Genomic DNA, 53,980 nt, shown 5'->3' with positions numbered 1-53,980 from the left:
TTGGTTACCAAGCGCCCCCCTAACATAGGCACGGTCCCCTCGCGAACACACCTGTATCATGATATCGATGCACGCCCGCTCGCGCGATGATGTTCGGTTCGCGGCGAACGATCTTGTGGACGCCGATGGAGGCATGGAACCGAATGAAATCGGCAATTCTTGTATCTCTGTCCCTGGCCACAGCGGGCTGCGCGCATTTACCGCGCGCGGCGGAGAATCGAACCTGCCGTCCCGGTGGGATGGACTCGATCGAGCTTCCTCAGGGGCGCTTGGCCGTGAACATAGGCGCCGGAGCGGCCGGAAGAGCCGATTACGAGGTCGTCATGTGGACGCCCAATTCTCCCCAAGCCCACGCGGTGCGCATGACGCTGCGGTGGGAAGCGCACGCCCCGGTTGCGCTCGATTGGGACCGTGGCTTGATCATGTTCGACAGCGAGCGGCTTTGGAGAAATCTGCCGACCGCGAAATTGCCGAGAAAATTGACATTGGAACTGCGAGTGAACCGGGAAGGGCCGTGGGAGGAATCCGCCGCCCTCCGGGGCACGATCGCGCTTCAATATGGCGTGAGACTGGCGACCGACTGGGCGGATGTCAAAGCGATGGCATCGGGCAGAGCGGAGATATTTCTCATTACAAAAAGTAGAGGGGCCGTTGTCGATACGGTGACGTTGAAGAGGAGTGACTTCGAATTGCCTCTGGCGGACATCGATGCGTTTCGCGCTAAGGTGCGGGCGCAGGCGACGGGCCCGGACGTGATCTGCGATCCGGCCGAGGATATCATTGTCACTTAGCCACTCGGCGCCTTCGCTGCGTTCAGATCGACAGCCGGTCGTTCGTTCAACCCGCGTCCACGCCCAGATTCCCAAGGACATGGCCGTCTAGCGGATCGGCGCCAGCCCATCCATGATCGCGCTCAGCGCGAGCGCCGTCTGCAACTCCATCGCACTATGCCCGGCATTGGTCCGGACATAGCTGGCCGGCGCGGCGCCGACCGCGGCCAGGGCATCGATCAGACGCGATGCCTGGGTAAGCGGGCACACCTGATCGAAGCGGCCATGCACGATATGCATCGGAATCTCGGCAATCCGGTCGACATTCCCGAGAATATAATCCGGCTCCAGGAACAGATGGCTGGCGAAGAAATGGGCTTCGATCTGTGCGAACGACAATGCGAACTCGGCATCGCCGAACTTGCCCGCGTCGTCGTCCTTGGGGATCAGGTTGGAGATCGTCCCTTCCCAGATCGACCAGGCCAGCGCGGCGCGTAACTGCAGTGCGCGGTCGGCGTCGCTTGCGGGAATCATGTCGAAGATCGCCTTGTACGCGCGCATCATGTCGTCGCGCTGGCCGGCGGGAATGACCTCGACGAACGCCTTCCATTCGTCGGGATAGGCGACATAGCTACCCGGCTCGGTGAGCGCGAAAGGCACCTCGGCGAAGGTCGCGGCATTGCCCTGGTACATATAGCGCAGGTCTTCGCGCGCGCCGATGAAGATGCCGCGCAGGATCAGAGAGGCGACATGTTCCGGGTGCCGGATCGCATAGACAAGCGCGAGCGTACTGCCCCAGCTGCCACCGAAAACGTGCATCTTGCCGATAATGCCAAGCGCCACCCGCAATGCGTTGATATCCTGCACCAGAGTGTCGGTCGAGTTGCGGATGAGCGCCACGGCGGGGCCTGCATTGGCAACCGTGGGCTCGCTCTTGCCGCATCCGCGCTGGTCGAACAGGATGACGCGATAGCGCGCGGGATCGAAGAACCGCGCCATGACCGGCGCACAGGCGCCGCCCGGTCCGCCGTGCAGGAACATGACGGGCTCCCCCGCCGGGTTGCCATATTCCTCCCAGTAGAGCTTGTGGTCGGGAGCGGTATCGACCTGAAGCAGCCCGCTCCGGTTCGGATCGGTCGCAGGATATTTCCACTCGTCCGTGATTGCACTGGTGGCCTGAAGCCCGGAAAAATCGATCATCTTACCCTCGTCATATTATGCTGCGGCTAAGCGCATCTGAGAGGCGTGGCAATCGCGACACGCGGTTGGTTTGTCATTGGTTGCTGGAAATTCGGAAATTTGGTGACAGGAAATTTGGTGACAGTGCACTTTTTGGCGAAGTGCCTCCAACTGCTAAGCCAACCAAATAGTCTGAATTGATCCACTGTCGCCGAATTCAAGCGAATTCCAGCGAGATAGGTCGAGCGAGTGTTAGCGCTCGTGCGCTGAAGATGACCGAAATGCCCGATCGCTCGGCTGAATCCAAACCGCATTTTTAACGCTTGTCTTAGTGAGTTTCCCATTGTGGCCGGAAGTATATGATCGGTCGTCATATTGAGGCCTGCTCCATTAGATATTCTATCCGAAACGGATTGAATTAGCCGTGACAAATTGACTTGCGCACCGGCTCCTATTGTGATGCCTTGAATGGGGAGGGGATCAGAATGGATAAGGCGAAGGCGCTTGGCATACTTGAGGAACTGAAAGGGCAAGAGATATTCGGATGGCGTATTACGAAATTTCTGGACAACGGTAAGTCTGCAGCGGTTTTTCATGGGGAGAAGGAGGGGGCTCAGGCCGCTATAAAAATCTTCGATACCGATTTGATAAATCGCTTTGGTGGTGATGCCTTGATCGTAAGATCAGAACGCGAAAAGAAGCTGATTAACCACGACCACCCTCACTTAGTCAGAATGCTTGACGCCGGCGTGGACGAGAAATTCGGATATCACTTCCTAGCAATGGAGTTTTTGCAGGGAAGAAGTCTAGCAGATTGCCTAGAAGAGATTCCGGAAGGAAATATTGCTGCTCTAATTGAGCAGCTTGCCTCAGCAGCGAAGTATTTAGAAGATATTGGATTGGCTCATAGGGACATAAAGCCGGCAAATATCATGGTTTCTCTAGATTTTCAGAGATTAACTCTTCTGGATCTTGGTGTTCTTAAGCCGGTTGGGGAAGGTGGGCTTACGGATTATGGGAGCCAGGTTATATTCATCGGTACCAATCAATACGCTTCTCCAGAGTTTGCCCTACGGAAAGAGGTTGATGACTTAGATGGGTGGAGAGCTCTCTCCTTCTACCAGATGGGGGCAGTGCTTCACGACCTCATCATGAAGAAGCCCCTTTTTGAAGAACATCTGGGCGTTCCCGCCCGGCTAGCCCATGCCGTGCAAACTGAGGTGGTGCCAATTAGGTCTGCAACGGTAGGGCCATGGTTGGTGACCCTGGCACAAAATTGCTTGGTGAAATCGCCCGAAACCCGCCTTCGCTTGGTGCGGTGGGAGAGCTTCGCTGCCAAAGCTCCCAAGACTGACATGGCATTGGAGCTGCGCGAGCGTATTCGGCAGCGACTGGCGGCGGCAACTACAATTCAAGAAGAGACTAAACTCTATCAATCGCCGATGGCAGAGGCTGACGATCCCTTGGCGAAAATGACTGCAAATCTTCTGCAAGATTTGATGAGGACTATAGGTCGAAACGATTTGCAGTTGGGAAGGCGCATTGTCTACGAGGTCGCTGATCATCGGGCGATAAGGTGTGATTTTGAGCCGTCCGAGCGAGTAGGTATTCCGAACGGATTTACAGTATGCTTGAGTTTCGAAGTGACGGACCGGGCCAGTCGCGTCATTCGCCTCGCTGGTTGTCACACGGCCTCGGCAGGTGGTGATTGGCAGCCCAGCGGATGGGTGGCGGTATTTGAAGGGACTTTTGATGAATCAGAAATAGAAGAATTTGTAGGATTATTTGTTTTGACGAGCATGGATAACGTGCAGGTTGCCGCTCTGCAGGAAGGGGCTGAATAATGGAAGCGTCTTGGTGGACTAGGACCGATCAGCTCGATGATGAACAGAAAGATGTCATTGCACTTCCATTGAAAGGAAGCTTTCTTATAGTTGGACCTCCCGGATCCGGAAAGACTAATCTTCTGCTGCTACGGGCCGCATTCCTGCAGGCGAAGGGAAGAAATAATTATCAGGTTCTCACATTCGGAAGAGTGCTAAAGGAATTTCTGATAAATGGCACTGACTCAAATAACGTAGAGCCTGATAGGATTCGAACATATCGTATGTGGGCGGGTGATATTCTTCGAGAATATGGAGTCGAGATATCTACGAATACGGACTTCGATACTGTTAGGCAGGAAATACTGAAGGGTCTTCAGAATTTGTCTGACGCCGAAGTGCTGGATCATAGGCTGGATTGCCTGCTTCTGGATGAAGCTCAGGACTATTCTAAATCTGAGATCGAACAACTAGTGCGCTTTGCCGACCACATATTCGCGGCGGGCGACTCCAATCAAGCAATCTATCGAGATTCGCAAGCGCTGAGTACTCTGCAGGCGCATTGCGATGAGGTGCGTCATCTTTCCTACCATTACCGTAATGGCCGAAAAATATGCCGCGTTGCTGACGGGATACGAGGTTTGGTGGGGAAAAGGGAGGGCTTGGAAGCTGCGTCTCAATATGATGAGATTGCCGTCCCTTCGGAGGTGATCGCTTACCCCAGCGAACCGCTTGAGGCTCAGGTAAGTCGCGCTATTCTGGTCATAGCGGACCAGTTGCGCGCCTATCCCACTGCTTTCATTGGTGTTCTTTGTCCGCTCCGGCGTGATCTGAGGGAGGTGCATGCTTCCCTTGCGCGTTCTTACCTTGCTGATTCGATTCAGTTGCAGATGTTCGAGACCGGCTACTCGCCGTTAGACCCGGAGCGCCGTGTCCTGGTTGGCACCGTTCACGGCGCGAAGGGTTTGGAATTTCGGGCTGTGCACCTGCTGGCGGCCGATGGTATCGGTCGTTTTCCGAAGAATCGGACTAGGATCGCTTACACTGCGGTGACTAGGGCTAAAACGAGCCTTGCAATCTATCGTGAGGGAGCGCTCACTGGACGCCTCCAGAACGGAATGTCCGCTCTGGAGCCTGCGCCGGCGCGCGTGGACCTCGACGTACTTTTCAAGAGCTCATGACCATGATTTTTCACCTTACCGATCGCCGGGGGCTGCTCGACTTTCTTTCGTCGCGAGAGCAGGGTGCGCGGGTGACGGTCGGCAACGCCGCCTCTCCTTCGCAACTTGTGGGTGCATTACAGGATGCAGGCAAGGTAGGCGCTCTACTCTTGGTGTGGGATAACGAATCAAGTCTAGATAGCTTATTTGAGACGTTCGTAATCGTTGTGACTGATAAAGATTACGATGAGTTCTTGGCTTGGACTTATACTTATATTGGCGACTATAAACCATTCACAAGCTTCTTTCGGGTTATTAAGGGATCCGATGTGGAGCGATTCGACATTTTTGAACTTCCTCAACCTTGGCTCCCAAGGAAGGTGTTAGACGCACTCGCTGCAGTTTCAATTGCAGAGGCGGTTTTACAGATGGGCGCGCGAGGGCGTGACCCATCGGTGCAGAACTGCGTTCTGACATTCTCTTTTGCTGCCATGAGAGGCTTGTATTGCGGACTTCATCCAGCGCAGATCGTTGACCTCGCAGAGCGTTGGGATGGCATTCGCCAGTTAGGCGGCAACGCACCAAAACTGTCAGCCAATGAATCTCTTTCCTTTTGGTTGATTGCTACCAGCGCCCTTCTTCCCGAGCCTGAAGCAGATCGCGGTCACGATTGGATGGCGCTTTTGGGAGCACTGGTGCGAAGTACGTTTTCAGATACGCGCAGTGTCGTAGACGGAAATTTTTGGACGGAATTCCCAAGTATTGGGAACTCCATAAAGGAGTTTGATGAAGCAACTGGCCTGCCTAGAGAACAGCTAATTCGTATTCTAGATCGTGCTGCTAATAGTATCAAATCCTCCCCCGCTCCGCGCCCACTAAAGGATGCAATTCTGGGATGGTTGGTCGCCAAGCTTGGCGATGGATCGATGGACTACCTCCGGCTCGCTCTAGAATTCGGAGAGGAATATGCCTGCGCACCACTATGGTTCGCATTTTTCTCCGGATTTCAAAAGAGCTTTGACGGTCTAACCTATCGCAACTCTCTTGGAAGGCACCTGGTGAGGCGCGCTGCAATTAAGAGAAGTGCTTTCGATAAATCCAGCGTTTTCGTGAATTATGACGAAATGCTGCTTGTAAATGGAACGAAGAATATTGGTCATATTCAAAATACGTTCGGCTCTATCTTCGAGGTAGAACTCCTGCCATCCGTGTCCGCGCCAGTGCCAAATCCATTCCGTCGGGCCGAAGAAAGTGTGCGACGGACCGAAACAGTCGATCAGTCTCGGGTGTCTCGCCTGCTGCGAGAAGCCCTTTTCCTGCTCGACCACGCAGAACGGCAGGACCGGGTGCCGCCTGAGCCGAGACCAAATGATCTTTTCGAAAGTACTGCCTCTAAGCCTCGGGTTGGGGGGAAACGACGAAAGACGACGTAGGCGGAGTGTTGGGCCATTAATGCCGCTTTTGCGACCTCCGAGCCGAAACAGTCGATCAACTTCCGGCCAAAAATCACTAACGTTTTAAGTGATTCTGAGTTCGCAGAGATAGCAAGCGGAATTTGGTGACGCAGAATTCGGTGACAGTGCGCTAGTTAAGAGTTCTCCGCTGCTGCACAGTCTGCGCCGCTCAAAGGGGGCAGCATGAATTAAACGCACTGTCACCGAATTCGAAAGCTGCCAGTCAGCACACGGCCTTTAATCGCCGTTTGCATCTACCATGAAAATCATCGGCTTGCCGCGGGATGCCGGCTTCCACCCCGCTGATAATGCTGCGCGAACGCCTCGGGCGGCAATCACGTCGTTTATTTGGGAACGGCCCCTGGGTAACCCTTTCAACAGGCGTTTGGGCGTGGGGAATTCCAGTAGCGCCTCGCGCTGGGTATCGACCTGCCGCAACAAGACTGTCATGCCCTTCCAGCCGTCCGCCGTGAATTGCGGCTCCCGCTGGAGCTGCCACTCATATTTCAGGCCATCAATTTCGACGATGCCACCCGGACTACGCGTATGAACCATGACGTTCCATAACAGGTACGGCTTCTTCCGCCAGCGCAGGCCGCTCCGATCAACGATCGCGCGTTCCAAAAGCGGATAGCATGAACGGACCTCGGCTGTTGGGAGGCGACACACGCCGACCTGAATGTCTGCCTTTGGGTCTTTGAATACAGCCGCTAGCTGAACGAATGGCGGCCTTCCCGGACTCGTCACTTGAAAGCCACCTGTCGGCAAACGGCCAGATAGCGGAATTAGCGCCATACGGCACACCTCGCGCCATGGGTTGTCAAATATGGCGACTATCTAATTGAATTAATACATATATTGTAAATTTCTGCGCCCGGCCCACACCGGAGATATGTTACAAAAGGGGTGTAACATATCTCCCGGGTCGCCCCTCTGATCCTTCAGCATTGCCCTTGAGCGGATCGATTTCCCTCACGCCCGGACGACACGCCGAAGATACGACACAACCGGTGTAACATATCTCCCCCGCGCCATGTCTCTCCACCCGGCCCGCGCGCCACGCACGGCACAGATTCAACCGCCCTCCGACCCCCGCTATTCCATCCGCCATGGAAAACCCGCCCTCCAACCTCAAACCCGCTGACACCCCTCCGCCGCTGCACTCTCGCCACCGCCGATCCGCGCTGCTATCGGCAGGGGAATGACCACTGATGTGACCGACCCCGTTCCGGATGCCTTCAATGCCATCGTCGATGCGCCCTTCGATAGCGCGCTGTCCGATCGCTATCTCGTCTATGCGCTGTCGACGATCACCGCGCGTTCGCTGCCCGATGTTCGCGACGGGCTGAAGCCGGTGCACCGCCGCCTGTTATGGGCGATGCGGCTGCTCAAGCTCGATCCGGCGCAAGGGTATAAGAAATGCGCGCGCGTAGTTGGCGATGTGATCGGCAAATATCATCCGCATGGCGATCAGTCGGTCTATGACGCGATGGTGCGCCTCGCGCAGAGTTTCGCGATGCGTTACCCGCTGGTCGACGGGCAGGGCAATTTCGGCAATATCGACGGCGATAACGCTGCCGCCTATCGTTATACCGAGGCGCGGCTGACTCAGGTCGCGATCGACATGATGGACGGCCTTGATGAGGACGCCGTCGATTACCGCCCGACCTATAATGGCGAGGAGCAGGAGCCCGAGCTGTTCCCCGGCCTGTTCCCCAATCTGCTCGCCAATGGCGCGGCGGGGATCGCGGTCGGCATGGCGACGAGCATCCCGCCGCATAACGCCGCCGAATTGTTCGACGCTGCGATCCTGCTGATCGATCAGCCGGCCGCGACCGATGCGCAGATCCTGGAGCATGTGAAGGGTCCGGACTTCCCGACCGGCGGGCTGGTCGTCGACAGTGCCGCGGCGATCGCCGAATCCTATGCCACTGGGCGTGGCGGATTCCGGGTGCGCGCGCGCTGGAGCGTCGAGCGTGAAAAGGGTGGCGGCTGGAACGCGATCGTCACTGAAATCCCCTATGGCGTCGCCAAGGGCAAGCTGATCGAGCAGATCGCGGGGCTGATCAACGACAAGAAGCTGCCGATCCTCGCCGATGTCCGCGACGAATCCGACAGCGAAATTCGCATCGTCATCGAACCGCGCAGCCGCACGGTCGATCCCGACATGCTGATGGAAAGCCTGTTCCGGATGAGCGATCTGGAAAATCGCGTCAGCCTGAACCTCAACGTCCTCGATTCGCGCCGCACGCCGCGCGTGATGTCGCTGCGCGAGGCATTGCAGGGCTGGGTCGAACATCAGTTCATCGTGCTGCAGCGGCGCACCGCGCACCGCCTGGGCAAGATCAGCGACCGGGTCGAACTGCTCGATGGCTATCTGATCGCCTATCTCAATCTCGACCGGGTGATTGAGATCATCCGTACCGAGGATGAACCGAAGCCAGTGATGATCGCCGAATTCGGCCTGACCGACCGCCAGGCCGAGGCGATCCTCGACATGCGGCTGCGCCGGTTGCGCAAGCTCGAGGAAATGGAGATCCGCAAGGAGCGCGATGGGCTCGAGGCGGAGAAGGTCGGGCTCGAATTGTTGCTGGGCAGCGACGCACGCCAGCGCACCCGGTTGAAGAAGGACATGGGCAAGCTGCGCGAGCGCTATGGTCCCGAGACCTTGCTTGGCAAGCGCCGCACCACCGTCGCCGAGGCCGCGCCGGCGCGCGACATCCCGCTTGAGGCGATGATCGAGCGCGAACCGATCACCGTGATCATGTCGCAGCGGGGCTGGATCCGCGCGATGAAGGGCCATGCCGACGACGCGACCATCGCCGCGCAGAAGTTCAAGGAGGGCGATGGTCCGATGTTCGCCTTTCCGGCGCAGACCACCGACAAGATCCTGCTCGCCGCCGAAACCGGGCGTTTCTATACGCTTGCCGCCGACAAATTGCCCGGCGGCCGCGGTTTCGGTGAGCCGGTGCGGCTGATGATCGACCTTGATGGCGAGACCGGCATTGTCGGCCTGTTCCCGGCGAGCGCGGCGGAGAAACTGATCGTGGCGGCGACCGATGGCCGCGGCTTCATCGTGCGCACGGCGGACACCATTGCCGAGACACGCAAGGGCAAGACGGTGGTCACGCCGCGCATCGGTGCGAAGCTGAAGGTCGTGCGGACCGTGATGCCGGGTGCCGATTATGTCGCGGCGATCGGCGACAATCGCCGCATGCTGGTGTTCCCGCTCGCCGAACTCGCCGAGCTGGCGCGCGGGCAGGGGGTGCAGCTGCAGCGCTATCGCGATGGCGGCCTGTCCGATGCGATAACCTTCGTGTTCGCGGCGGGGCTGAGCTGGCCGATGGGCGGCGACACCGGACGCATCCGCACCGAGACCGATCTGGCGCCGTGGCGCGCGGCGCGCGGTGCGGCGGGACGGATGCCGCCGACGGGTTTCCCGCGTGACAATCGCTTTTAGCCGTTAGACGGCACCGGCCCGCTCCTCTCCGGCCACCCATCCAGGATACGCTGTGGGTGGCCGGGAGGGGAGCGGGCCGGTACCGTCTCTCTTCAATCGAAACGTTCGTAAAATAAGTCAATTTTCAGCGGGCTTTAACGAAGTTGGGTTAGGCGCTGATCCAATGGCGCTGACAAAGCCTCTGAACCTGTTCAAACCGAAGCAGCCGGAGGCCCCGGCGGCGATGGCCACGCCTGTCCCTGCGCTCGACATGGCGGCGGCGGCGATCAACCTGTTGCCGATCCCGGCGGCACTTATCGCGCACCGTGACGACCGCTTCCTGCTGCTGACCGTCAATCATCCGTTCCGGCTCGCCGGCCTCGGCACCACGCCCGAGCAATCGCCGTTCATCGCGCAGATCGGCCCGCGCGTTCAGGCCTTTATCGATGGCGATGCGCTGCGTGAGGAATTTCCGTGGGAATTCGGCGATAGCGTCGATTGCCGCTATTACCGTGTGACGCTGGCGCGGCTGGTGCGCAATGACGAGCGCCGCTGTCTGGTGACATTGGTCGACCACACCTCGGAACTGCGCACTGAGCATAATCTGCGGCGCGAGATGATGACTGACAGCCTGACCGGCCTGTCGAATCGCGCCGGCTTCTCCGACCGGCTCGAAACGCTGATGGCGGATCAGGAGCAGCGCGCGCGCTATGCGGTGCTGGTGCTCGATCTCGACCGGTTCAGCCGGGTCAATGCGTGTCTCGGGTCGATGGCGGGCGACGAACTGCTGATCACCGTGGCGCGACGGCTGAAGGGAGCGCTTCGTGCGCACGACATCCTTGCCCGCACCGGCGGCGACGAATTCGGCATCTTGCTGACACTGGAGGAAGGGCCGGCCGATGCCGATCATGTCGCGCGGCGCATTCAGAGCGCGCTCGCGACGCCGTTTCGCCTGTCGGATTTCGAGATTCGCGTCGCCTGCTCAATCGGCATCGCCTTTGGTTCGTCCGAGGTCGAGGAAGCGGAGGAACTGATTCGCCACGCGCAGTTCGCGGTCAAGCGGTCCAAGATCAGCGGCCGGGCCGAGGCGTATCAGACTCAGGCTTTCGACATTGCACGCGAACAGTTCGGCATGGAAACCGCGCTGCGCCGCGCGATCGAGAATGGGCTGATGCGGCTGACCTATCAGCCGATCTGCGATCTCGCGACGGGCCGCATCGTCTCGTTCGAGGCGCTGGCACGCTGGACCGACGAGGATGGGGTGCAGCATTCGCCCAACGACTTCATCCCCGTCGCGGAGGAATCTGGCCTGATCGTCCCGCTCGGCCGCTGGGCGATCGAGGAAGCGGCGCGTACGCTGGCGGGCTGGGACGCGAAGGCCGGCGGCGATTGCGGGGTCAAGCTGGCGGTCAATTTGTCGGCGATCCAGCTGCAACGCGACGCGATCGCCCCCGTCGTCGAACGCGCGCTATCGCTCAACGGCCTGCCCGGCTCGCGCTTCACGCTGGAACTGACCGAAAGCGCGCTGGTTACGGATCCCGATCGGATCGCGGCGATCATGCATGCGCTGAAGAGCCTGGGTACGACCATCGCGATGGACGATTTCGGCACCGGCTATTCAAACTTGGCCTATCTTCAGAAGCTGCCGATCGACGTGCTCAAGATCGACCGCAGCTTCATCACCGGCATGCTGGCCGACCGCGACAAGATCGCCATCGTCCGTGCGATCCTGAGCCTGTCCCAGGCACTGGGCATGAAGACCACGGCGGAAGGCATTGAAACCAACGAACTGGCGCAGACATTGGCCGCGCTCGGCTGCACCTATGGGCAGGGCTATGTCTATGCCCGGGCGCTCGAGGCCAGTGCGGCTTATGCCTATCTGGAGGCGAGCGCCCATTGAGCGACGGCGTCGTCGGCGATCGCCGTCACGCGCGCCGCATCGGGAAAGCCTTCCGCGATCCATTGCTCCTCGACCCGGCGGAGCAGTCGCGCGACATCCGGTCCTTTGTTGACTCCGCGCTCGACCAGCGCGCCGCCGGTTAGCGGCAAGGAGGGTGCCGTCCAGTCGGCCAGGCCGGCTAGGTCGTCCAGCGGACGATCCGACAGCAATATCCGGTCGATCGCGAGCATGGCTCCCATCCGGTAGGACATCACCTCGGCCGGCTCGTCGCCGGTCGGCTCGACCGCGCTGATCAGGCGCCGGCGATCCGTCTTGGACAGCTTGAGCCGGGCGCCGACATCTTCGGCGATCGCCGGATCGCACGGCAGCAGCGCCGCCAGCCGCCGGATCGCGGCCGGGGCGATGGCCGCGGCGGATTCGCGCGCCGCCAATGTCGTCAGCCGCTCGACGCCAGCGCGATCGATTTCGGGCAGGACGGGCAGGAAGATGCCACGATCGACCATCAGCGCGACCACCCGCACGGCATGGACGGCGACCAGCAATTTGACCAGTTCCGCCGCGATACGCTCGCGCGACAGCGCCATCAGGTCATTGGCGCGCGCCGCGCAGGCTGCGAGCCCGTCGGTATCGGGCTCATCGCCGAAGCGCGCATGGAAGCGGAAGAAGCGCAGGATGCGCAGATGATCCTCGGCAATCCGCTGCAACGGGTCGCCGATGAAGCGCACGCGCTGCGCCGCGAGATCGTCCTGCCCGCCGAAATAATCGAAGATCTCGCCGGTCAGCGGATCGGCATAGAGCGCGTTCATGGTGAAATCGCGCCGCGCGGCATCCTCGCGCCAATTGTCGGTGAAGGCGACCACCGCATGCCGCCCATCGGTCGACACGTCGCGCCGCAGCGTGGTCACCTCGACCGGCGATCCGTCGGGCAGCACCGCAGTGATCGTGCCATGCGCCAGGCCGGTCGGGATCGCCTTGAAGCCGGCGGCTCTCAGCCGGTCGAGCACCTCGTCGGGGGCAAGCGGCGTGGCGAGATCGACATCGGCGACATCGATGCCGAGCAGCGTATCGCGCACCGCGCCGCCGACAAACCGGGCATTACCGTCCGCCGCGCCGAGGATTTCGCACAGCCGGTCAAGGCCGGCGTGCGTGCGCCACGCCGCGTCGGGCAGTGTCACGCGCTCCATCGCAACCGCCGCGACAGATTGACGATGATCGCCGCGGTCGCACCCCAGATGCGGCGGCCGTTCCAGTTGATCTCGTAATAATGCCGGTTGCGCCCCTGCCATTCGGTGGTCGCTTCGACATGGTTGGCGGATTCGAGCAGATAGCCGAGCGGCACTTCGAACACGTCGGCGACCTCGGCGGCGTTCGGCACCAGCACCAGATCGGGCGGCACCACGCCAATCACCGGGGTCACATCAAACCCCGTGACCGTGCGATAGCGATCCGCCATGCCGATCACCGTCACATTGGCGCGGGGCAGGGCGATCTCCTCTTCCGCTTCGCGCAGTGCCGCCGCGATCGCATCCGCATCGCCCGAATCGATTCGCCCGCCGGGAAAGGCAATCTGGCCGGCATGGCGGCGCATCGTGTCAGGGCGCTGGGTCAGGATGACTCCCGGGTCGGTGCGGTCGGTCACCGGGATGAGCACCGCGGCGCGTGCCGTCGCCGCGGCCGAATCGAGATCGGGATCGCGGTGATCGCCGGTCAGCAGCACGGTCTCAGTCGCATTGCCCGTCTCCAGGGCGTGGCGCAGCCGTTCGACGAGACTCATGCGGCGGGCTCCAGCGGGAAAAAAGCGCCATCGCTCCAGATGCCGGGCGGCGTGTCGTCGCCGGCCAGCGCGATGGCGGCGAGTTCATAATAGACGGACCGCGCGACCAGCGCTTCAAGCCCGCCGCGGACATGGAGATAGGGGCGTGGCCCGTCCTCGCGCGTTTCGAAGCGCAGCGGGTGGTCCTGGCCGGCCGTCACAAGGTCCCCGGTATTGAGCCGAAAGGCGAGGCGGGCACCGCGTCCTTCGCCCTCGGCCTTCATCTCGACCGCAACGAACGGCGCATCCTCGACCACGATGTCGAGTTTCTCGACCGGTGTGACCAGCACATAGCCGCCATCGGGCTCGCGCCGCAGGATCGTCGAAAAAAGCCGCACCATTGCCTGTCGCCCGATCGGCGATCCCTGGTGAAACCAGGTGCCGTCGCGCGCGATGCGCATCTCGCTGTCGCCGCAATGCGTCGGATTCCAGCGATCGACCGGCGGCAGCCTATTCTCTTCGGCAAGCCGTGCGATGTCGGTCAATGACAGCGAAGCGAGATCCGGGACTTGGGGCATTGGCATATAAGAAGCGGTAGGCCAGCCCCGCGCCCCGGTAAAGCCAGGCGAGGTAAGGAGCCAATGTCAGGCGAGCACGCGCGGCCCAAGCGCCCCCGCGCCGGCCGGCACCCGATCCCCGCGCGACAATAGTCGCGTGCGTTCGACCGGACCGGGGAGGCGCCAGCCGCCGGTGCGCTCGGCCGAAAATCCGAAGAAGCGGCTATAATATTCCGGATCGCCGATCAGCATCAGCGCGTCCGCTTCGCCGCGCGCATCGGCGGTTTCCAGCGCATGACGCATCAGCATCCGGCCGATTCCGTCGCGCTGCCGCGCTGGCTCCACCGCCACCGGCCCGACCATCACCAGCGACACGAGGTCGCCGTCATCGCCGGTGAACAGGATCGGCCAGCACTGGATCGTGGCGATCAGCGCGCCCGCGTCGAGCGCCGCGAAGCTCAGCGCGGGGAGGGCAGGCATGCCGTCGCGAATGCGATAGGCGGTTCGGCCATGCCGGTCCGTGCCGAACGCGCGGTCGAGCAGCTGCTCGACGGCATCGTTGCTGACCTCGGCAATGGGCACGATCTCGATCACGGTTCTGCTCCTGCCCGCGCATTTTTCCACGGGGCCGCGCGCTGTAGGGCCTATGCGGCTGAACGCAAGAAGAATGAGAGCCGGAAGAATGCCGGAAGAATGGGAGCGAGGAAGACGCGCGGCTTTCGCCCGGCGCGGCATCTGCTATGGCGCGCGCTTCCGCCAGTGAAAGGGCCACGCTTGGACGACAGTCTCAGCCTCGAAGTGCATGATCTCGACGTTCAGGTGCTGACAGGAATCTATTCGGAGGAGACGCATCTGCCGCAGCCGCTGCGCATCTCCATGACCGTCGATATCGACTGTCCGGACCGATTCGCCGCGGATACGCCGCTGCATGCGTCGAAAAACTATATGGACCTGCGGCATGCCGCGCTCACTGCGCTGCCCGAGGGCGTACATTTCACGCTGATCGAGGGCGTGGCCGATCATATCGCCGAGACACTGTTCCTGCAGGACAAGCGCGTGTCGAAAGTCGTGGTGAAGATCGTCAAGCTGGCGATCGCCGAAGCCGGCGAATCGATCGGCATCACATTGACGCGCCACCGGCGATGACCGCCGCGCCGGTACCCGGCGATATGCTGACTGCCGTTACGGCTGCGGTCGATTCGGCCTGGATTCTCGCTGCGACTGTCCCGATCGGGGACATGGTGGAGGCGGTGCGGCGGTCGCCGGCGGAGATGATTCTCGTGCTCGCCGGGTCCGAATTGACCGCAGTGGATCGCGCGGCGCTGCTTGCCGCGATCGGACCGCTGGCGGCCGAGCTCGCTCCCGGACGGCGAATCGGTGCGCTCGATCTGACCCGGGGGGCGTCGATTGCGGACTGCGTTGCTGCGGCGCGATTCCTGTGTGGGGCCGAATCGACCACCGGTCAGGTGCTGCGCATTACTTAAGGGTAACGAGGCAGCTGAGCGGGCTGGCATCGCGAACGCGCCTCCGCGCGTTTCCAAACCGACTCTTAGCGGCTCGGCCCCCGATCGCAGGGGCCGAGCGATTCGATAACAAACTGATAATCTTCCCGCGCGATCGCGGCATCTTCCCCGTCCTGCGCAGTGTTCGGCAATGCTGCCGGCAAGGCGCAAGCCAGCCGGTACCAGAGCAATGTGTCGTGGGCCGGCGGCGGCGCGGCCTGCTCCACCACGTCGCTCAGCGACACCGACCAGCGGCGCTGCTCGCCCGGGCGGCGCGTGATGTTCAGCGACACCGGACGGCTGTCCGCAGTGGTCAGGAAAATCTGCGTCTCGCCCTCACCGGGCAGATTGCCGGGAGTATGAAAGGCATTGCCGATGCCCGTGACCGTAGGGGGCGCATCCGCGGCCAGCGTCTCGGTCGTGATGCGGCGGGTCAGCTCGTCGGCACCCGGTGTCCAGGCGCGTTGCGCATCGGGGCGGACCAGCTGAATCTGTCCGGCCGTGCCGGCCACCGCGCGAGCAAATAACAGTACGCGGAACTTGCGCAAATTGGGCAGCTTGCCCCGCGAATCGATCGGTACGTCGAGCAGATACCCAATTCGGGGCGGCAACGGTGCAGCGCCGCGAATCAGTGCCTGAACATCGGCCTCGACGTACAGGCGGGCGGAGCCCGCCGGCACGTTCAGCGCCTCCGGTCCCTTGATTCGCGTCGTGCTGCGAATGGCTGCGTCGACGATTACCGGCGCCGCCAAAACCAGGTCGGCGAAGACCGCATAAGGAGGCGACGGCACTGGAACCGGCGCCGCAACGGGTGGGCGCTGGCCGGAGGATCGACGCTGCGCAGTGGCGGAAATAGGGGCGATTACGGCCGCGACAAGGGCCGCTCCGCACAAGATAATTGGAACACGAACCATGCCTCCGCGTTACGCGATCAGGTCGATTTTAGACAGAAATAATTCTGTCGCGTTCCGATTGTACGTTTGTTGCGTCCGACAAAGCGTTTGCGTCGTAGTTTCCCTCACGATAGAGGTTCGGCTCTGCTTGAGGATACACTAGCCCATGGCAGACGGGTAAACGACCGCTTTGCGGATCGTCACAGCCGAACTGACCGGGACAGAGGAGTGTCGTTTCTGAATGTCGTATGCTGACCAAAGAATGAGCGGTAGCAAGGTGGTCGCGATCGTTATCGTCGCGCTCATCCATGCCGTTATCGGGTACGCCTTCGTCACCGGCCTCGCGTATCAGTACGTGAAGAAGGCGGCGGAAAAGCTCAATACGTTTGACGTGGAGGAGCCACCACCCCCACCCCCGGACGAACCGCCACCACCACCGCCAGACACGCCTCTGACGCCGCCGCCGGTTGTATCGCCGCCGCCGATCGTCAACCTGCCGCGCCCACCCGCCGTGATGCAGACGGTGACCACGCCACCGCCGGCAGCGCCGATGGTGCCGATCGCGGCCCCGCCGGCCCCGCCGGCTCCGCCTGCGCCGCCCCGCATCGCCACCCCGGTTACGCCGCGCGGCAATCAGGGCGACTGGTTCCCTCAGGATTCCTATCCTGCGGCAGCCCGTCGTGCTGAAGCCGAGGGCCGTGTCAGCGTCCAGGTGACCGTGGATACACGAGGGCGCGTCTCGGCGTGCCGCGTCACTTCATCGAGCGGAAATTCCGACCTTGATGACGCCACGTGCAGGCTCGCCACGCGCAACGGCCGGTTCAACCCGGCCAAGGACGTAAACGGTACGCCGATCGAATCCACGACCTCCATCCGGGCGGTCAAGTGGCAGATCGAGGACCGCTAGTATAAGCGACGCCCCCGGTGACCCGGGGGCGTCGATCCAGTTTCAAGATTTTGACTGATTGAGAGGGAAGTACCGCAATGTTGATCACCATTCTTGCCGCAGGTGCGGCACCCGCCCCAGGAAACAACCCGTACGGCTTCTGGGAAGCGCTCCAGCAGGGCGGCATCATCGCCTGGTCGGTGTTTTCGATCCTGGCGTTCATGTCGATCGTGTCGTTCTACATTCTGTTCACCAAGCTGTTCGAGCAGCAGAAGATCATCAACCAGGCGCGTCGCGTTCGCGCCAACTTCTGGAGCTCGAACTCGCTGCGCGAAGGCGCCGCCAAGCTTGAGAAGAACTCGGCCTACCGCCAGATCGTCGACGACGGCCTGCAGGCACAGGACCAGCACGCGCAGCTGACCGATCCGGTCGAGGCGCATGACTGGCTGCACGGTTCGCTGGCGCGTTCGGAAGCCTCGATCAACTCGAAGCTGGGTGGCGGTCTCGCCTTCCTCGCGACGGTCGGCGCGACGTCGCCGTTCATCGGCCTGTTCGGTACGGTTATCGGCATCTACCGCGCACTGATCAAGATCGGTGCGGCTGGTCAGGCATCGATCGACGCCGTCGCCGGTCCGGTTGGTGAAGCACTGATCATGACCGCGCTCGGCCTTGCCGTGGCGGTTCCGGCCGTGCTCGCCTACAACTTCCTGCAGCGCCGCAACAAGTCGATCGCAGAAGACCTCAGCGCCTTCTCGAACGACGTGCTCGGCTTCCTCGCATCGAATGGTGCGGTTCGCCCCGTCACCACGTCGCGCAAGGCAGCCGCTCCTGCCAAGCCGGCTGCTGCAACCACGGCCGCTCCGGCGCGCTGAGAATGACGGATCGGGGCCGCTTCGTGCGGCCCCGGACCTTTGCAGCTGCTTCAGGGTGGCTGCTAAAAGCAAGCCTCGCCGGGAACGATCCGGTGACGGGATTGAATGGATAGGGATAGCCCTCAATGGCAATGAGTGTTGGCGGCGACAAAGCCGCCGAAAAGCCGATGTCGGACATCAACACGACCCCGCTGGTGGACGTGATGCTCGTGCTGCTGATCATCTTCCTGATCGCGATTCCGGTCGCGATTCAGGCGATCAAGCTCAAGCTGCCCGATGTGCGGTACGATCCGACGACGACCAAGCCGGAGAATGTGTCTCTGTCGATCACGACCGACAAGGATGGCCGGTGCGCCGTATACTGGAACCTGTCGCGAGTGACGCATCAGGAACTGCTTGATCGCGCGGTCGCCAAGCTGAAGACTGAGATCGAGCGCCAGGGTGGCGTCGGTAACCCCGACCTCGAGCTTCCCGAAGCACATATCCGCGGCGACGTGAATGTCCCGTATCAGTGCATCGGCGGCGCGATCTACACGATGCAGATGGCAGGCTTCGCAAAGGTCGGCTTCATTTCGGAACCGCCGGCGGGTGGCAACATCCAGCGCCTGTGACGGTCGCGAGATTCAGGAGTAATATAGCATGGCAATGAGCGGCGGTTCCGACGACGGTGAACCGATGATGGAAATGAACACGACGCCGTTGATCGACGTCATGCTCGTGCTCCTCATCATGTTCATCATCACGATCCCGATCCAGACTCACGCGGTGAAGGTCGACCTTCCCGTCAACGATCCGAACTCGGTGACTCAGCCGATCGACCCTGAAAAGAACAAGGTCACGATTGATCCGGCGGGTATCGTCGCCTGGAACGGAACTCCGGTCGACACCGTCACGCTCCAGCAATATCTGGAGACGACGAAGACGATCAACCCGGAGCCGGAGCTCCACTTCCAGCCCGACCCGCAGGCACGCTATGCCAAGGTCGACGAGGTTCTGGCGGTGGTCAAGCGTTCGGGTGTGAGCAAGCTCGGTTTCATCGGCAACGAGCAATATCGCAACGATTTCTGATCTCGCATCAGCATCGCGATACGGAACAGGGCGGCCTTCGGGTCGCCCTTTTTCGTTTCGGGATCTCTCGACACGACTCTTGTGAATGTTTCACTAAAGTGACATACAGATGTCATAAAAATGAAACCATTCCGAAATGGAAGTGTCACGAGGAGAGTCATGATGCGCATTATATCCTACGCGCTTGTCGCGGCCGCTGCATTCGCCTCACCAGCTGTCGCTCAGGGGGGCGATGCGGATCGCAATGGATCGGCTGAGATCATCCGCGGCGACTATGTCGCCGCCGAGCAGACGCTGGTCGACCAGCGTCGCCTGTTTCCCGACCATGCCGATCTGACGCTTAACCTAGCGGCGGTCTATCAGCACGCCGGTCGCGTGAGCGAGGCGCGCACGCTGTATCGCGACGTCCTGCGTCGCCCTGACGAGGAGGTCAATCTGGCCAATCAGCGGACATTCTCAGCGCATCAACTGGCGACAATCGCGCTCGAGCGCCTGGAGCGCTCGCAGATCACAGCGCGCTGATCTCGGCGCTATCTCGCTCAGCGAGAGCGCACGACGGCTGGACTATTGAGCCTTATCAGGTGCGTGAATAGCACCTGAGGTCAGGCGCGCGGCCTTTGCGCCCGGAGCGCGGCGGCACTCTCGTTTTTCCCGACAATAAGAATGAGCGCGCCGGTGCAAATCCAGCAGGGATGGTGTGCCCGATGCTGTGCGGTGGTTGAATCGTCGCCGGCACAGGGCTGAGAAGACTTGTCTTCGGCAGCCCACGCCCCGGGCCGCGCGGAAGATATGCTACACCGGTAGTGTCCCATATCTCCCGCCACTGTCTCGATCGGGTTACGATATAATATCGTTATATATCAGTTAATTATCTTGATATGGCTGACAGCGGTGGCACTCGGCGCCGTGCGCGCAGATAGCTTGGAGCATCGAGCGTTACCGATCGCCGATGAGGCTCCCGCGCCAGATGTCCTTCAATACCGGGTTTCGATACGGCTTTGCCCAGGCGATTTCGCTCAGCATGAAGGGGGAGTCTACGCCTGGCGTCCTAGATCTTGGGTAGCGTCACACCGCGCTGGCCCATATATTTGCCCGCGCGATCGGCATAGCTCGTCTCGCATGGCTCATTGCCTTGCAGGAAAAGGAATTGGCACGCGCCCTCATTGGCGTAGATTTTCGCGGGCAGCGGCGTGGTGTTGGAAAACTCCAGCGTGACATGCCCCTCCCAGCCGGGTTCAAGCGGCGTCACATTCACGATGATCCCGCAGCGCGCATAAGTCGATTTGCCAAGGCAGATGACCAGCACGTCGCGCGGCACCCGGAAATATTCCACCGTCCGCGCGAGCGCGAAGCTGTTGGGCGGGATGATGCAGACATCGGTCTGCCGGTCGACGAAGCTGTTTGCCGCGAAATCCTTCGGATCGACAATGACGCTGTCGATATTGGTGAAGATCTTGAACTCGTCCGAGACGCGCGCATCATAGCCATAGGAGGACAGGCCGTAGGAAATACATCCATCGCGTTTCTGGCCATCGACGAACGGCTCGATCATTCCATTGCTGAGGGCCTGTTCGCGAATCCAGCGGTCCGACAGAATCGACATACTTCTACTCTCCTGATGGCCAAGCTTTCGCGGGAATGGACTGCGCGGGCAAGGGGGAACGGGCGGGAGAGAACAAGGTGGCGCTATTGTTGAGGAAGGGATATTAGGGTAGGGGGGTATCCTATGGCTCACCTCACCAAAGACAATGAGGCGCTGACCAACCGCGTCAAGCGCATTTCCGGACAGGTCGATGCAATCGATCGCGCCCTTGCCAGTTCGGCAAGCTGTGCCAGTATCCTGCATCTCGTCGCCGCCACGCGCGGTGCAATCAACGGGCTGATGGAGGAAATCATCGACGCCTATCTGCGCGAACATGTCGCGGGCCCGGATCTGTCCGATACGGCCCGTGCCGAAGGTGCCGACGAGCTCCTTGCCGCCATTCGACGCTACGCGAAATAAGGGCGGCACCATGTCAAAGCTCGACAGCTCGATGCGCTGCCACGCCCCGGTGCCGCTCGCGGCCAGCCACTACCGCAATGCACGGCGCACCTTGTGGGTGGTGATACTGACCGCCGTGATGATGGTCGGCGAGATCGTCGCGGGCTATATCACGGGCTCGATGGCGCTGCTTGCCGATGGGTTTCACATGGCGACGCATGCTGGCGCGCTGGGCGTTACCGCCGCCGCCTATGCCTATGCCAAGCATCACGCCGAAAGCGGCCGCTACAGCTTCGGCACCGGTAAGGTCGGCGACCTCGCCGGCTTCACATCGGCGCTGATCCTCGGCCTGGTGGCGATCGGCATCGGTGTCGAATCGGTCGTTCGACTGGTACATCCGGAAAAAGTCGACTTCGGCGACGCAACGTTCGTTGCCGTGCTCGGCCTGATCGTCAACATCGTCAGCGCGATATTGCTGTCGGGCGATCATAGTCATGGACCGGCTGGCGATCATGGCCATGGTCACGCCCATGCCGATGATCATACAGGTCATGATCACGCGCCGGGCCATGATCACCACCATCACGGGCATCATCACGCCCATGGCCACGATAATAATATGCGCTCGGCCTATATCCATGTTCTTGCCGATGCGCTGACCTCGGTCCTGGCGATCGGTGCGCTGCTGGCGGGGCGGTATCTCGGCTGGGTATGGCTTGATCCGGCGATGGGCGTGGTCGGTGCGCTGGTCATCGCGCACTGGTCGCGCGGGTTATTGCGCGACACGGCGGGAATCCTGCTCGATCGTAACGACGCGCAGCTCGCTGGCCGTTTGAGCAGCGCGATTGAGGGGGCGGGCGACGTCACCATCACCGATCTGCATGTCTGGTCCATCGGCGCCGGCTGCCACGCAGCGATCGTTACGGTGACCTCGACGCCGATACTTTCCGCCGATGTGATCCGTGCCCGGGCGGCGGGCATAAAGGGTATCCGGCATCTGACGATCGAGTGCGCTGGCCGCAGGTGACCCGTTGCGGTTCGCGCCGGAACGGGCCTTCTTACTGAAGGTCACGCGGTCCGAAGGCGTGCGGCAGCAACTCGGACAGTAAATGCCGTTCGACGGCATCTCCCTCGGCCGCGCCGCACCAGACGACGACATCGCGGTCACCGACCTGCGCTGCCTCGTTGATGACCTGACGGCAGCGTCCGCACGGCCCCACCGGGGTCAGGCCGCGCGCGATCCCGGCCGCGTCCATCGCGCCGCCAATCACGCCGATCGCGAGCACATCGCCCAGGCGCCCCGCGCTGCTGACCGTCGCCAGCGCCACGGTTTCCGCGCACAGCGACAGGCCATAGCTGGCATTCTCGAAATTGGCGCCGGTCACGACGCTGCCGTCGGTCAGCAGCACCGCGGCGCCGACGCCGAAGCGCGAATAGGGTGCATAGGCCTTGCGTGCCGCCTCGCGCGCGGCGTTGATTAAGCGATCGCGTATCTCGTCAGTCAATATCATGGCGCCACCACGTTCCAATGGATTGGTCCCTCGATGCCGTCGATGCGCCGCATGTCGCTTGCCTGCCACATGCGCCAGGGCCGGTCGGCATAATTGGGCGGGAAGAAGTTCTGCATCGCCCAGACCGGGCGTGGGATGGCGCTGGACAAGCGGTAGGTCACTTCGACCTGCTGCGACAGCTTGAGCAATATCGGCGTACCGGTATGCGATTCAACCATGGTGATGAAGCGCTTGACCTCACTGATCACCACGTCGCGCTCGGGCCGCGCCAGACAGTCCTCCGAAAAATCCATATAGAGAGCAGCGGGCAGGGCGTCGCTGGCGCGCGGCACGGTGGTGTTGAAATTATTCGCCTGGTCCGCGGCCAGGCGGCAGAAAGACCAGACATGGATCGCGCCGCGACGGATGCCGCTGGCATAGGTGTCGGTCCAGTTCTGCGCAAAGCGCTGGTCCCGTCCGTCCGCGCCCATCGTTGCGCGCAAATAGCCGAAATCGGCGCCGCTCGCCATCACGCTGGGCCAGAGGATCGGCCCTTGCGCCTCACTCACGTCGACACCCTGGAACGTATAGCTGCTGTCGGAGGGACGCCAGCTGATCGCAAAGGTCCAGACGATGATCCCGCTCAGCCCGAGGACGATCACTGCCGCACCGGTACGGCCGATCCGCCGACCCAAAAGGCGCAGACTCACCATCGTCAGCCCTTGATGTGCAGAACGCAGATCAGCGTGAACAGCCGCCGGGCGGTGTCGAAATCGATCTCGATCTTGCCCTCCAGCCGTTCCTTGAGCAGTTCGGCCGCCTCGTTATGGATGCCGCGCCGTGCCATATCCACCGTCTCGATCTGGTTCGGCGTCGCGTTGCGGATCGCCTGATAATAGCTGTCGCAGATTGCGAAATAATCCTTGATCGGCCGCCGGAAGCGCCCGAGCCCGAGGATATAGGTTTCGAGATGCGTGTCGTCCTCGCGATTGATCGCGATCGCCAGCCGCCCTTCCTCGACCGCCAGTTCGATCTTGTAGGGGCCGGCATAATCGTCGGGATAGGCGCGCTGCGGCGCGAAATGATTGCCCTCGATCAGGTCGAAGATCGCGATGCGGCGCTCCTGCTCGATATCCGCGGATCGCCACAGAATGGTGCGTTCGTCGAGGGTGACGGCAATGATGCGCGGATCGGACATTGTGACTGCCCTATCGAGGAAGGGCGCAGGGGACAATGCGCCCGATCGATCGGCGCGACTGATCGCACCGTCCCCGTAATCCACAGCCGCTTTGTCACAAGCCGCTTGAGAGACGGGATGAGGGGACTATGACGTCCGATATGGCCACCATTGTTCCTCTGCCCACGACACCCGAATCGACGTCCCTTCCCCAGAATGTCGAGGCCGAAGCGGCGATGCTCGGCGCGATGATGATCGACAACCGGCTTGCCGACGACCTGATCGACCGGCTTGAGCCCGAGCATTTCTTCGAACCGCTGCACGGCCGCATCTTCGCCGCGATCCGCTCGGCGCGCGGTGCCGATATGCTGGCGACGCCGGTGACGCTGCGGCCGATGTTCGAGGCCGATGAGGGGATGAAGCAGCTCGGCGGGCCGGGCTATCTCGCGCAGCTGACCGGCAGCGGCGCGGGATTGATCGGCGCGCGGCAATTCGCGCAGCAAATCTATGACCTTGCCATGTTGCGTACGCTGGTGACGGTCGGGCGTGGGCTGGTCGAGCGCGCGCTCGATACCTCGGAGGAGGTCAATCCGCGCGGCCAGATCGAACTGGCCGAAGAGGAATTGTTCAAGGTCGCGGCCGAAGGCGGCAGCGAAAGCCAGATCAAGAGTTTCGCCCAGGCGACCACAGCGGCGGTCAAGATGGCGCAGCGTGCGCTCAATTCGGGCGGCAACGTTTCGGGCGTCACCACCGGGCTCGACACCGTCAATGCCAAGATCGGCGGCATGCATCATTCGGATCTGATGATCCTCGCCGGCCGTCCCGGTATGGGCAAGACCTCGCTGGCGACCAACATCGCGTTCAATGCCGCACGTCGTTACATGCGCGACCGTGAGGACGGGCTGACCCATGCCGAATCGATTGGCGCCAAGGTCGCCTTTTTCAGCCTGGAAATGTCGGCCGATCAGCTGGCGACGCGTATCCTGGCCGAACAGTCGCGGATCAGCTCCGAATCGCTGCGCATGGGCAAGATCAGCCGGACCGAGTTTAACCAGCTCGCCGCTGCCGCCGCCGATCTTGAGAATCTGCCGCTGTTCATCGACGACACCGCCGGCCTGACCATCGCCGCGCTGCACACGCGGATGCGCCGGCTGCAGCGGCGGCACAATAACGAGATCGGCCTGGTGGTGATCGATTACCTGCAATTGCTGACCGGATCGGCCAAGGCATCGGGCGACGGGCGCGTTCAGGAAATCTCCGAGATCAGCCGTGGCCTCAAGACGCTGGCCAAGGACATGAACGTACCGGTGCTCGCGCTGTCCCAGCTCAGCCGCGCGGTCGAGCAGCGCGAGGACAAACGGCCGCAGCTGTCCGACCTTCGCGAATCCGGGTCGATCGAGCAGGACGCCGACATGGTGTGGTTCGTGTACCGCGAGGATTATTACCTGGCGATGCGCGAGCCGGAGCATCCCAGCTCGACCAGCTCAGCCGAAGTGCACGAGAAACACTCCAAATGGTCGCTCGCCTATCAGGATGCGGCGGGCCTGGCCGAGCTGATCATCGGCAAGTCGCGTCACGGCGCGACCGGCAAGATCACGCTGCGCTTCGAACCCGAGATCACGCGGTTCAGCGACTACATTGGCGAGACCTATTCGAACTGAAGCAGCGGGTCGGCGCTAGAAGACCGGCTCTTCGCCCGGCTTCTCGGCGACGTGAATGCCGCATTCGACCTTTTCCCAGCCGCGCCATCTGCCCGCGCGGGGATCTTCGCCGGGCTGGACCTTGCTGGTGCAGGGCGCGCAGCCGATCGACGGGTAGCCCTCGGCCTCGAGCGGGTGATGCGGCAGCTGATGCTCGTCGAAATAGGCGTTGAGCGCGGTCTTGTCCCAGTCCGCCAGCGGATTGAGCTTGAGCCGGCCCTCATCCTCCTCGAAGCGCGGCATGGCGAGGCGGGTACCGGCCTGGAAGCCCTTGCGGCCCGAGATCCACGCGTCAAACGGTGCCAGCGCGCGGCGCAGCGGTTCGACCTTGCGCAGGTCGCAGCAGCCATCGGGGTCGTAGGACCAGCGCAGCCCGGTCTTGTCCTTCGCCGCGAGCAGCCGCGGATCGGGACGGAAGACACGCAGATCGGTAAAGCCGAGCTGCTCGGACAGCGCGTCACGATAGGCGAGTGTCTCGCCGAAGATCTTCTGCGTATTGACGAAGATCACCGGGATATCACGGTCGATGCTGGCGATCAGGTGGAGCAGCACCGCGCTTTCGGCGCCGAACGACGAGACCGCCGCGACGCGGCCGAGCAGTTCGCCGGTCAGCAATTCCTCGAGCATCGCGCGCGTCGGGACGCCGGCGAAGCGGGCGTTCATCGCCGCCGCATCCGTCTTGGTGAAGGGCGTCACGTCGATCAGGTCGAGCTTGCGTGCGGCTTCACCCATGCCGCAGCTTCCACACTGGTACCGCGCCATCGGCGGCGGTCTGGTAGAATTGCTTGTAGCGCGCGAGTGAGGCCTGCGCGGTCGCTTCATCGATCTCGGCCTCGGGCGCGAAGCTGTCGAAGCCGCAGCGGCGCATATAGAGCAATTGATCGACCAGCACGTCGCCCTGCGCGCGCAGTTCGCCGGTATAGCCGGCCTCGCGCAGGATGCGCGCAGCCGAATAGCCGCGCCCGTCGCGGAACGACGGGAAGCTGATTTCGACCAGCCCGATCTGGCCGAGATGCGGGATCAGCGCGCGGGCGTCATCGCCCGCCTCGATCCGCACCGCGGTGGCGTTGGTCTGGCCGAGGAACGCCTCGAGCGTCACGGCGGGCTCGTCATGCGCGGCGTCGTCGCGGAAGCGGAGTAACCCGCCGGCGTCGGCCGGCAAATTCGACACATCACCCATAAAGCGCCTCCTTGAACGGATCGAGGCCGACGCGGCGGTAGGTGTCGAGGAAGCGTTCGCCATCTTCACGCACCCCGAGATAGACATTAGTCACTTTCTCGACCGCATCGACGATGCCGTCCTCATCAAAGCCGGGGCCAGTGATGCGCGCCAGGCTCGCATCCTCCGCGCCCGAGCCGCCGAGCAGCAGCTGGTAATTCTCGGTGCCCTTCTTGTCGACGCCGAGAATGCCGATGTGACCGGCATGGTGATGGCCGCAGGCATTGATGCAGCCGCTGATCTTGAGCTTCAATTCGCCCAGTTCGCGCTGCCGCCCGAGATCGGAGAAGCGCTCCGCGATCTTCTGTGCGATCGGGATCGAGCGGGCATTGGCAAGGCTGCAATAATCGAGGCCGGGGCAGGCGATGATGTCGCTGATCAGGTCGAGATTGGCGGGCGCGAGGCCGGCCGCGTCGAGCGCCTGCCACACGGTATAGAGATCGGCGGTGCGGACATGCGGCAACACGATGTTCTGCGCATGCGTCACGCGCAGCTCGTCGAACGAATAGCGTTCGGCGAGATCGGCCATCAGATCGATCTGGTCGGCGCTGGCGTCGCCCGGAATGCCGCCGGTCGGCTTCAGGCTGATATTGACGATCGCATAGCCCGGCTGCTTGTGCGGCTTGACGTTCTGGTCGAGCCACACCGCGAAGTCGGGATCGCTGCGGTCGGCCACGGCGCCGTCATCGGGGCCGAAGGCGGGCGCCGCGAAGAACGCGCTGATGCGGTCGAATTCGGCCTGGGGCGGATCGATGCCGAGCGCCTTGACCAGAGCGAACTCTTCCTCGACCTGGCGGCGATATTCGTCGGCGCCGAGTTCGTGGATCAGGATCTTGATCCGCGCCTTGTAGATATTGTCGCGCCGGCCGTAGCGGTTGTAGACGCGCAGGCACGCCTCGACATAGCTGAGCAGGTCGGCGGCGGTGATGAAGTCCTTGATTTCCGGCGCGACCATCGGCGTGCGGCCCATGCCGCCGCCGACGAAGATGCGCCCGCCAAGCTCACCATCTCGTTCGACCAGCTGGATGCCGATATCGTGCAGCCGCATGGCCGCGCGATCCTCGTCCGCCGCAATCACCGCGATCTTGAACTTGCGTGGCAGGTAGCTGAATTCGGGGTGGAAGGTGCTCCATTGGCGCAGCAATTCGGCCCAGACGCGCGGATCGGCGACCTCATCGGCTGCGGCGCCAGCGTACTGGTCGGACGAGATGTTGCGGATGCAATTGCCGCTGGTCTGGATCGCATGCATCTCGACCGTGGCGAGATCGGCAAGGATGTCGGGCGCGTCCTCCAGCTTGATCCAGTTATACTGGATGTTCTGGCGCGTGGTGAAATGGCCGTAACCGCGATCATATTTGCGCGCGATGGTGCCGAGCATACGCATCTGGCGTCCATCGAGCGTGCCATAGGGCACCGCGACGCGCAGCATATAGGCGTGAAGCTGCAGATACAGGCCGTTCATCAGCCGCAGCGGCTTGAACTGATCCTCAGTGATCTGGCCGGCGAGGCGGCGCTTCACCTGGTCGCGGAATTCCTCGACCCGGGCATCGACGATCGCCTGATCGTAAGTGTCGTACTTGTACATCTCAGATTACCCAGTTTCCCGCCGCCGGATCGGCGGGCTTCAGTGTCAGATCGGGCCGTACCGTCGGGCCGAGCGCGCGGACGCGGTCCTTGATATGCGCGGGGCGCGGCCCCTCAGGCGTAGCGGTCGCATCGATCACATAAGCGGCGTTGACGCGGCGCGCGCCTTCCTCGGCACGGGCGATGCTCTCGCCCTGATCGGTGACGTCGGCGGCATCCTCGACATGGCGCGACCAGCTCTCACCGGTCCACCAGATCACATCGCCGGTCGGCAAATCGTTTCCGGTCAGCAGTTTCATGCAAAGCTTCCTTCGGCGACGCGCGCCCAGCGGCCCAGTTTATCTTCCGCGTCGGACAGTTCGACGACCTCGCCGACGACGATGATCGCCGGACTTGCGACCTTCTCGCGCTCGACCATCGAACCGAGATCGGCGAGCAGGGTGCGGATCGCGCGGCTGCCTTTCAGGGTGCCGCGTTCGAGCACTGCGACCGGCATCTCCGGCGCGACGCCGTCACGCATCAGCTTGTCGGCGATGTCGGCGGCGGTCGCGACGCCCATATAGATCACCAGAGTGCGGCCCTTGCCGGCAAGACCCGACCAGTCCTGCTCGGTCAGGCCTTTGCACTGGCCGGCGACGAAGCTGACCGCGCTCGAATGATCGCGGTGGGTAAGCGGGAGCATCGCTTCCGCCGCGCAGCCAAGTGCTGCCGAGACGCCGGGGATGACCTCGACCGGCAGGCCTGCGGCACGTACTGCCTCGACCTCCTCGCCGCCGCGGCCGAAAATGAACGGGTCGCCCCCCTTCAGCCGCACGACGATCGCGCCGGTCTTCACATGCGCGACGATCAGCGCATTGATCGCTTCCTGCGGCAAGGTGTGGCGCGCGCGCTGCTTGGCGACCGAAATGCGCTGCACCTGGGCCGGGGCAATGTCGAGGACGCGCGGATCGATCAGGCCGTCATGCACGACGATGTCGGCGGATTTCAGCGCCTCGACCGCACGCACAGTGAGCAGACCCGGGTCGCCCGGACCGGCACCGACAAGGATGACGCGCCCGCGCGCGGAAGGATCGAGGAGACTAGCCATCGTTGTCAGATGGTCGCATGCGGCGCGGGAGGCAACCGACGCTTGCTTTGGGCCGGGGTAGGGAAACTTTTGCGCCACCGGCCTGTATCGCGCGCCTATTTCTTGCGGTCGACCAGCCAGGGCTTGACCAACCCCGTTGGCCTGGCCGGACCGTCGAGCCGCCGCGCATTGATCACCTTGATCGGCTTGAGCAGCATCTGGCCGCGCATGCTGCCCCCGGTCGGCTGGGCGAGAATGCGCTTCACCGTGTCCATCCCGCCGACGACATGGCCGAACGCGGCATAGCCGGGGAAATCGCCCTTGGCGTCGAAGCTCGGCAGCGCGCCGACCGTGATGAAGAAATTGCCGCCGGCCGAATTGGGTTCGGTACGCCGCGCCATCGAGATGGTGCCGTCGACATGGTGCAGGCCGGTTTGGTCGGTGCGCTCATGCTTGAACGGCGGCAGGATGCGGCGCGCATCGGTGCGGATGCCGCCCTGGATAAAGCCATATTGCTGCGCATTGCGGCTGCGCGCCGAGCGATAGATCACCGCGCCGTCGAAGCGCCCGTCATCGACATAGGACAGGAAGTTTGCACTGGTCACCGGCGCGCGGCGCGTGTCGAGCGCGAGGATGATCGGCCCGTCGGCGGTGACCATGCGCACGCGCACGATGCCGGCACCTGGGCCGGGGGGTTTTTTGGCAGGCCTGGCGATGGTCGGGCCGGTCAGGGTGAGGGCGGTAAGAGCGAGGAGGAGACGGGGGATCGGGCGCATTGGCGGGTTCATAAGCGAAGACGGCGCGTCGCCCAAGTCTTTGGAGCGCGGTTTCGGGACAGGATGCCCGGTGAGGTCGATATGTCATTATCCGGAGGCGACGGGTGGCGCTGTTCGGGTGATTGGGCGCCCCCTGTTTTCCCCTGTTTTTCTGCGATAAAAAACTCACCCCTGTTAAGTTGGATTCTCGATCCGAAATACGCGCTGTTTTTCCGTATGTTAGCGGTTCCCACCGCTGTTATCATAACAGCGGTGGAACAGGGGTCGCGATGCGCGAATAACAGGGGTCACGACGATAGGAACAGGGGTGAGGAATGCCCCTGATAACGTGCGACCATGAGAAAGAGCGGGCGGGTGCGATGCGGCATCGCGTCCGGCACCGCATTGGCACGACCGAGCCGGTCGGTTGAATCGCGGGCCCTTGGCGATGCATCCAATATGGCGGCAATTTACATGCTTAGCTGGATTTTCAGCTTGTGAACTGAGGGCAGGAGGCATCTACTCCGAGCGGGGCTACCGAATCGCGCGGGCGCGGACCTTTGGCAGTGGAACAGATAATAACGCGCATTGCCAAGGCTTTGCGTGCGCGGAGGCGATTGCAGAAAACCCTTACTTGCATTGTTGGATTTCAAATGTTCTTTATTTGTTCGAATTGATGCGCATCGGAACCTGACGGTACGTTGGTAAACTGTGTCACAGCACTGCGATGTCCGATGGGGTGGAGCTGCGCTTTTGGCGGCTATGGACCATCACAGGATATGATAGACCGAGCCGAGGTCACAAAGTATCGGCTATCGCAGCCGAATCCATATTTGCGATCGCAAAATCAAGAGACCGAGACTTGCAAGGAATTTCGGGATGCCGCCAATGCTGCAAGGTTGGTTGTTCCTCTGCGGGTCAGTATGGACAAGACTTGGAATAATCCGGTTGCTTTGGACTTCTACAAGGGCATGTATGACTCCGACAGGTTTGACGGCAAGGTTGTGCGTCAGGTCGGTACTGCGGGCAGTGCTCTAAACTTCAGCGCAGGCTTTCGTACGCAGCTATTAGGCAAATCTAACCCTTTGCCTTGGATTATCGGCGGTATAAGTTTCGTAGGTGGACGGGCCGGTTCCTACTTTGAGGCGAAAGCTCAGGGTTACATTGACGGCATCAATGCGCGTCTTAAAGAAATGAGGGCTGAGAGTGATGGGACATGTCCAAAATACAAATAGATGATTATTGGAGTTAGTTATGATAGAGAAATTGCCCGTATTGTGGCTAATTTTGATAATTATTTTTATAATGGGGTTGTCATTTTTTCTGACATTTAACCGGGATACTTTATCAAATGATGTATCTATATTTGGTGTTTTCTCTATAATGGGATTCATTATTTACGGATTATATTATTTAATTAAGAATTATAAGAATAAATGATTTTAATGTAATGTGGTGCCGAAAATTGGGAACGGACGAAGATATCGTGGTTACCGCTGCTAAGAAGATTGGGTAGTGTGTGCAGCCAATCAGTCGGTCTGAGATCAATTAGGTATTGCGATGACAGTTTACTCAATCTCCAAATGGGCCTCAATCGGTTGATGGTAAGACCATCGGAACTACTCATTCATCAAAAAAACAACACGCCGTCAGCACCAGAAACAGCAACCCAAACTCCTCGGAAGGCAGCGCTTGGATATCCCCGCCAAGCGCCGCCAGCACCCGGTCGCGGTCGATAAACGCCGGATCCAGCACCGGCGACCGCGACAGCATCGCCCGCAGATAATCGCGGTTCTCCGCAATCCCCCGCACCGCGACTTCGCGAAAACTCTCCTTCACATAATCCCGCTCGAACACCGGATCGCCGAGCCGCGCGGTCAAGGTCCGGCGCAGCAGCATGCGGTCGCGGCGATACTCCCAGGGGAGGCTGGCGATGAAGCGCGCCAGGATCGGGTTGATATAAGGATGGACCGGCCAGATCCCCTGACGCAGCAGGCGTTGCGAGCGGCCGGCGGCGGAGAGCCAGCTGGTATCGGCCAATAGGCCTTGCGGGCCCGGCGCATCCCCTTGCCGGGCAAGATCCCGGCCGCGCGCGGTGAGAAAGGGATGGGCGTCCAGCCTGTCCTCGCCATCGCCGGCGGGCTCCTCGCCGCTATAGACCGCGTAGAGCTCGTCGCCGCCAAAGCCGCTGGTCAGCGTGTCGATACCGGCGCGGGCGAGCAGGTCGAAAAAAGCCTCGAAAATCTCCGGATAGCTTTCGTCCTGCGGCCAGACGCCGAAGCGGTCGCGGCGTGCGCTATGCGGTCCGAAGGGCGGGAAGCGGTTCGCCGGCAGCACGACATCCTCGAACCCGCCATGCCGGCACAGCAATTCGCGCCGCCCGCGTTGCGCGTCGCCCATCGCGCCGTCGAACTGCGCGCCATAGCTGAGCACGCCGGGCCCGAGCAGGTCGGCGGCGGCAAGCGCCACCAGCGCGGAATCCATGCCGCCGCTGAGCTCGATCGCGGTCCGCCGCGGATCGATGTCGCGTGCGGCGATCAGCGCCTTCACCGTGTCGAACAACAGGTCCTCGGCGGAGGCCTGTTCGAACAGGCTTTGCGCCCCCGGCATGGCAGCCGGTGGCGGCAAATGGGTTTCGATCGTGTCGCCGCGTGCCGTCAGTGTCGCGCCGGCAACCGAGCGGTACAGGCCCGCGACCATGGTCCGCGACGTATAGGATACCATGCCGGCGAGCTGTGCCATGGCGGCAGGCCAGTCGATCGTCGCCTCGGTGCCGCGCAGCAGCCGGGTGCAGTCCCAGTCGATCGCCACACAGTCGGCATCGCTGCGCAGATAGACGGGCGCCGTGTGCACTTGCGACGCCTCATAGGATATCGTGCCGCCGGCCCGGTCGATGGTCAGGATTGCCCAGTCGAGCAGGTGCGAGCGGACCGCGTTGAGCCTGCCGGCGCCCTCCGGCTCGCTGTCGGGGCGGACATGCTCGATGCCGTGCGGGTCACTGCGGAACCGTTCCAGGCAGATGATGGCCAGCGTTGCGTCGGTTTCGATCACCAGCGCGCGCAGCAGTCGGTGCGCGAAGGGAATGACGCGCGAGCCACCTAAAACAACGCTCCCGTCGATGATCTCGACGGGAGCGCGCAGGTCGGAAAAATGGATCTCGGCCGTCAGCACGGGCGATCGGCCAGCATCGCGGGGGTCAGCCCTCGGTGCCGCGTCCGGTGGTGAAGACCACGTCATAAGGCGCATAGGGAGTCTTGCGCGCCACTGTATTGCTTTCCTTCACCGGCCCATGGGTGATTGCCTTGTCCAGTGCTTCCAGTTGATTCTGCAAGATTTTCGAGTCGACCGTCTGCATTGTCTCTCTCCTGGTTAGATGGGGTGAGGCTATGGTTCGGCTGAGCCATGGACAACGTATGTTAGCTCCACTCCGGTAGCATCACGACGAACCGGCCAGCCGGCGCGGCGAACCGCGATTTGTCCGGCGATCGGGCTCCGTTGCTCGCTCCATCCGCCAGATGTGGACGCTCATCCGTGCATTGCGCCGGGAGATGGTAGCGGTTGCTATCGAAATCATCGGCTGGCAGAATGCTGAACCAAGGGTGGAACCGGCCGCAGAGTCGGGAGCATCCTGACAAACCAATTGCCGAGTTGAGGCGGCGTTGAGAGGGTGGGATGAACTGGCTGGTGTTCGCGGGGTCGTTGGCCGCCGTTCTGGCGATGACGCTGGTCGCGCGCCTGCTTGGCCTGGGCGCCGCGCCGCGCATTGCCGATGCCGATCATGCCCGCCGGCTCGCGGATGAGGCCTGGTGCGGGTTTCGCGCGACGGCGGTCGCGGTCGATCGTGACGGGCGCGCCGCGCTGCTGCGTAATGCCGCGAACCGGCACATGGTGATCCGCGCGCATGGCAATCATTTCGTCTCGCGCTTCATCGATCCGCCTTTCCACGCCTCGCTCGACCGGCAATCGCTGACCGTATCACTGGGCGAAGCCATGTTCGGCACGGTCACGCTCGATCTTGGCGATGAGGCGACGGCCTGGGCGACGGAACTGGTCAGCACCGGCCAAACAGGAGGGAGACGCGATGCCCAATCTGCCTAACCCGATCAGCTATGCCATCCCGGTGTTCGTGTTGATGGTCATGCTCGACATGGTCCTGGCGCGCTTTCGCGATCGCTCGCGTTATCATGTGAAGGACACGCTGACCTCGCTGCTGCTCGGGCTGGGCAGCACCGTTGCCGGCGTGATCACCGGCGGTGCGGTGGTGGTGATGGGGCTCGCGCTGCAGCGCTATGCGCCGTTCCAGATCCCTTACACCTGGTGGGCCTGGCTGCTCGCCTTCATCCTCTATGATTTGTGCTTCTATGTCGCACACCGGGCGTCGCACCGGATCCGCTGGATGTGGGCGAGCCATGTCATCCATCATTCGAGCCAGCATTATAATCTGTCGACCGCGCTGCGGCAGACCTGGACCAATTTCATCAGCCTCGGCTTCATCTTCTTTCTGCCGCTGTTCCTGCTCGGTTTCCCGATTCCGATGCTGGTGTTCGTCGGCGCGCTCAACACAATCTACCAGTTCTGGATTCACACCGAGACGATCGGGCGCTTGCCGCGCTGGGTTGAGGCCGTGATGAACACGCCATCGCACCACCGCGTCCATCATGCGACCAATCCGCGCTATCTCGACAAGAATTATGCCGGCGTGTTCATCGTCTGGGACAAGATGTTCGGCACGTTCGAGCCCGAGCTGGACGCGGACCGGCCGCGTTATGGCATTGTCAGGAATCTCGGTAGCTTCAACCTGCTTTGGGCCGCATTCCATGAATGGATCGGCATCGCCAAGGATGTGTGGCGCACGCCGGGGTGGACGAACAAGCTGGGCTATATGGTCGCGCCGCCAGGCTGGAGCCATGACGGATCGCGCGAGACGAGCGAGACGATCAAGGCGCGGTGGCGGGCGCAGACCGGTGAGACGGAGGTGGGAAGCGGTGCGGCCGTTGACGAAGACTCAAGAGGTGACGCGGTTATCGGGCCCGGAGCGACATTGGTTTGAGTGAAATTGCCTTCCGTTGCATAGCTGACGGGATATTTGGCGTGGGACTTTACAGTTCTTCAACGAGCTCTGGCTAAGAAACTCTCAAATTGAGGCGGAGGTCATTTGTATGTTTGGCCGTAAAGGCTTGACGGCAGCGGCAGGCACATCGCCAGCGGGGGAATTGCCGGAAGCGTCCAATCAGCTCGCGGCTCAAATCAAGGTCGAGTCCGCTACCTGTCACCCTCTTGTATTTGCTGCAAAAATGGTGGGGTTCTTCAGTCCTCCGTCCACTCCAGGCGCGGCTGAACACATCACTGTTGAAGACATTGACCATCCAACTATTTGTGAAACTCAAAGCAACGGGGCCATCGCGGAAGGTCTGTCGTTCAAGTTTGTAGGTCAAAGGGGAGAAAGCGGCGTCATCTATATGTTCGAGGGTTTTGCCGCCATTTGGCCCAATGGCGAAACGAGCCCTCGTGCAAGGATTTCCATCGATACCATCGGAAAATATGTCGGGAATTATTCCGGGTGCGTGCGCGATGTGACGCTGCGTATCAGGCCGCAGCCGCACCGGGAGAGCGAGCAGGAGCGTCGCATCAGGGGGCGGCTCCCTGATTTTCTGGATCAACCGTCTCGATAGCGCTGCTTTTCAAGAAACATGGCCAATCGGGCTCGGCAAAACGGCGTTGCCGCTCGCTGCACGCCCTATCCGTCGCGCAAACCGACCCCGATGCTCGCGCGTGCCTGATCCGCTTCGTTCGACACCACCGGATAGGCGCAATAATCCGCGGCATAATAGGCGCTGGGGCGATGATTGCCCGACCAGCCGATGCCGCCGAACGGCGCGCTTGAACTGGCGCCGTTGGTCGGCTTGTTCCAGTTGACGATCCCGGCGCGGGCATTGGCCCAGAACCGGTCGTAGAGCGCGGGGTTCTGGCTGATCAGCGACGCCGACAGGCCGTAGCGCGTGTTGTTGGCCTCGGCGATCGCCTCGTCGAAAGTCTTGGCGCGGATCACTTGCAGGATCGGGCCGAACAGCTCGATATCGGGGCGGTCCTTCAACTCGGTCGTGTCGATCAGGCCGGGGGTGAGGAACGGGCGACCCTCGACCAGCCGTTCGGGGTGACGGATCGGCCGGCCGCCGCGCATCATCAGCTCGAGAAAGCTCTCGGTCAGCTGGTCGGCGGATTCATTGTCGATGACGCAACCCATGAACGGGGCAGGGGTGGCATGCGGTTCACCGACGATCAGCTTGCCGGTCAGCTTGTTCACCTGCTCGATCACCTGGTCATAGACGCGGTCGTCGACGATCAGGCGGCGCGCGGCGGTGCAGCGCTGGCCCGCGGTGGTGAAGGCGGACTGGACGATCAGCGCCGCGGTCGAGTGGAGATCGGGCGATTCCCACACGATGATCGGGTTGTTGCCGCCCATTTCCAGCGCCAGGATCTTTTCCGGCCGGTTGGCGAACGAGCGGTTGAGCAACAGGCCGGTGCGCGCCGAGCCAGTGAAGAGCAGCCCGTCGATATCGGGATGCTCGGCCAGCGCCTTGCCCTCGGTCGGGCCGCCGATCAGCACGCGGATACAGCCCTCCGGCACGCCGGCGGCGTGGAAGCATTCGACCAGGAACACGCCCGACGCCGGGGTCTTTTCCGACGGCTTGAAGATCACCGCATTCCCCGCGAGCAGAGCGGGCACGATATGGCCATTGGGCAGATGCGCAGGGAAATTATACGGGCCGAGCACCGCGAGCACGCCGTGCGGCTTGTGCCGCACCGCCATGCGGCTGCCCATCGGCGCGTCGATGCGGCGCTGCGCGGTGCGTTCGGCATAGGCGCCGACCGAGATATCGACCTTGGCGATGACGGATTCGACTTCGGTGCGCGCTTCCCAGAGCGGCTTGCCGGTCTCACGCGCGATCAGGTCGGTAAAGGCGTCGGCGCGGGCACGCACGACATTGCCGAAGCGGCGCAGCGCCTCGATCCGGAAGGCGAGCGGCTGTGCTGCCCAGGCGGCCCAGCTGGCGCGGGCGAGCGCGACTTCGGCATCGACATCGCCGATCTCGCGCCGCCACAATATCGCGCCGGTCGCCGGTTCGGTTGAGATGATTTCAGTGCCCGCCATCGTGGAAAGCTTTGCCTTAGTTTCTCAGGGGAATCCACTAGTGGCGTTCAACCTCCGCGTGCCAGGAAGGGTCAGCGGAGCGCGTCACCCATTTCGCGGATCGCTCTGACCTTCGCTTCCAGCGGCGCCCAGTCATCGCGCTGATCGATCGCCGTCCAGATCGCCTCCACCTCATCGATCAACATCGAACAGGGCGCATCACCCTGCCAATAGCCATGCGAACGATCGGCACGCGGTTGATACGCCGCCAGCACCGCGCGCGCCTCGTCGAACGCGGCGCTATAACTCTCCGGCACCTGCCCGCCGAAACTGTCGAAGAAGAAATGGTCGATCGACGCGCCCTCGCCGCGCAAGCCGCGCTCGACCGCCTGGACCACGGCGCGGTCGCTTTCCGTATCGCGCGGCCGCAGGCCGAGCCGCCACAGCACTGCATCGGACACTGCCGGCTGATAGCGCTCCCCGAACGTGTCGAGCGCTGCGATCAGCGGTTCCGCCTCGCTCACCGCGCGCAATGCCACGGCAAGTTGCATCGCATCCCAATGGATCGCCTCGGGCTGGCGGCCAAAGGCGTAGAGCCCGGCATGGTCGAAATAGGCCGCGGTAAAGCCCGGGTCCCAGTTCGGCGCGAACCGCCACGGGCCGTAATCGAAGCTTTCCGCGGTCACGTTGATATTGTCGCTGTTGAGCACGCCGTGCACGAAGCCGGCGGCCATATAGCTTGCCGCGAGTTTCGCGGTGCCGCGCACGACATGGTCGAGCAGCCGCACCGCCCCGTCGTCGCCCGCTTCCTCATTGAAATAGTGCCGCAGCACATAAGCGATCAGCCGCTGCATGGCGTCGGCGTCACGGACGTAAGCGAGCCGCTGGAACGTGCCGATGCGGATATGGCCATGGCTGAGCCGCACCATCACGGCCGAGCGGGTCGGGGAGGGCTCGTCGCCGCGCTCCAGCGCTTCGCCGGTCTCGATCAGCGAGAAGGTGCGCGAGGTCTGAACGCCAAGCGCTTCGAGCATTTCGGTGGCGAGGATCTCGCGCACGCCGCCCTTGAGCGTCAGGCGCCCGTCGCCGAAACGGCTCCACGGCGTCTGGCCGCTGCCCTTGGTGCCGAGATCCATCAGCCGGCCGCGATTGTCGCGCAGCTGCGCGAACAGGAAGCCGCGGCCATCGCCGATATCGGGATTGTACACGCGGAACTGATGGCCGTGATAGCGCAGTGCCAGCGGCTGATCGAGGCTGCCGGGCAAGGGCTGGAAACGGCCGAAATGCGCCAGCCACTCCGCCTCACTCAACGTCTCGAGCCCGACCTCGGCGGCCGCACGGTCATTGCGGAAGCGCAGCCGGGTTTCGGGAAAGTCCGCCGCCGCCACGGGATCGTAGAACGCCTCCCCCAGCTCGAGAATCGCGCGTTCGGGTCGATATGCTTGCGGGGATGCTGCCATGCAGCGATATGGTGGTTTCGAACCGCAGGACGCAACCATGGCCGCTTATGAAAATCGATATTGGTGGTCGAATGACGGCATCCGGCTGCATTATCGCGATTACCCTGCGCTTGAGGGGCCAGGCCGCGACGACCGCCCGCCGATCCTGTGCCTGCCCGGCCTGACGCGCAACGCGCGCGATTACAGCGTGCTGGCTGAGCGGCTGGCGGGCGAGTGGCGCGTCATCACCATCGACCTGCGCGGGCGCGGCGAGAGCGGTTATGCCAAGGATCCGATGAGCTATGTGCCGCTGACCTATGTGCAGGATATCGAGGCCTTGCTCGGCGAACTCGGCGTCGACCGCTATGTCGCGTTCGGCACCTCGCTTGGCGGGATCGTGACGATGTTGCTGGCGGGCACCGCGCGGGAGAAGATCGCCGGCGTGCTGCTCAATGATGTCGGGCCGGAGATCGACCCGGTCGGCCTGTCGCGGATCCGTTCCTATGTCGGCAAGTCGCAGGCCTGGCCAACCTGGATGCACGCCGCGCGCGCGGTCGCCGAGGGCAATGACGGTGTCTATCCCGATTATGACATCGAGGACTGGCTGGCGATGGCGAAGCGGCTCTACCGCCTTAACAGCGCCGGGCGGATCGTGCTCGATTACGACATGAAGATCGCCGAGCCATTCCGCGTGCCCGGCAATGAGGCCGGGCCGGACATGTGGCGCGCGCTGGATCAGCTGCAGGGCGTGCCGGCACTGATCGTGCGCGGCGAACGATCCGACGTGTTTGCGGCCAAGACCGCCGCTCGCATGACGGCGACGCTTGACGGCTCGGAACTGGTCACTGTGCCGGGGATCGGCCATGCGCCGACGCTCGATGAGGCACCGGTTCGCGCCGCGATCGGGCGTTTACTCGACAAAGTGACGATGGAACCGGCGCGAGTCTGAACGCTTGTCCTCCCGACACCCCTCGGGAGATTTGCATGACCGACCTTAAAGACGCCCATACCGCCGTCACCTCGCTGAACGGCAAGCGCGTCATCATTACCGGCGGCACCACCGGGATCGGCCGGGCGATCGCCGTGCTGCTCGCCTCGGAGGGCGCGCGGGTGCATATCTGTGGCCGTACGCCGGAGCATCTCGAGGATGCGCTGAAGCGGATCAACGAAGTGGGTGAGGGATCGGGCACGGCGATCGACCTGGCCGAGCCGGACAATGTCACGCGCTATTTCGCCGATGCGGTGAGCTGGCTTGGCGGGCTCGACGTCGCGGTGATCAACGCCGCCGTTCCCGCCAATGCTCTGTCCGAGACGAGCGTGCAGGATCTCCGCTACCAGATCGCGACTGACTTCACCGCCTATCTGCTCAGCGCGCATGCCGCGATCGACCGCTTCGCCGGGGCGGGCGATATCGTGCTGACCGGGTCGATGTCGGCGCATGTGCTTGGGCCGGGATCGACCATTTATGCCGGGATGAAGGCGGGCATTGCCGGCTTTGCCGAGGCGCTGCGCCGTGAACTGGGCGACAAGGATGTGCGCGTCGCGCTGATCGAGCCCGGCAAGACCCAGGCCGATTTCCACTATCCCGATATCGACGCCGAAGAGCAGAAGCAGAAAGTGAAGGACGAAACCATGCTCCGTTCCGAGGATATCGCGGTCGCGGTGCATTTCGCCCTGACTCAGCCGCGCCGCACCGTGGTGCAGCAAATGACCGTGGTGCCGCGGCGGAGCGAGGGTGAATGAGCGTGCCGGCACCGTTATTCGACGCATTGCTGTTCGATCCGCGCGATGTCGACCTGTCGCGCTCGCCGCTTGCGGGCAAGGTCGATGCCGAAACCTATGTCCTCGGCGCGTTCAACCCGGGCCTGACGCGGCTGCCGGGTGGCAATCTGCTGCTGATGGTGCGCGTGGCGGAGGCGCTGCGCACGCCGATCCGCGACGGGCATATCCATGCGATCCGCTGGGACGATGGCGCTTACCGGCTGGATGAATGGCCGCTCGATTTTGTCGATACCTCCGATCCGCGCAAATTCATGATGCGCGGCGGCGGGTGGAAGGTGATGGCGCTGACGTCGCTCTCCTGGCTGCTCCCGGTCGAACTCTCGGCGGATGGCCGGCGGGTCGAGGCGGTGCATTACGACCGTGCGGTCGAACCGCGCGCGCCCTATCAATGCTATGGCGTGGAGGATGCGCGGATCAGCAAGGTCGGCGATCGCTGGCTGATGACCACCTGCTCGGTCAGCCCGGAACGCCATTCGACCACGCTCTATACCTCCGACAATGCGCTCGACTGGCAGCTTGAGGGGATCGTGCTCGATCACCAGAACAAGGACATGCTGGTGTTCGAAGGGCTGGTCGGCGGCAAATACTGGGCGCAGACCCGGCCGCTCGGCGATCTCTATTTCGCCTATCCGCCGGGCAGCGATTGGCGCGCGGGTCCATCGATCAACCTCGCCAGCTCACCCGATGCGCTGCACTGGAAACCCTATGACAAGCCCGGCATCCGCCCGCACGCCGCGACCATGGCGACCGCGCGGATGGGCGGCGGCGCACCGCCGATCCTGACCGACAAGGGCTGGCTGACCTTGTGGCACGGGGTCGAGCCGCTTGGCGTGGTCGGCATCTACCGCACCTATTGGTCGCTGCTCGACCGTGACGATCCGGGCGTGGTGCTGCACACCAGCCACGACCCGCTGATCGAGCCGCGCGCCGCGCTGACCGATCCGCTCAAAGAGCTGATGTATCTCGACAATGTCGTGTTCACGACCGGGATCGCCGATGCCGGCGACCATTATGTCGTGGCCAGCGGCGAGGCCGATCTGGCCTGCCGCATCACGCATCTGGACAAGCGCGTGTTCGGGACATAGCGCACCGCGCTCACTGATAGCGCAGCGTCTTCTCGAACCCCTCATTTGTTTTGGTCATCCTGGCCAGTTTCCTGAGCTGGCCGCGAACATGTCGCTCGAACCGCACATCGTCATGGATGCCGGTCGCCCGATAGTCGTCCTGGCCGATCAGGTCCTTGAGGCGCTTGGCGAACATCGCCTGCTCGTTTGTGCAATCCGAGGCTGTCAATGCACGGCAGACCCATTCCTCGGCCGCCGCCTTGTCATACTCGTCCTGCGCCTCATATCCGCGCCTGTCCGCTGCCGCCTGATCCAGCTTTGACGCCTCGAACCGGCGCGCCAGCCATTTGCGAACCAGTTCGCCATCCCATGCCTTTGATGGATTGCTCATCATTCTCTCCAAACCTGGTTCGCCATTGCCCCAATAGAGGGAAGGAGGGCAGAAGCCAGCTCCGCCAGAGCGGCGGTTGCCGCCGGACAGCGATGCGCTCCCTTTCGTCGTTCGGATCTGTTGCTGACTCGCCCTGATGCGGTCATTGTCCAATCGGCTGCGGAGCGTCCGCCGTCACCTTGCGTTCATGGCCAATGGCCATTGTCGGATGACATCGTCTGGGAGATCTGGGCCTTGGAGATTGAGTGCCGAATGCGTGAACTGGTCCATGCTTGGTTTCGGACGACCGTCCGATCGACAGTCATTCCGGCCGCTCTCGTCACGGGACTGTTCACGAATGCTTCTGCCGCCGCCCAGGACTATGCCCTGCGCGATGTCGCTGGTTGGACGGTGGCGGCAAGCAAGGATAAAAGCGGCTGCTTCCTGACCAGGACGTATGAAGGAGCCGGGGGGACGACCCTCTTCCTCGGCCTCGATATCGATGGCAGCAATCGTCTCTCGGTCCTGAATGACAATTGGTCGATCAAGGAAATGGACCGGCTGAACCTGAACTTTCGGCTCTCCAGTGGCGGCTATTCCAAGCAGCTGGTCGTCGGCATGGCGTCCGAAGGAAAAAAGGGCTTCGTCACGAATTTCGAGGAAAAATTCCCCTCCTATTTCGCCGCATCCCGGGCCCTCCACATCTATCGCGGCGACGTGCCGGTCGAGCAGCTAAGCCTGGATGGGAGTGGCGCGGCGGTTGCCGAGCTGCGCCGCTGTGTCGACATGTACAAGGCGAAGCCCGTGGCTGGTGCGCGGGAGAAGGGGCGGTCGGACCGGATACCCAAAGACCCGTTTGCCCCTGACCCCAAGCGATGATCGGAGGATCCAGCGGTGGCGGCAGCTGCCGCGTTGCTTACCAAAGCACCGAGAGCGGGTAGAGCAGGATCAGCCAGATCAGGCACGCCATGACGACGCGCCGTTTGTTGACGACGATCGCGATCAGGATGACGGGGAAGAAGGACAAGGTCACCACGGCTGACCGCAGATTGACGACGGGCAGGCCGCCAAGCGCCACCGCAGTCGTCAGCAGGGCCGCATTGCACAGCAATATGCCGATCAGCACCTTGCGGCTGTGCTTGTCGAAATGGCCGTCGAGATTGCCCCACTCCTCGGGATCGTCCGGAAAGATCAGCGACGTCGACACATAATAAATGCCGGTGACGACGAAGCCTCCGAACATAACAGGCCAGTTGAGCGGGAGCAGGTCACGGAGCGACCAGCCATACATCCAGAAGGTGACCACGTCGCATGAGACGAAGATGCCGAGCAGCGCCGTCGCATAGCCGATGCGGACCTTGTGGCTCGCCTTGATCGATCGGGACAGGCCACCCAGCCCCTCGGCAAGCGCCAGTCCCAGCAATAGCCCGAACAGCGAGAAGATGAATTCAAACCCGCTCATCCGCCAATGCACCCCCATGACACGTCATCGACACGCCGTTCTGGCGTTCCGCCCCACCGATGCGATAAAGCGGCGCAGCTTGTCAGTCCAGCCGGCGGAATCGGCTGTGGTCGCTAGAGGATGTTGCCGCTAGGATGGACGAGATAGCACCAGCCCCGAAGGCGCGGGGCCTTACAAGAAGCGGGAGGCGGTAGCATGAGCAGCCTTTGGTGGATTATTCCGGTTGGCGCTCTGATACTCTGGTGCGTTGTCCAGCTATTCAGGGGCGGCGGGCCGCCATCGGGTAGGAATGAGGACAGCACATCAGGGTATGATGTCAGCGGCTAAATTCAAACTGAGACACTCCGATCGGACGTGTCGGGAAAGGATCCGCTTTCGGGGCTGTCGTCGGGGTGAGATCAAGCCGGAACATAGCTCAGGCGGATCACGTCCTCGCCGATCCGGTCATGAGTCATCAGGCGGAGCGGCGGCCGGGGTCCGGCGAAATAGGGCGTGCCGTGACCCAGCACGACCGGGTGCAGATAGATGCGATATTCGTCGATCAGGCCAAGTTCGGTGAGGCTGTGCGCCAGGTCCGGGCCGGCCACTTCGATTTCCCCGTCGCGCGCGGCCTTTAGCGCGCGGATCGCCGCTTCAAGGTCATCGCCGATCAGCGTGGCGTTGGGGCCAACCGACGCCAATGAACGCGAGACGACCCATTTCGGCTGGTTTCGCCACGCCGCTGCGAAGGCATGTCGCGCTGTATCCCATTCAGGATGGTCGTCGTCCCAGTAGCGCATGATCTCATACATCTGGCGGCCATAGATGCTGCCCGCCTGCCCCTCGGCCTCCGCGATAAAGTGGCGGAAAAGCGTGGGGCTTGGCCCGAACGCCATATGGTCGACATAGCCGTCCAGCGACTGGTTCATGCCGAACACGAGCCTGGCCATACCACCTCCTGCCTTCACGCGGCATATCCGGTCGGTTCCGGCGCGCGATTCTGATTGCATTATGCAATCGGTTTCAAGCTAGGGCGACTGATCTTGTATCGCAATCGTTTTTTTGGCGTGCTTACCGGCAGCTGGCGTTACTTCCGCGAGTTGCTGACCCGCTTGATCGCCTGCCGTTTATCGATGGAGAATTCGCGTCCCCTGGCCGCGCATTCGGCAATAAGGCTATTCGCCCATTGCCTCGTGATCAGATAGGAACTGCCCGCCGCCAGCCTTGGATCATCTGGCGCGACGACATCCTTGTCCAGCCGCAGATAGCGTTTCGCCGCTGTCAGGTCCTGAATGCCAGAGCGTGTCGGCTCCCAGAGAATGATCGCCTTGCCGTCGCGCCAATGCACCCATGCCCTCTGGCTTCCATCATCAAGCGTGTCGCCGATCACGCAGAGATGATTGGCATTCGTCCTGGCCTTGCGCGCGATGAGCCTGTCGAGGGTCAGTTCGACCGGAGCGAATGCGCTGTTCTCCGTCACGTTGAAAGGTCGCGCCACGACCGCCTCGGCTCGTGCCGTGCCAATGGAAAACGCAGTAAATATAATGAGAAGGGCGGGATTCATGGCGCGGGATCTCGTCATTCTCAGGCCCTTCGAAAAGATCGTTCCGGGGCCACCATAGGCGGTGACCCCGGCTCGATCGACCGACTTCAGTCGAACAGCTCGGACAGGAACGAACGACGCTTGCCGCCGTCCCGTCGGTAATGGTCGTCCCGGTGACGATCGTCATCATCACCGTCGCGCTCATAGGGCCGTGTCCGGCCGAACGCGTCGCGCTCGTCGCGCGGCCGGTATTCGGCCGAGCGTTCGACGATCTTGTCCAGCTCGCCGCGATCGAGCCACACACCGCGGCAGGTCGGGCAGCTGTCGATTTCGATCCCCTGGCGCTCGCTCGGCATGAGCTCGCTGCGGCAGACCGGGCAGGGCAGGATGTTGCGCGTGCTGTTCATGCGCTCACTCCTCACGCTGGCCGAGCAGGCCAAGCAGCAGCTGGAACAGGTTGATCAGGTTGAGATAGAGCGACAGCGCGCCCATCACTGCGAGCTTGTCGGCGCGTTCGGTGCCGGCATGGGCCGCATACTCGCTCTTCAGCCGCTGCGTGTCCCACGCGGTCAGGCCGGTAAAGACCAGCACGCCGGCGACCGAGATCACCAGCTGCAGCGTGCCCGACCCGATGAACAGGTTGAACAGGCTCGCGCCGACCACGCCGATCAGGCCGACGAACAGGAAGGTCGAATAGCGCGTCAGGTCCTGCTTGGTCGTATGGCCCCACAGGCTCATGCCGGCGAACACCGCGGCGGCGGTAAAGAACGCCTGGGCGATGCTGGTCTCGGTGAACACCAGGAAGATGCTCGCCATCGACACGCCCATCACGCCGGCAAAGGCGAAGAAGGCGGCGCGCGCACCGGCCAGGCTCATCCGCTCGATGCGGAACGACAGGAACATGACAAAAGCGAGCGGCGCGAGCATCGCCACCCATTTGAGTGGCGTGCCGAAGATCAGCGCGCTGAGCGCCGGCGTCGCGGCAATCGCCAGCGCGACCAGTCCGGTGAGCGCCAGGCCGAGCGCCATGTTGCGATAAATGCCGAGCATGTAGCGGCGCAGGCCTTGGTCAAAGGCCGCGCCCTGACGGGCGCCGGCGCCAAAGGCGGGGAAACGGGTGTCCATGATATAATCCTTGAGCTGAATGAGGGGTCAGATCGCCGCGGGCGAGCGGCCGCGCGTGGCGCGGCGGGCGGCGGCGAGCTGCCGGTGCAGATTATCCTTGATCGCGAGCCGCCGCTTCTTGAGCGTGGCGAGCCGGAACCCGTCGGGCATCCGGCGCGCGACTTCGCGCGCAATCTCCTGATTGAGTGCGCGGTGGGCTGCGATGAGCCGCGTAACGATGACAGTCATAAAACCTCCAATCGACGTTGATCGATCGGGCCTGCGTCGCTGCGGGAGGGAGGAGTGGCGGGGTAACCAGGCCGTTCCTGCACCGAGCAAGCTCGATGCGGTCCGACATCACGAGGGCTTTGGTAAGCCCTCGCCAGAGGGGCCCGGTACCGCCCAACTGATTTATGGCGGACGGCGGAGAATTCAAGGGCGGCCATGGCCGCGCTGGGACGCGCTCATGCCGTGGAACTGGCGCCCAGACTTCCAGACGATCGCCGAAGCCGAATAGGCAATGTCGCAATTCGCCCAGTTGCTGCCGTTCGTGCGCGGTCGTACCGCGCCGGAAAGCAGACGCTGGAGAGACCATCTTGACCGGCATCCGCATCTACGGGACGAAGACCGTTCAACGGCTTCTCACCAGAAGGGTTGCTCGTAGATCCTGTCAGTTCGTTCGATTGTAGAACCGCTTATAGACAATCGGCGTAGAGAATAGTGGACTGATGATGGTGGTATTTTCCACCAAATCCTGGCCGACACTACGATAGGTTGTGGTCCGATCGCTGTCGTCGCCATGGAATGCTAGAGAGATGGCTTCACCATCAGCTTTTGCCGACACATCGAAAACAAGCGCTTCAATGAGCTTCCACTTGATCGGCTCTTCGCCTATCCAAACGACGATAGGTGTTTTGGCATCATAGGCGATCCCGACTCGATCTCCTGCGATGGAGATTCTAATTCTATCTACCGCAATGGACTTGCGGAGCCTCATGCGAGCGAGAGGGCGCTTGGCGTTGGAAAGGTCGGCGCTAGCGCGGTCGATCGCTTGAAAGGCGTTGTCACTACGCGCCTCGTCCAGAACATAGATGCCTGAAACCACACCTTGCACCGGGCTCGCGGAGCTTGAGGTAGAGCTCAAGATGGCAACTCCGATCGCCGCCGACAAAGTCCAATGACGCATCGCACGCTCCTCAAATTCCGCTGCTCGCCGGTACGGGTGTAGCGACGATCCGGATTAGCGCATAGGTGATGCCTTGGTTGTCGGATCGAGGGACTTCCTCCCGTTTGTAGACGCACGGACTGGCGGAGGGCTGGCCGTATCAGAGGGCCCAGCCTCGCGGCCGCTAACTCGATCTGCAAACTCGAAAGCGGACCAGCCGCTCTCCACCAGTTATCACCGTTCCGCGGTCTTCAGACCACGCTTTTTGTTCGCCCGGTGAGCGGCAGCTCAGGCGGGTCGCCTGGGGCTCGATGGGGCAGGGTCCGGGGTCGGCGTGCAGCGCGGCTCTTGCTGGTTCCATTCCGGGATGATCCTCAGCCGGCGCTTACCCCAATAGCTCAAATCCATCGATATCCGGACCGGTGATCCCTTGCGTGTATAGATAATCTGGTCCCCCCGGCGACCCTCGCCGGTTTGACAGTAGCTCCAGCCGGCCCGCTCCAGCGCGTCTGTTATCTGGTACACCGCGTAATTGTCCCGGTCGTGCCAGAGTGTCACCTGATCGAAACCGCCCCTGCCGTCGCCGCCCACCAGATCGACGGCGGCTTCATAGGGCCCGCTCTTCGCGATCATGACCGCGCGCCGGCGACAGCGCATTCGGATCGCGTCGGTATTGAAACAGCTGGTGAAACCGGCGCGCTGCGCATCGATCAATTTACCGCTGACCGGCAGGCCGCCAAAAAACATCGCTGGCGGCGGATCGCGTACCGGTTGGCATCCGGCACACAGCCCGGCACACAACATTGCCGCGGCTAACGCGCCACCGGGAAAGAGCGCATGGATTGCGCGCCCCGGCGATAACCGCGCGCTGACGCCATGGGTCAGCCCGGACCGCAAACCCAGAGATAGCGAGGCCCATTGGACAAGAAGTGCAGGCTCAGGGAGTGCAGGCTCCGCGCGGCTTCCAGCGGAGTTGGATTGCCAGGACAGCTCTAAAATCCCTTTTTGCTGCGCGAACTCTTTGCCAGTTTCTCAACCAGTTCATCAGTGATGGGTTTGCTCACCGAGAATGTAACGCCGGTCTTGGTCGCCTTGAGTTTCAAAGAAGCGATCTCGTCGGCATGGGCAGAAATTGCACCTGGATCAACATAGAGGCCGCATTGCTTACTAAAGGCGGCATAACCGGCGATGATCGTGTCTTCGATCTGAAATCCGGGCATGTCGTACTTGATGACTTCTTCGGCATCGGGCAGCGCCCGCGATAGCTGTGCACGCAGTTGAGCCAGCATGGCGCGAAACTGCGCCGGCGCGGCGGCTATATAGGCGTCGTGGCTATCCTTCTTCGTCATGCCGGCACTATGCCTTTCAGCTTGTTCAAAGGCAATAAATGGGGCGCTGAAGCTCTTGATGCCGCTATATCTCGGCACTCCTGAGCCAACCCGCCTATCCGACCAGCTTGCGCTCTTTCGCGAACGGGCTGAGCCCGAGCCAGCGCTGCATATCGGCGGCAATGCGGTCGTCGCCGGTCAGCATCAGGCGCTGGTCGCCGATCGCGCCGGTGACGCTGTCCAGCCCCATCCAGATCGCGGTCATGGTGCGCAGGTCGGACGACACATAGAGGTCGACGTCGAAGCCGGGGTCGAGCGAGCAGAGATCGACATCCGACCCGGGTTCGACCAGCATCCACCACGACCGCCGCTCCGCCGGCAATTCGGGATAGCGGAACTGGATGACATTGCGCCGCGCCGGCAGTGGTTTCGGGTCGAGATGGCGGCGCATGTCCCACATCAGCAACTGGGCATCGAGCCGCTGCAGCGACAGGTCGCTATCGACCCAGCGCTGCCCCCAGATGCCGAACCCCTCGACCAATGGCCCAAGCTCGCGCCCCGCCTCGGTCAGGCGATATTCGAACACCCCCGGTTCGCGCGCTGATGCCACGCGCTCGAGAATGCCGGCCGCTTCCAGCTCCTTCAGCCGCTGCGACAACAAGGCGGGCGACATGCGCGGCAAGCCGCGGCGCAGATCGTTGAAGCGCGTCGATCCCGCCGCCAGTTCGCGCAGCAGCACGATCGTCCAGCGGGTACATAGAATCTCGGCCGCCATCGCGACCGGGCAGAATTGCCCATAGCTGCCATGCGCCATGATGATCTCCCTGAAACCCACAATATCTCGCGTCGGCGGGCGACCAGTTCAGTTTCTGTACCGGGTCGATTCAGTTGCTGAACTAGCGCCCCATCCGCGTCACCTTCATGATGCTCTTTAGTAACTTGAATGAACCAGGGTGAGAATGATGATTGCGACGATTGAAGCGGAGCCCCAGGCCAGCACGGAGGACTGGCTGGCGATCGGTGAGCGTATCGCTGGCGAGATTGCACGGGATGCGGCGCGGCACGATGCGGACGCCACATTCGTCTCCGCCGGTTATAACACGCTCAAACAGGCCGGGCTGTTCAAGGCGCTGGTGCCGGTCGAGCTCGGCGGCGGCGGGGCCGATTACCGGCAGATCTGCCAGGTCATCCAGCGGCTCGGCGCGGCGTGCGGATCGACCGCGCTGGCTTTTTCGATGCACAGCCATCTGGTCGCGGCGGCCGCATGGCGCCGCCAGCACCACAATGCACCGACCGAAGGGCTGCTGAAGCGCGTGGCGGGCGAGGATCTCGTGCTCGTGTCGAGCGGCGGGTCCGACTGGCTCGACAGCGGCGGGACGGCGACGCCGGTCGAGGGCGGCTATCGCATCAATGGGCGCAAGGTCTTTTCCAGCGGCTGCCCGGCGGGCGATCTGCTGGTCACCAGCGCCGTGCTTGACGATCCGGAAAGCGGCCCGACCGTGCTGCATTTCGCGGTACCGATGCAGGCGGCGGGGGTGACCATCCTCGACACCTGGCATGTGATGGGCATGCGCGGCACGGGATCGCACGATATCGAGCTGAGCGATGTGTTCGTGCCCGACGCCGCGATCAGCGGCCGGCGCCCGCGCGGCCCCTGGCATCCGCTGTTCCACATCATCAGCATGATCGCTTTCCCGCTGATCTATTCGGCTTATGTCGGCGTGGCGCGCGGCGCGCGTGACCGGGCGATCGCGATGGCCAGGGGAAAGCCCGCGGCCGGCGCCGCGCTGAGCCACCGCCTGCATCTGGTCGGCGCGATGGACAATGCGCTGACCAGCGCGACGCTGGCGCTCGACGCGATGATCGCGATCGCCGAAACCGCGCAGCCGGGCGTCGAGACCACCAGCCGCACCATGACCGCGCGCACGCTGGCCGGCCAGGCCGCGATCGCCACGGTCGAGCGCGCAATGGAGGTCGCGGGCGGCGCGTCATTCTACCAGGCTATCGGCCTGGAACGCGCCTTTCGCGACGTGCAGGGCGCGCGCTTCCATCCGCTGCAGGAACAGGCACAGCTCGATTTCAGCGGCCGTGTCGCGCTCGGGCTGGATGTCGATGGGTGAGCCTGACGGTGACATGGCGTTCCCCGCCATGTCACCGTCGGCAATTCGGTCAGGGGCCAACGACGAGTTGGGCTCCGAGAGTCTGGAGTGACAAAGAATAAGTACAAACACCTGCTCCCGTAGTGGGGAGCGTCGCCACTCCCGAAAAATTATTATAGGATAACGTTATGTTGGTCCTGAGGCACGGGCCACCAAGACTGATGAATTCCAGACGATCAATCCGGACCTGACTTGTATTGATTGTCCTGAGGGTGACGGGAAAGGTCAATGTCGGGCAAAAACTATGCCCTGTTACACTGCCGCTGGTAAAAGTTACGATACCGGGAGTTGCAGGCGACCCAGTTCCCACGCTCGTCACCGTTCCTGCCAATGAAACAGTGCAGACTATGGGGGACGAGACACCGAAGCTTATCGGCATGCTCCCGGTTGCGTTGACTGGCACACCCAACGCCGGTGACGCGATCGGGTTGGCCATGGCGGGTGTCGCCAGGCCGAGACAGGCAAGAGCGAGAATAGCTTTGTTATACATATCCAGTTCCTCTCCTGGTTGATGCGCTCGCACGCCCTTGCCGCCGGTGATCCTTGAGTCTCCGGCCGGAATGAATGGAAAGGCTTGCAGCGCGGGAAGGCTATAGCATAGCTTTCGCTATCTTTGAAGCTTGGTTCAAAGTTAATGCCCAGTTGCCGGCCGGGAATCCGGAATATTTTTGCACCAAAATGGCAGTTTATTGCGGGTGCCTCAAGTAGATGTCGTGATATCAACTGGATGATCATGCGATAGCGGATAATCAGACTCCGGGCCGTTGGCGCGGAATCGAGGCATTTTCGCGCGCCGGCAAAGGCTGAATCGTGCCGCCGGCGTCACTTCAAGGCTAGGTTTTGAACAGAATCCATCTTGTTCATGCCGTTCTGTTTCCTGTAATTCTCCTTCGACGCGATCCTGTTCGCTGCATGAAGAGTGGTTGCAGATCGCCCGGAGGAGAACCGCCCTGGAGGAGAACGGTGATGCGACATTCTGTTTTGGTTCTGGCCGGAATCGTCGGCGTGACCCTTGCTCCCGCGGCAAGGGCGCAATGCGTCGAATGCGCACAGCAAATGTTTCAGGCAACGCTGACGTCCAATGCATGGTACAATATCAACCAGGACACTATCGATCAGACCCGGTCGCGCGATGCCGGAAACGGTATCTGCTATGATGCCAATCGGCATGTCGGACGCTGTTCCGACAGGTCGAATGCCGCCCGGCCCAATGCTGTTTCTTCCGCGATTGCCAGCCAGACCGAAACCGCGGTGCTGGCGGTGCTCGATGGCGAATATCAGCGCCGCGTCCAGGCCTATGGCAGCGGCAACGCCAGCCAATGGCTCAACAAGGCGGCGGGGGATGTGGGCCGGCAAGTCGGCGGACTGAGCGGGGAATATCGCCGCCGTCTCGCGGCGAGCGGCGGTGCCGGTGCCGACACATGGTATATCGACAGCGCGCGCCAGGTCGCCGCGCGCTACGTCAAGGATGGCGGCGCGAGCAGTGGCGGTGCGCTGGCCGGTGGCGTGCCGCCTGCGACACTGAAAAAGGTCGAGGACGCGGCCTTCGCGGTGCTGGGGCCGGAGATCAACCGGCGCAGCAAAGTCGATGGCCGGGCAAGAGCCGCCGAATGGGCTCGATCCCTCGGGTCGGCGGTCGGCGCCGGCGTCCGAAATCTCGCCCCTGAATACTGGTTGCGCGCCAGGTCCGATGGCCCGGCCAGCGCCGAAGCCTGGCTTGTCGAGCAATCGCGGGGTCTTGCCCGGCGGCAGATCCGGGGCGGGCAATAAGCGGCGGCGCAACTGCTGATCAGGAGTTAATATCCTGAATTAAGTATCTAATGTATATAGATAAATTCTTGTAATTCTCTTGCTTCGGCAAGGGCTGAGATATGACACTACCGGTGTCCCATATCTCCCGTTGAGAGCTCTGAGATATGACACGACCGGTGTCCCATATCTCGCCGGCGAGGCTCATGCTCCTGCCGCGCGACATGCCGCCGGCGGCGATTCAACCATCGCGCGGAATCGGGCAGATCATCGCTTGCCGAACCAATCCCGGCGCGCTCTTTCTCAGTGTCGGCGATAGCATGGCTAAAGCGTCACCAGCGGATGGTTCCGCCTCGACTGCTCTTGCCTTCGTCAAACGGATCGGCATTGACGGGCGCTAGTCCGGGCGAGTGGAGAGGGTGCGACGCGCGCATCGATCCGCTGACCCGGCCAGGAGGTGGAAGCGATGCTTGATGATGCGGCTGACGATGTGGTGCGCCTGATCCCGGCGCAGGACGGCGATGTGCCCGCGATCGTCGCGCTGATGAACCTGGCGTATCGCGGCGACGAGGCGGGCTGGAATACCGAGGCCGGCTATATCGATGGCGACCGGACCAGCGAGCCGTTCCTGCGCGATGAGATCGCCACCAAGCCTCATGCGACTCTGCTGATCTGGCGCGACGAGGCCGATGATCGCTTGCGCGGCTGTGTCTGGCTCGAGCCGCTGGATGAGGGGCACTGGTATCTCGGCTCGCTCACCGTCGATCCGCGGCTCCAGAATGCCGGTGCCGGCCGCCGGCTTCTCGCCGCGTCGGAAGCCTGGGTGCGGGCGCGGGGCGGTGCCGAAATCAGCATGAGCGTCGTCAATGTCCGCGACGGCCTGATCGCCTGGTATGCGCGCCGCGGCTATGAGCCGACCGGCGACATAAGGCCATTCCCCTATGGCGATGACCGTTTCGGCATCCCCCGGCGCGACGATCTGCATTTCGTCATCTTGCGGCGCGCTTTGACCTGATGGTCATACCGGTCGCCGCGCCCTGATCGGCGACCAGCCCAGCGTCGTCGCCGCGGCGGCGAGCAGGATCGCGGCGCCGCCCACGACCTGCAGAAAATACAGCTTGTGCCCGAACGCGGCCACATCGACGATGATCGCGACCAGCGGATAGATGAACGACAGCGCACCGACCCGGTGGGTCGGCAGCTTCTGGATCGCACCGTAGAGCAGGATGAAGGCCAGCCCGGTGTGGATCACACCAAGCGAGGCGAGCATCGCCCAGGTCGATGCGCCGACGGGCGGGGTCGCGACATGGCTGAGCGGCGCGAGCAGCACGATCCCGACGAACACCTGGATCAGCACGATCAGCATCGGCGGCACGCCGGTCAGCTTCTTCGCGGCGATCGCGGCAAGCGCGTAGAAGAATGCCGAGGCCAGCGCCATGGCGATACCGAGCAGATAGTCCGACCCGGTCTGACCCG

At 62.3% G+C, this 53,980-nt stretch carries 61 protein-coding genes; 28 read left to right on the top strand and 33 right to left on the bottom strand.

From position 1 onward, the window contains the following. Nucleotides 1-143: 143 nt before the first annotated feature. On the top strand, nucleotides 144-791 hold the full coding sequence (locus tag ACRECS_RS19765; protein WP_431584659.1) for a hypothetical protein: 648 nt from the start codon (nucleotides 144-146) through the stop codon (nucleotides 789-791). Between the two features lie 87 nt (nucleotides 792-878). On the opposite strand, the gene pip is transcribed toward ACRECS_RS19765, so the two are convergent. Further along, entirely contained in the window at nucleotides 879-1,970 is a 1,092-nt protein-coding gene (pip, locus tag ACRECS_RS19760; RefSeq protein ID WP_431584658.1) for a prolyl aminopeptidase, read from the bottom strand. A 464-nt stretch (nucleotides 1,971-2,434) separates the two neighbouring features. Between pip and ACRECS_RS19755 the strand changes: the two genes are divergently transcribed. The 3 genes from ACRECS_RS19755 to ACRECS_RS19745 are packed head-to-tail and all read left to right on the top strand — an operon-like array spanning nucleotide 2,435 to nucleotide 6,365. Next, nucleotides 2,435-3,793: a protein kinase domain-containing protein gene (locus tag ACRECS_RS19755; protein ID WP_431584657.1), complete on the top strand. Its 1,359-nt coding sequence runs from the start codon at nucleotides 2,435-2,437 to the stop codon at nucleotides 3,791-3,793. Further along, nucleotides 3,793-4,953 carry a UvrD-helicase domain-containing protein gene (locus ACRECS_RS19750; RefSeq protein WP_431584656.1) on the top strand — a complete coding sequence of 387 codons (1,161 nt, stop codon included), beginning with the start codon at nucleotides 3,793-3,795 and terminating at the stop codon, nucleotides 4,951-4,953. Before ACRECS_RS19755 ends, ACRECS_RS19750 begins: the two co-directional genes overlap by 1 nt. Beyond that, nucleotides 4,950-6,365, top strand: a complete 1,416-nt coding sequence (locus ACRECS_RS19745; RefSeq protein WP_431584655.1) for a hypothetical protein — start codon at nucleotides 4,950-4,952, stop codon at nucleotides 6,363-6,365. Before ACRECS_RS19750 ends, ACRECS_RS19745 begins: the two co-directional genes overlap by 4 nt. 258 nt (nucleotides 6,366-6,623) lie before the next feature. Here the strand turns inward: ACRECS_RS19745 and ACRECS_RS19740 are convergent, their stop codons facing one another. Then, complete coding sequence (locus tag ACRECS_RS19740; protein WP_431584665.1) at nucleotides 6,624-6,941, bottom strand: hypothetical protein; 318 nt, start codon at nucleotides 6,939-6,941, stop codon at nucleotides 6,624-6,626. A gap of 646 nt (nucleotides 6,942-7,587) precedes the next feature. Here ACRECS_RS19740 and parC point away from each other — a divergent pair. After that, nucleotides 7,588-9,846: a DNA topoisomerase IV subunit A gene (gene parC, locus ACRECS_RS19735; protein ID WP_431584654.1), complete on the top strand. Its 2,259-nt coding sequence runs from the start codon at nucleotides 7,588-7,590 to the stop codon at nucleotides 9,844-9,846. 223 nt (nucleotides 9,847-10,069) lie between these two features. Further along, nucleotides 10,070-11,725, top strand: coding sequence for a putative bifunctional diguanylate cyclase/phosphodiesterase (locus tag ACRECS_RS19730; protein WP_431584664.1), 1,656 nt, complete (start codon nucleotides 10,070-10,072; stop codon nucleotides 11,723-11,725). Here the strand turns inward: ACRECS_RS19730 and ACRECS_RS19725 are convergent. The 4 genes from ACRECS_RS19725 to ACRECS_RS19710 are packed head-to-tail and all read right to left on the bottom strand — an operon-like array spanning nucleotide 11,701 to nucleotide 14,629. After that, nucleotides 11,701-12,909 carry a CCA tRNA nucleotidyltransferase gene (locus ACRECS_RS19725; protein ID WP_431584653.1) on the bottom strand — a complete coding sequence of 403 codons (1,209 nt, stop codon included), beginning with the start codon at nucleotides 12,907-12,909 and terminating at the stop codon, nucleotides 11,701-11,703. The genes ACRECS_RS19730 and ACRECS_RS19725 overlap by 25 nt on opposite strands. Beyond that, nucleotides 12,897-13,499 carry a CoA pyrophosphatase gene (locus ACRECS_RS19720; RefSeq protein WP_431584652.1) on the bottom strand — a complete coding sequence of 201 codons (603 nt, stop codon included), beginning with the start codon at nucleotides 13,497-13,499 and terminating at the stop codon, nucleotides 12,897-12,899. Before ACRECS_RS19720 ends, ACRECS_RS19725 begins: the two co-directional genes overlap by 13 nt. Then, nucleotides 13,496-14,062, bottom strand: coding sequence for a DUF1285 domain-containing protein (locus ACRECS_RS19715; RefSeq protein WP_431584651.1), 567 nt, complete (start codon nucleotides 14,060-14,062; stop codon nucleotides 13,496-13,498). Before ACRECS_RS19715 ends, ACRECS_RS19720 begins: the two co-directional genes overlap by 4 nt. Before the next feature lie 60 nt (nucleotides 14,063-14,122). Beyond that, nucleotides 14,123-14,629, bottom strand: a complete 507-nt coding sequence (locus tag ACRECS_RS19710) for a GNAT family N-acetyltransferase (RefSeq protein WP_431584650.1) — start codon at nucleotides 14,627-14,629, stop codon at nucleotides 14,123-14,125. A 180-nt stretch (nucleotides 14,630-14,809) separates the two neighbouring features. Here ACRECS_RS19710 and ACRECS_RS19705 point away from each other — a divergent pair, with 180 nt between their 5' ends. Further along, a complete protein-coding gene (locus ACRECS_RS19705; protein ID WP_431584649.1) occupies nucleotides 14,810-15,181 on the top strand; it encodes a dihydroneopterin aldolase in 372 nt (123 codons plus the stop codon). Continuing rightward, nucleotides 15,178-15,519, top strand: a complete 342-nt coding sequence (locus ACRECS_RS19700) for a Rossmann fold domain-containing protein (RefSeq protein ID WP_431584648.1) — start codon at nucleotides 15,178-15,180, stop codon at nucleotides 15,517-15,519. Before ACRECS_RS19705 ends, ACRECS_RS19700 begins: the two co-directional genes overlap by 4 nt. Nucleotides 15,520-15,584: 65 nt before the next feature. Here ACRECS_RS19700 and ACRECS_RS19695 read toward each other — a convergent pair whose 3' ends face one another. After that, nucleotides 15,585-16,328, bottom strand: coding sequence for a hypothetical protein (locus ACRECS_RS19695; protein WP_431584647.1), 744 nt, complete (start codon nucleotides 16,326-16,328; stop codon nucleotides 15,585-15,587). Nucleotides 16,329-16,671: 343 nt separating this feature from the next. On the opposite strand from ACRECS_RS19695, the gene ACRECS_RS19690 reads away from it, so the two are divergent. From ACRECS_RS19690 to ACRECS_RS19670, 5 genes are all read left to right on the top strand, one after another. Further along, nucleotides 16,672-17,337 (top strand): energy transducer TonB, encoded by a 666-nt coding sequence (locus tag ACRECS_RS19690; RefSeq protein ID WP_431584646.1) that lies wholly within the window; start codon nucleotides 16,672-16,674, stop codon nucleotides 17,335-17,337. 77 nt (nucleotides 17,338-17,414) lie between these two features. Continuing rightward, nucleotides 17,415-18,188 carry a MotA/TolQ/ExbB proton channel family protein gene (locus ACRECS_RS19685; RefSeq protein ID WP_431584645.1) on the top strand — a complete coding sequence of 258 codons (774 nt, stop codon included), beginning with the start codon at nucleotides 17,415-17,417 and terminating at the stop codon, nucleotides 18,186-18,188. 125 nt (nucleotides 18,189-18,313) lie between these two features. Beyond that, entirely contained in the window at nucleotides 18,314-18,799 is a 486-nt protein-coding gene (locus ACRECS_RS19680) for an ExbD/TolR family protein (protein WP_431584644.1), read from the top strand. A gap of 28 nt (nucleotides 18,800-18,827) precedes the next feature. Further along, the gene (locus ACRECS_RS19675; protein WP_431584643.1) at nucleotides 18,828-19,256 is read left to right on the top strand and encodes an ExbD/TolR family protein; all 429 of its coding nucleotides are present in this window, start codon (nucleotides 18,828-18,830) and stop codon (nucleotides 19,254-19,256) included. 162 nt (nucleotides 19,257-19,418) lie between these two features. Continuing rightward, nucleotides 19,419-19,778: a tetratricopeptide repeat protein gene (locus ACRECS_RS19670; RefSeq protein WP_431584642.1), complete on the top strand. Its 360-nt coding sequence runs from the start codon at nucleotides 19,419-19,421 to the stop codon at nucleotides 19,776-19,778. Between the two features lie 526 nt (nucleotides 19,779-20,304). Here the strand turns inward: ACRECS_RS19670 and dcd are convergent. Further along, nucleotides 20,305-20,859 carry a dCTP deaminase gene (gene dcd / locus ACRECS_RS19665; RefSeq protein ID WP_431584641.1) on the bottom strand — a complete coding sequence of 185 codons (555 nt, stop codon included), beginning with the start codon at nucleotides 20,857-20,859 and terminating at the stop codon, nucleotides 20,305-20,307. Nucleotides 20,860-20,982: 123 nt separating this feature from the next. Here dcd and ACRECS_RS19660 point away from each other — a divergent pair, with 123 nt between their 5' ends. Both ACRECS_RS19660 and dmeF read left to right on the top strand, forming a co-directional pair. Continuing rightward, nucleotides 20,983-21,258: a metal/formaldehyde-sensitive transcriptional repressor gene (locus ACRECS_RS19660; RefSeq protein WP_431584640.1), complete on the top strand. Its 276-nt coding sequence runs from the start codon at nucleotides 20,983-20,985 to the stop codon at nucleotides 21,256-21,258. Nucleotides 21,259-21,268: 10 nt separating this feature from the next. Continuing rightward, nucleotides 21,269-22,264 (top strand): CDF family Co(II)/Ni(II) efflux transporter DmeF, encoded by a 996-nt coding sequence (gene dmeF, locus ACRECS_RS19655; RefSeq protein ID WP_431584639.1) that lies wholly within the window; start codon nucleotides 21,269-21,271, stop codon nucleotides 22,262-22,264. A gap of 31 nt (nucleotides 22,265-22,295) precedes the next feature. On the opposite strand, the gene ACRECS_RS19650 is transcribed toward dmeF, so the two are convergent. The 3 genes from ACRECS_RS19650 to ACRECS_RS19640 are packed head-to-tail and all read right to left on the bottom strand — an operon-like array spanning nucleotide 22,296 to nucleotide 23,925. Continuing rightward, entirely contained in the window at nucleotides 22,296-22,742 is a 447-nt protein-coding gene (locus ACRECS_RS19650) for a cytidine deaminase (RefSeq protein WP_431584638.1), read from the bottom strand. A 2-nt stretch (nucleotides 22,743-22,744) separates the two neighbouring features. After that, complete coding sequence (locus ACRECS_RS19645) at nucleotides 22,745-23,440, bottom strand: glycoside hydrolase family 25 protein (protein ID WP_431584637.1); 696 nt, start codon at nucleotides 23,438-23,440, stop codon at nucleotides 22,745-22,747. Between the two features lie 2 nt (nucleotides 23,441-23,442). Next, nucleotides 23,443-23,925, bottom strand: a complete 483-nt coding sequence (locus tag ACRECS_RS19640; RefSeq protein ID WP_431584636.1) for a UPF0262 family protein — start codon at nucleotides 23,923-23,925, stop codon at nucleotides 23,443-23,445. 140 nt (nucleotides 23,926-24,065) lie between these two features. On the opposite strand from ACRECS_RS19640, the gene ACRECS_RS19635 reads away from it, so the two are divergent. Then, nucleotides 24,066-25,565, top strand: coding sequence for a replicative DNA helicase (locus ACRECS_RS19635; protein WP_431584663.1), 1,500 nt, complete (start codon nucleotides 24,066-24,068; stop codon nucleotides 25,563-25,565). Between the two features lie 15 nt (nucleotides 25,566-25,580). On the opposite strand, the gene ACRECS_RS19630 is transcribed toward ACRECS_RS19635, so the two are convergent. From ACRECS_RS19630 to ACRECS_RS19605, 6 genes are all read right to left on the bottom strand, one after another. Then, entirely contained in the window at nucleotides 25,581-26,336 is a 756-nt protein-coding gene (locus ACRECS_RS19630) for a phosphoadenylyl-sulfate reductase (RefSeq protein ID WP_431584635.1), read from the bottom strand. After that, on the bottom strand, nucleotides 26,329-26,784 hold the full coding sequence (locus ACRECS_RS19625) for a DUF934 domain-containing protein (protein WP_431584634.1): 456 nt from the start codon (nucleotides 26,782-26,784) through the stop codon (nucleotides 26,329-26,331). Before ACRECS_RS19625 ends, ACRECS_RS19630 begins: the two co-directional genes overlap by 8 nt. After that, nucleotides 26,777-28,408, bottom strand: a complete 1,632-nt coding sequence (locus tag ACRECS_RS19620; RefSeq protein WP_431584633.1) for a nitrite/sulfite reductase — start codon at nucleotides 28,406-28,408, stop codon at nucleotides 26,777-26,779. Before ACRECS_RS19620 ends, ACRECS_RS19625 begins: the two co-directional genes overlap by 8 nt. Nucleotide 28,409: 1 nt before the next feature. Continuing rightward, nucleotides 28,410-28,706: a DUF2849 domain-containing protein gene (locus ACRECS_RS19615; protein WP_431584632.1), complete on the bottom strand. Its 297-nt coding sequence runs from the start codon at nucleotides 28,704-28,706 to the stop codon at nucleotides 28,410-28,412. Further along, entirely contained in the window at nucleotides 28,703-29,494 is a 792-nt protein-coding gene (cobA, locus tag ACRECS_RS19610) for a uroporphyrinogen-III C-methyltransferase (RefSeq protein WP_431584631.1), read from the bottom strand. The genes ACRECS_RS19615 and cobA overlap by 4 nt, the downstream gene beginning before the upstream one ends. Nucleotides 29,495-29,589: 95 nt before the next feature. Beyond that, nucleotides 29,590-30,249, bottom strand: a complete 660-nt coding sequence (locus ACRECS_RS19605) for a peptidylprolyl isomerase (RefSeq protein ID WP_431584630.1) — start codon at nucleotides 30,247-30,249, stop codon at nucleotides 29,590-29,592. Nucleotides 30,250-31,151: 902 nt separating this feature from the next. Between ACRECS_RS19605 and ACRECS_RS19600 the strand changes: the two genes are divergently transcribed. Next, nucleotides 31,152-31,463, top strand: coding sequence for a hypothetical protein (locus tag ACRECS_RS19600; protein ID WP_431584629.1), 312 nt, complete (start codon nucleotides 31,152-31,154; stop codon nucleotides 31,461-31,463). 388 nt (nucleotides 31,464-31,851) lie between these two features. Here the strand turns inward: ACRECS_RS19600 and ACRECS_RS19595 are convergent, their stop codons facing one another. Together ACRECS_RS19595 and ACRECS_RS19590 are read right to left on the bottom strand one after the other, a co-directional pair. Continuing rightward, nucleotides 31,852-33,399 carry a hypothetical protein gene (locus ACRECS_RS19595; protein ID WP_431584628.1) on the bottom strand — a complete coding sequence of 516 codons (1,548 nt, stop codon included), beginning with the start codon at nucleotides 33,397-33,399 and terminating at the stop codon, nucleotides 31,852-31,854. A gap of 25 nt (nucleotides 33,400-33,424) precedes the next feature. Beyond that, on the bottom strand, nucleotides 33,425-33,583 hold the full coding sequence (locus ACRECS_RS19590; RefSeq protein WP_431584627.1) for a hypothetical protein: 159 nt from the start codon (nucleotides 33,581-33,583) through the stop codon (nucleotides 33,425-33,427). A gap of 317 nt (nucleotides 33,584-33,900) precedes the next feature. On the opposite strand from ACRECS_RS19590, the gene ACRECS_RS19585 reads away from it, so the two are divergent. From ACRECS_RS19585 to ACRECS_RS19575, 3 genes are all read left to right on the top strand, one after another. Further along, nucleotides 33,901-34,326: a hypothetical protein gene (locus ACRECS_RS19585; RefSeq protein ID WP_431584626.1), complete on the top strand. Its 426-nt coding sequence runs from the start codon at nucleotides 33,901-33,903 to the stop codon at nucleotides 34,324-34,326. Further along, nucleotides 34,310-35,278, top strand: a complete 969-nt coding sequence (locus tag ACRECS_RS19580) for a sterol desaturase family protein (protein WP_431584625.1) — start codon at nucleotides 34,310-34,312, stop codon at nucleotides 35,276-35,278. Before ACRECS_RS19585 ends, ACRECS_RS19580 begins: the two co-directional genes overlap by 17 nt. Nucleotides 35,279-35,387: 109 nt before the next feature. After that, on the top strand, nucleotides 35,388-35,900 hold the full coding sequence (locus ACRECS_RS19575) for a hypothetical protein (protein ID WP_431584624.1): 513 nt from the start codon (nucleotides 35,388-35,390) through the stop codon (nucleotides 35,898-35,900). Between the two features lie 65 nt (nucleotides 35,901-35,965). Here the strand turns inward: ACRECS_RS19575 and astD are convergent, their stop codons facing one another. Continuing rightward, on the bottom strand, nucleotides 35,966-37,381 hold the full coding sequence (gene astD, locus ACRECS_RS19570) for a succinylglutamate-semialdehyde dehydrogenase (protein ID WP_431584623.1): 1,416 nt from the start codon (nucleotides 37,379-37,381) through the stop codon (nucleotides 35,966-35,968). Nucleotides 37,382-37,452: 71 nt separating this feature from the next. Next, a complete protein-coding gene (locus ACRECS_RS19565) occupies nucleotides 37,453-38,820 on the bottom strand; it encodes a protein adenylyltransferase SelO (RefSeq protein WP_431584622.1) in 1,368 nt (455 codons plus the stop codon). Between the two features lie 37 nt (nucleotides 38,821-38,857). Here ACRECS_RS19565 and ACRECS_RS19560 point away from each other — a divergent pair, with 37 nt between their 5' ends. From ACRECS_RS19560 to ACRECS_RS19550, 3 genes are read left to right on the top strand one after another with little or no spacing between them, the layout of a single operon-like run. Beyond that, nucleotides 38,858-39,748, top strand: coding sequence for an alpha/beta fold hydrolase (locus ACRECS_RS19560; protein WP_431584662.1), 891 nt, complete (start codon nucleotides 38,858-38,860; stop codon nucleotides 39,746-39,748). Nucleotides 39,749-39,783: 35 nt separating this feature from the next. Further along, on the top strand, nucleotides 39,784-40,542 hold the full coding sequence (locus tag ACRECS_RS19555) for an SDR family oxidoreductase (RefSeq protein ID WP_431584621.1): 759 nt from the start codon (nucleotides 39,784-39,786) through the stop codon (nucleotides 40,540-40,542). Beyond that, nucleotides 40,539-41,666, top strand: coding sequence for a glycosidase (locus ACRECS_RS19550; RefSeq protein WP_431584620.1), 1,128 nt, complete (start codon nucleotides 40,539-40,541; stop codon nucleotides 41,664-41,666). Before ACRECS_RS19555 ends, ACRECS_RS19550 begins: the two co-directional genes overlap by 4 nt. Before the next feature lie 10 nt (nucleotides 41,667-41,676). On the opposite strand, the gene ACRECS_RS19545 is transcribed toward ACRECS_RS19550, so the two are convergent. Continuing rightward, on the bottom strand, nucleotides 41,677-42,036 hold the full coding sequence (locus ACRECS_RS19545; protein WP_431584619.1) for a hypothetical protein: 360 nt from the start codon (nucleotides 42,034-42,036) through the stop codon (nucleotides 41,677-41,679). A gap of 252 nt (nucleotides 42,037-42,288) precedes the next feature. Here ACRECS_RS19545 and ACRECS_RS19540 point away from each other — a divergent pair, with 252 nt between their 5' ends. After that, entirely contained in the window at nucleotides 42,289-42,894 is a 606-nt protein-coding gene (locus tag ACRECS_RS19540; protein WP_431584618.1) for a hypothetical protein, read from the top strand. A 37-nt stretch (nucleotides 42,895-42,931) separates the two neighbouring features. Here the strand turns inward: ACRECS_RS19540 and ACRECS_RS19535 are convergent, their stop codons facing one another. The 10 genes from ACRECS_RS19535 to ACRECS_RS19490 all read right to left on the bottom strand — a co-directional run bounded on the left by ACRECS_RS19535 (nucleotide 42,932) and on the right by ACRECS_RS19490 (nucleotide 49,410). After that, nucleotides 42,932-43,477 (bottom strand): hypothetical protein, encoded by a 546-nt coding sequence (locus ACRECS_RS19535; RefSeq protein WP_431584617.1) that lies wholly within the window; start codon nucleotides 43,475-43,477, stop codon nucleotides 42,932-42,934. A gap of 398 nt (nucleotides 43,478-43,875) precedes the next feature. Further along, on the bottom strand, nucleotides 43,876-44,406 hold the full coding sequence (locus tag ACRECS_RS19530; protein WP_431584616.1) for a dihydrofolate reductase family protein: 531 nt from the start codon (nucleotides 44,404-44,406) through the stop codon (nucleotides 43,876-43,878). A 137-nt stretch (nucleotides 44,407-44,543) separates the two neighbouring features. Then, nucleotides 44,544-45,020: a hypothetical protein gene (locus ACRECS_RS19525; RefSeq protein WP_431584615.1), complete on the bottom strand. Its 477-nt coding sequence runs from the start codon at nucleotides 45,018-45,020 to the stop codon at nucleotides 44,544-44,546. Between the two features lie 86 nt (nucleotides 45,021-45,106). Next, nucleotides 45,107-45,406: a zf-TFIIB domain-containing protein gene (locus ACRECS_RS19520; RefSeq protein ID WP_431584614.1), complete on the bottom strand. Its 300-nt coding sequence runs from the start codon at nucleotides 45,404-45,406 to the stop codon at nucleotides 45,107-45,109. Nucleotides 45,407-45,410: 4 nt separating this feature from the next. Beyond that, nucleotides 45,411-46,124 carry a Bax inhibitor-1/YccA family protein gene (locus tag ACRECS_RS19515; RefSeq protein WP_431584613.1) on the bottom strand — a complete coding sequence of 238 codons (714 nt, stop codon included), beginning with the start codon at nucleotides 46,122-46,124 and terminating at the stop codon, nucleotides 45,411-45,413. Nucleotides 46,125-46,151: 27 nt separating this feature from the next. Further along, complete coding sequence (locus ACRECS_RS19510; RefSeq protein ID WP_431584612.1) at nucleotides 46,152-46,352, bottom strand: YdcH family protein; 201 nt, start codon at nucleotides 46,350-46,352, stop codon at nucleotides 46,152-46,154. Nucleotides 46,353-46,773: 421 nt separating this feature from the next. Beyond that, a complete protein-coding gene (locus ACRECS_RS19505) occupies nucleotides 46,774-47,289 on the bottom strand; it encodes a hypothetical protein (protein WP_431584611.1) in 516 nt (171 codons plus the stop codon). 267 nt (nucleotides 47,290-47,556) lie between these two features. Beyond that, nucleotides 47,557-48,015, bottom strand: a complete 459-nt coding sequence (locus ACRECS_RS19500; protein ID WP_431584610.1) for a hypothetical protein — start codon at nucleotides 48,013-48,015, stop codon at nucleotides 47,557-47,559. Nucleotides 48,016-48,260: 245 nt separating this feature from the next. Further along, nucleotides 48,261-48,617, bottom strand: a complete 357-nt coding sequence (locus tag ACRECS_RS19495; protein ID WP_431584609.1) for an iron chaperone — start codon at nucleotides 48,615-48,617, stop codon at nucleotides 48,261-48,263. Between the two features lie 94 nt (nucleotides 48,618-48,711). Beyond that, a complete protein-coding gene (locus tag ACRECS_RS19490) occupies nucleotides 48,712-49,410 on the bottom strand; it encodes a winged helix-turn-helix transcriptional regulator (RefSeq protein WP_431584608.1) in 699 nt (232 codons plus the stop codon). Between the two features lie 148 nt (nucleotides 49,411-49,558). Here ACRECS_RS19490 and ACRECS_RS19485 point away from each other — a divergent pair, with 148 nt between their 5' ends. The 4 genes from ACRECS_RS19485 (at nucleotide 49,559) to ACRECS_RS19470 (ending at nucleotide 53,519) form a co-directional block, all read left to right on the top strand. After that, on the top strand, nucleotides 49,559-50,716 hold the full coding sequence (locus ACRECS_RS19485; protein ID WP_431584607.1) for an acyl-CoA dehydrogenase family protein: 1,158 nt from the start codon (nucleotides 49,559-49,561) through the stop codon (nucleotides 50,714-50,716). Between the two features lie 1,005 nt (nucleotides 50,717-51,721). Continuing rightward, nucleotides 51,722-52,525 (top strand): hypothetical protein, encoded by an 804-nt coding sequence (locus ACRECS_RS19480; RefSeq protein WP_431584606.1) that lies wholly within the window; start codon nucleotides 51,722-51,724, stop codon nucleotides 52,523-52,525. Between the two features lie 185 nt (nucleotides 52,526-52,710). Beyond that, on the top strand, nucleotides 52,711-52,905 hold the full coding sequence (locus ACRECS_RS19475; protein ID WP_431584605.1) for a hypothetical protein: 195 nt from the start codon (nucleotides 52,711-52,713) through the stop codon (nucleotides 52,903-52,905). Nucleotides 52,906-52,970: 65 nt separating this feature from the next. Beyond that, nucleotides 52,971-53,519 (top strand): GNAT family N-acetyltransferase, encoded by a 549-nt coding sequence (locus tag ACRECS_RS19470; RefSeq protein WP_431584604.1) that lies wholly within the window; start codon nucleotides 52,971-52,973, stop codon nucleotides 53,517-53,519. Nucleotides 53,520-53,522: 3 nt separating this feature from the next. On the opposite strand, the gene ACRECS_RS19465 is transcribed toward ACRECS_RS19470, so the two are convergent. Next, nucleotides 53,523-53,980 (bottom strand): EamA family transporter (locus ACRECS_RS19465; RefSeq protein ID WP_431584603.1); only part of this gene is annotated, 458 nt, incomplete at its 5' end.

The organism is Sphingomonas sp., assembly GCF_050725575.1.
Lineage (GTDB): Bacteria > Pseudomonadota > Alphaproteobacteria > Sphingomonadales > Sphingomonadaceae > Sphingomonas.
This window is presented reverse-complemented; position numbering and strand designations above follow the sequence as displayed.

Bases quoted from the DNA above. Each gene is read 5' to 3' on its own strand.
- ACRECS_RS19765 (WP_431584659.1), top strand. From the start codon at position 144: ATGAAATCGGCAATTCTTGTATCTCTGTCCCTGGCCACAGCGGGCTGC.
- pip (WP_431584658.1), bottom strand. From the start codon at position 1,970: ATGATCGATTTTTCCGGGCTTCAGGCCACCAGTGCAATCACGGACGAG.
- ACRECS_RS19755 (WP_431584657.1), top strand. From the start codon at position 2,435: ATGGATAAGGCGAAGGCGCTTGGCATACTTGAGGAACTGAAAGGGCAA.
- ACRECS_RS19750 (WP_431584656.1), top strand. From the start codon at position 3,793: ATGGAAGCGTCTTGGTGGACTAGGACCGATCAGCTCGATGATGAACAG.
- ACRECS_RS19745 (WP_431584655.1), top strand. From the start codon at position 4,950: ATGACCATGATTTTTCACCTTACCGATCGCCGGGGGCTGCTCGACTTT.
- ACRECS_RS19740 (WP_431584665.1), bottom strand. From the start codon at position 6,941: ATGGTTCATACGCGTAGTCCGGGTGGCATCGTCGAAATTGATGGCCTG.
- parC (WP_431584654.1), top strand. From the start codon at position 7,588: ATGACCACTGATGTGACCGACCCCGTTCCGGATGCCTTCAATGCCATC.
- ACRECS_RS19730 (WP_431584664.1), top strand. From the start codon at position 10,070: ATGGCCACGCCTGTCCCTGCGCTCGACATGGCGGCGGCGGCGATCAAC.
- ACRECS_RS19725 (WP_431584653.1), bottom strand. From the start codon at position 12,909: ATGGAGCGCGTGACACTGCCCGACGCGGCGTGGCGCACGCACGCCGGC.
- ACRECS_RS19720 (WP_431584652.1), bottom strand. From the start codon at position 13,499: ATGAGTCTCGTCGAACGGCTGCGCCACGCCCTGGAGACGGGCAATGCG.
- ACRECS_RS19715 (WP_431584651.1), bottom strand. From the start codon at position 14,062: ATGCCAATGCCCCAAGTCCCGGATCTCGCTTCGCTGTCATTGACCGAC.
- ACRECS_RS19700 (WP_431584648.1), top strand. From the start codon at position 15,178: ATGACCGCCGCGCCGGTACCCGGCGATATGCTGACTGCCGTTACGGCT.
- ACRECS_RS19690 (WP_431584646.1), top strand. From the start codon at position 16,672: ATGTCGTATGCTGACCAAAGAATGAGCGGTAGCAAGGTGGTCGCGATC.
- ACRECS_RS19685 (WP_431584645.1), top strand. From the start codon at position 17,415: ATGTTGATCACCATTCTTGCCGCAGGTGCGGCACCCGCCCCAGGAAAC.
- ACRECS_RS19680 (WP_431584644.1), top strand. From the start codon at position 18,314: ATGGCAATGAGTGTTGGCGGCGACAAAGCCGCCGAAAAGCCGATGTCG.
- ACRECS_RS19675 (WP_431584643.1), top strand. From the start codon at position 18,828: ATGGCAATGAGCGGCGGTTCCGACGACGGTGAACCGATGATGGAAATG.
- ACRECS_RS19670 (WP_431584642.1), top strand. From the start codon at position 19,419: ATGCGCATTATATCCTACGCGCTTGTCGCGGCCGCTGCATTCGCCTCA.
- dcd (WP_431584641.1), bottom strand. From the start codon at position 20,859: ATGTCGATTCTGTCGGACCGCTGGATTCGCGAACAGGCCCTCAGCAAT.
- ACRECS_RS19660 (WP_431584640.1), top strand. From the start codon at position 20,983: ATGGCTCACCTCACCAAAGACAATGAGGCGCTGACCAACCGCGTCAAG.
- dmeF (WP_431584639.1), top strand. From the start codon at position 21,269: ATGTCAAAGCTCGACAGCTCGATGCGCTGCCACGCCCCGGTGCCGCTC.
- ACRECS_RS19645 (WP_431584637.1), bottom strand. From the start codon at position 23,440: ATGGTGAGTCTGCGCCTTTTGGGTCGGCGGATCGGCCGTACCGGTGCG.
- ACRECS_RS19640 (WP_431584636.1), bottom strand. From the start codon at position 23,925: ATGTCCGATCCGCGCATCATTGCCGTCACCCTCGACGAACGCACCATT.
- ACRECS_RS19635 (WP_431584663.1), top strand. From the start codon at position 24,066: ATGGCCACCATTGTTCCTCTGCCCACGACACCCGAATCGACGTCCCTT.
- ACRECS_RS19630 (WP_431584635.1), bottom strand. From the start codon at position 26,336: ATGGGTGAAGCCGCACGCAAGCTCGACCTGATCGACGTGACGCCCTTC.
- ACRECS_RS19625 (WP_431584634.1), bottom strand. From the start codon at position 26,784: ATGGGTGATGTGTCGAATTTGCCGGCCGACGCCGGCGGGTTACTCCGC.
- ACRECS_RS19620 (WP_431584633.1), bottom strand. From the start codon at position 28,408: ATGTACAAGTACGACACTTACGATCAGGCGATCGTCGATGCCCGGGTC.
- ACRECS_RS19615 (WP_431584632.1), bottom strand. From the start codon at position 28,706: ATGAAACTGCTGACCGGAAACGATTTGCCGACCGGCGATGTGATCTGG.
- cobA (WP_431584631.1), bottom strand. From the start codon at position 29,494: ATGGCTAGTCTCCTCGATCCTTCCGCGCGCGGGCGCGTCATCCTTGTC.
- ACRECS_RS19605 (WP_431584630.1), bottom strand. From the start codon at position 30,249: ATGCGCCCGATCCCCCGTCTCCTCCTCGCTCTTACCGCCCTCACCCTG.
- ACRECS_RS19600 (WP_431584629.1), top strand. From the start codon at position 31,152: ATGGACAAGACTTGGAATAATCCGGTTGCTTTGGACTTCTACAAGGGC.
- ACRECS_RS19590 (WP_431584627.1), bottom strand. From the start codon at position 33,583: ATGCAGACGGTCGACTCGAAAATCTTGCAGAATCAACTGGAAGCACTG.
- ACRECS_RS19585 (WP_431584626.1), top strand. From the start codon at position 33,901: ATGAACTGGCTGGTGTTCGCGGGGTCGTTGGCCGCCGTTCTGGCGATG.
- ACRECS_RS19580 (WP_431584625.1), top strand. From the start codon at position 34,310: ATGCCCAATCTGCCTAACCCGATCAGCTATGCCATCCCGGTGTTCGTG.
- ACRECS_RS19575 (WP_431584624.1), top strand. From the start codon at position 35,388: ATGTTTGGCCGTAAAGGCTTGACGGCAGCGGCAGGCACATCGCCAGCG.
- astD (WP_431584623.1), bottom strand. From the start codon at position 37,381: ATGGCGGGCACTGAAATCATCTCAACCGAACCGGCGACCGGCGCGATA.
- ACRECS_RS19565 (WP_431584622.1), bottom strand. From the start codon at position 38,820: ATGGCAGCATCCCCGCAAGCATATCGACCCGAACGCGCGATTCTCGAG.
- ACRECS_RS19560 (WP_431584662.1), top strand. From the start codon at position 38,858: ATGGCCGCTTATGAAAATCGATATTGGTGGTCGAATGACGGCATCCGG.
- ACRECS_RS19555 (WP_431584621.1), top strand. From the start codon at position 39,784: ATGACCGACCTTAAAGACGCCCATACCGCCGTCACCTCGCTGAACGGC.
- ACRECS_RS19550 (WP_431584620.1), top strand. From the start codon at position 40,539: ATGAGCGTGCCGGCACCGTTATTCGACGCATTGCTGTTCGATCCGCGC.
- ACRECS_RS19545 (WP_431584619.1), bottom strand. From the start codon at position 42,036: ATGAGCAATCCATCAAAGGCATGGGATGGCGAACTGGTTCGCAAATGG.
- ACRECS_RS19540 (WP_431584618.1), top strand. From the start codon at position 42,289: ATGCGTGAACTGGTCCATGCTTGGTTTCGGACGACCGTCCGATCGACA.
- ACRECS_RS19535 (WP_431584617.1), bottom strand. From the start codon at position 43,477: ATGAGCGGGTTTGAATTCATCTTCTCGCTGTTCGGGCTATTGCTGGGA.
- ACRECS_RS19530 (WP_431584616.1), bottom strand. From the start codon at position 44,406: ATGGCCAGGCTCGTGTTCGGCATGAACCAGTCGCTGGACGGCTATGTC.
- ACRECS_RS19525 (WP_431584615.1), bottom strand. From the start codon at position 45,020: ATGAATCCCGCCCTTCTCATTATATTTACTGCGTTTTCCATTGGCACG.
- ACRECS_RS19520 (WP_431584614.1), bottom strand. From the start codon at position 45,406: ATGAACAGCACGCGCAACATCCTGCCCTGCCCGGTCTGCCGCAGCGAG.
- ACRECS_RS19515 (WP_431584613.1), bottom strand. From the start codon at position 46,124: ATGGACACCCGTTTCCCCGCCTTTGGCGCCGGCGCCCGTCAGGGCGCG.
- ACRECS_RS19510 (WP_431584612.1), bottom strand. From the start codon at position 46,352: ATGACTGTCATCGTTACGCGGCTCATCGCAGCCCACCGCGCACTCAAT.
- ACRECS_RS19505 (WP_431584611.1), bottom strand. From the start codon at position 47,289: ATGCGTCATTGGACTTTGTCGGCGGCGATCGGAGTTGCCATCTTGAGC.
- ACRECS_RS19500 (WP_431584610.1), bottom strand. From the start codon at position 48,015: ATGTTTTTTGGCGGCCTGCCGGTCAGCGGTAAATTGATCGATGCGCAG.
- ACRECS_RS19495 (WP_431584609.1), bottom strand. From the start codon at position 48,617: ATGACGAAGAAGGATAGCCACGACGCCTATATAGCCGCCGCGCCGGCG.
- ACRECS_RS19490 (WP_431584608.1), bottom strand. From the start codon at position 49,410: ATGGCGCATGGCAGCTATGGGCAATTCTGCCCGGTCGCGATGGCGGCC.
- ACRECS_RS19485 (WP_431584607.1), top strand. From the start codon at position 49,559: ATGATTGCGACGATTGAAGCGGAGCCCCAGGCCAGCACGGAGGACTGG.
- ACRECS_RS19480 (WP_431584606.1), top strand. From the start codon at position 51,722: ATGCGACATTCTGTTTTGGTTCTGGCCGGAATCGTCGGCGTGACCCTT.
- ACRECS_RS19475 (WP_431584605.1), top strand. From the start codon at position 52,711: ATGCTCCTGCCGCGCGACATGCCGCCGGCGGCGATTCAACCATCGCGC.
- ACRECS_RS19470 (WP_431584604.1), top strand. From the start codon at position 52,971: ATGCTTGATGATGCGGCTGACGATGTGGTGCGCCTGATCCCGGCGCAG.